The sequence below is a fragment of the Thiocapsa sp. C2-2m genome (assembly GCF_041903745.1).
In the GTDB taxonomy this organism is placed as follows: domain Bacteria; phylum Pseudomonadota; class Gammaproteobacteria; order Chromatiales; family Chromatiaceae; genus Thiocapsa; species Thiocapsa roseilacustris.
The window spans coordinates 1-45,912 of the sequence record NZ_JBBWVD010000042.1 but is presented as its reverse complement, the minus strand read 5'-3'; the positions used below and the strand labels follow the sequence as shown (position 1 = coordinate 45,912).

Below are 45,912 nucleotides of genomic sequence, written 5' to 3'. Positions count from 1 at the left end.
AGGCGACGGGGCTGTCGATGGCGGCCGGCGGGAGGACAGCCGGCGCATCACCACCCGCACCCCGCGACACGAGACCGGCATGAGCTATTTCGTGCCTTATCGGGTCAGATTGAACTCCCTACGCCGGACCTCAATCCCATTGAATTCATCTGGAAAAGCATCAAGCGCGTCATCTCGCTCAACAGCATTCCCTCGCTTGGCGACCTCAAGCGATGCATTACAAGGTCTTGGGATGAATTGGCCATTCGTCATTCATTCGCGAAACATTGGATCGAGCAATTTGTTACTTCGATTGTTACCTACAGGTGCTCCTGAAAAGCACTATAATCAGGTAAACTATTGCACCTAAGCCCGAAAAGCCCAATTCTTCAACGCATTAAGGTAAGCAATTCGAGACTGCCATCATCAGTATCAAAAAACTCAACCGCAATGCGCTCTTCCTCAAAGAACACGACCGAAACCTGATACCTCCCTTCGCCGTACATCTCATCATATAGTGCCTGAACCGCACTCTCGAATTCCACCATTGTTGGCCGAACCGGCATGCTGCCCAGTCCTTCCTCGTAATAGGTCGAGATTAAGCAATCATGATGCCAGTCATCTGGACCGTACGCGTAGGCGTAAACGCGCTTCACATCTCCATAGAAGATAAACGTGCCTCGCGCGGCCTCTGTGCAGTAGCTGTATCGACCTGCATAGTTCCATTCCCCAACAATCGAGGCTGAACCTGGTCCGAAGCTAGCCACCACCGTCTTGTTGGCGGTGATATTGCTCAGGCTGCAGCTCGACTGAGTGCCGGTGCAGACGCCGCTCCACCCAATGAAGACATAGCCCGTGTTGGCAGTGGCTGTGCAGGTGCTGCTGCCGCCAAACACAACGCTGGCAGGTATCCAGCTCGCGCTGCCGCCCCCAGCAGGTGAGACGCTACCGCTGACGGTGAAGACCTCTGCGGCCGTCGGTACGATCGACTCAATGGCAAAGCCCTGCAGCTGGTCGCGCCAGCGCAGGGTCAAGTCGTAAATCTCCCCCTCGATCTCGATGCCATCAATGGCGAAGACACTCGGCCCGAGGGCATCGATGACCGTGTTGTTCGGATCGAGCCTTACCTCGGGCGCCTCGGGCGTGTGCACGATGTAGGGGTTGGGAAACGCGATGCTGTTGAAGCTGACGCCGCGATCGCGATAGTCCCCTAGGCGGTCAAAGGCGCGAATGCGCAGGCTGTACTGCCCGGCGGGGCGATCGCCATAGTTCAGCGCCATCGAGAAGCCCGAGGTCGCGGCACCGGGATAGGTACCGTAGACCGGGTGCGCGGCCACGTCCTCGCGCAGACCGCCCTGGGGGATGTCGAAGACGTAGGCGCCGTTGAGATAGGCCGCGATGCGCTCCACGCCCTGCGGCGCCACCGCCCAGCCGCGCAGGTTGGCCACGCCCTGATAGACCACGCCGGCGAGCGGCTCCTCGATGTCGAGGATGATCGCGGTGTTCTCGGCCGCCGGCAGCAGGACCGACCACAGCAGCAGGCTCAACAAGGCGAGCCTGACAACAGCCGCCCCGGCAGATGATAGGCAGGTGATCATTAGGTGCGTTCCTCCGGAGACCTGAGCCCGCTGACGCCGCGGAGGACCCACGCGTTCGGTTCACAATCGCTTCAACCCCACACCGACAAGGCCGAACGGCACCGTCTCATCACGGCGAGGTCGAGATGGCGAGTCGATGCGCAAACGCCACGCCCGGACATTGACGCCGAGCGTACCCGCCGAGTAACAATGACCCACCTGCGTCGCTTCGCTCCGACTGCCCCGGCCGAATGCCCGTGGAACGGGTGGCCGAATGCCGGTGGAATCGCCGGCCGGATGTTGGTGGAACAGGTGGCCAAATGGCGTGGAATGCGCAATCCGGCGTAGCCTTCAGCGTGATTGCGCTTTGGATGGGTCACGAGAGCGCCACAACGACACATCGATACGTCGAAGCGGACCTGACGATGAAAGAGAAGGCCCTCGCGCGGCTGGAGGAGCCCGACGCAGTGATCCCGCGCTATCGACCGCCCGACGCGCTCAGAGCCTTCCTTGAAGCCCTATAAACTATGTGAAGAGAGCATCGACTTCGGCACGCGAAAGTCCCGGAGCCAGCCCGACAACCTCACATAGTTCGCACCCTCACATAGGCGTCGCTATGTGAAGCTTCACATAGCGACCCGAAGCGGACATCCCCACGAACCGCGTGGGGGTGTCAGGAAATTTCACACCCCTCTCGCGGACGTCAGTCTCGAATCCGGGATTAAGACTGCTCTTGCAAACCCAGTAGCTTCCGCAACCGGCCGTCGGCCTCCAGCATCATCAACTCCTCTTCTCCCCCGATATGTACATCGTTAATGAATATCTGGGGGTAGTACTTGAGCCCGCAGCGCCGGAACATTTCGTCTTTCTCAAGCGGCATCAAATCGATCAGATGGTCGACATATTCGATGCTGTATCGGTCCAACAGCGCCCGAACGTCAACGCATTTCCTGCAGTTGCTTGTACCGTAGATCTCTACTTTTGCAGTCATACTGATCTCGAATTAGAGAAGTGATCGTGTCGCGAAAGGAGATGTCGATCGGACTACTTCTCGGTGTCTGCACGGTCACTCTCTGCACCGGTCCCTGACAACAGGAAACTGATGTAAGGCGCATAGAGCAGCACCTGGCCTTGCGCAATACCGAGCTCATTGAATGCTTCCGCGATGCGTTGCAGGCAGTGCGGGCTATCCGGCGTCTGCTTTAGCGCCTCCAAGGCAGCAAGCAAGACATCGATCTCCTGCGGGTCCACGTATCTGCGCAGCATATCAATCGATTCAGCGACTCCGTCGACGTGGACATCGACGCCTTTATCCGGGACGCGAAGCCGGCCGAAATCCTCCTCGATAATCCGTCGCCGCATAGTGCTCACGAACTGATTAAAGGTCTCCCTGTCCGGCTCATCGAGAAACAACTCAACCAGTGGCTCTCTGTTCACCTGGCTGACAAACGAAAGCGTCGAACCCGATATCAGAGGCTCAGGGTCCAAGACGTTCAAAACGACGCTCAAAGACTCCGTTCTGAGCGGCGACTTGATGATGTACCGAACCTCGTCATCGACAAGCTCAAACTCCCGAGAACCTTTGATCGCATGCTTCTGCGCGAGACTTGTAGTCATGGGGTACGGTCATGTCCGGTTTACAAGCTCTGTACGGAGCTAGGTTGAGGGGAAGGGCCAAATGGATCTTGAATTTCGTAAAGGTGGGTTCTTACCTGCCGGAATTCACCAGCAGACCCCTTGGCTTGCTCACCATACCTCAGCTTCGCCTGAACTGCGCCTACCTCGCCTACGTCGCCGGTGCCGGTCCACCTGAGGCGCAGCCTCCCGGAAGCCCCACCTTCAGCGGCAGCAACGAGCGTAGGCAGGTCGCCGGAGCAGCGCCGGTAAACGGCGCTTCGGGCCGACCCCGAGAAATTGGTACACGCGGAGATAAGAGGCACCTGATCGGCCACCCCCGCCTCAGACCGCAAATCCGCCCGAGCCGGCTCGCGGGTGTCAGGAAATGCACACCCCGCCGAACATGCCCAATCCAGTTGGGGGCAGCAACCGACCCATTACAGCCCCTGGCTCTCCGGCGGCATGAGTCAGCATCGGAATCGACACCGGACACTCGCATCGTTCACGAGTTGCATATACTGTCCCTGGGATCCCGGCCCCCAGGATCCCGACGGTTTCCCCGTCACCTCAAGCAAGCACCAGAAAAACCCTGGCCTGTCCCTGAGGTATCCCGCCCGACCAATACCCCCTTGACGCTGAACAGTCTCGTCAGCGCCTGCAATCAGAAGAGCACCCGACACCCCGTCGTGAACATGACACTCGGCGAGGTCGGCCATGTCGTCAACCAGTTGCGCGACCGCGGGCTCATTCAACATAAATTAATCGCTTACGCCTGCATTCGGCGTGGCTGCTGTGCGCCACGGGTCCGCGGGGTAAGTAACAAAGTAGAATTAGGTCGTGGTCCAGATCCGGCAACAGGTGGCTGCGGGGGGCCTGGTGGTAAGCATCGCCTGCTAGGACATGGATACGCAGGGCCCCGTCTTGCCAAAACCAGACCTTCGGGGTAGTCCGCGAGGCCGTCGTCCGTTATCCCGAGTCTCTGATCGAGATGGCCATCGAGAGCTCCGTGGACGGCACCGACCCACGTTTGCGCCTGGTACCCGGTTACCGCAAGCGGCTGCGCGAGCCGGTCATCCACGCGATCGACCATGTGGTGGCACTCGTGGACGGCATCCCCGCGACCGTGGCGGCCGGACTCGGCGACTATCGCAACGACCCCCGGCTCGTCGCGCTGTTTGCCTCCGCCGAGGAGATGCAGCAGGTCTTCGCCCGCGACCGGGCCCTGTCGGAGTATCTCTCCGAGAGCGAGGGTCGGGGCGCCGAGCGGGTGACCGCCCTGCTCATGGCGCGGCGGGAGGAGAAGCACATCCTCGGGATGGATCTGGTGGGCGACCAGGTGCGGCGCGACGTCGCCCAAGTGACGGTCAGCTTCTCGGGCCACCACCTGCTGGAGCCCCGATCCGTCGAGGATGAGTACAGGCGCTTCCTCAAGCGGCGTGCCTTCGATCACCTGCTCGCCTTGGCCCTGGCCCGGATCGCCGAGGCGCGCGTCGAGCGCGCGGATCTCACACGCCAGCGCGACCTACTGCAGCGTCAGCTCCGGATTTTGAAGCGCGGCACGCTGAGCTTCGATCAGCCCGACCCGGACGAGCCTGACGCGGCCGAAATCCAAGCGGAATTCGACGCCGTCTCGGGTCAGTTGCAGGCACTGGGCGCCGACGCGGGTCTGCTGAACGCCCATCTGGAGGTCGTCGCCGAGCGTCTCGCCGAGGCCGAGCGCCAGCTATGGTCGGAGGACATCGAGCTCTGCCTGGGGCCCATGAACATCCTGCGTGATCCCGGTGACCCATCGGCCCGCGTGATAGTTCTCCACGAGCTCCAAACCGCCCGCGGTGTACGTGCCGTCGTGCTGCCCGTCGCGATCGACCCGCGGGGTCTTCCCCACCAGGAGGATCTCGTCTCCGCCGCCCAGCGCTATCTCTGAGGGGGCACTCCCGGCGACACTCATATCAGCCAGCCGCCGGGGAACACGACCGCCGGAACGGCGCGGCATCAGCCATGTCCATTCGGCAGCCCTCATGCTATTCCTAAAGTTTGCTATGACTTTATGTGCGACCCATTGAAATCCATACTAAAGACCATCTGCTCAATGTTACTCCACGCGACCTGCTCACCCCGCTCCAAGCGGCCTTCTCGCAGACCGCCCAAGGCCAACAGCGCCAAGTCTGGTTCGTCTATACGCTGCTGGCAGTGGCCGTTCCCTTCACCTCGTCGATCACCTCCAATGTGTTGCGCGCGCTGCGCACGCTGTTTGGCCTGAAAATCGAGAGCCAGCGCTTTGATGCCTTTATGGCCAGCTCGATGCGTACCCCGCCCGGAGCATATCACCTCCGGATGCGGGAAACCCGACGACCCGTGGTGTGGAAGGGCTGACGGGCGCAACCCCGTCAGCCCGACCCGATCGACGACGGCGTCAGAATCCGCTACGTCTGCACCTGTCCATTCGCAATCCGCACAATGTGGCCGTCAAACGCTCGGAATGTAAACGACACCGGACGCTCGAAATATTCGGCTGAACGCTTCCTCAGGATTTCGATCGCGATCTCCTCGCCCAGCCGCAGGCTCCGTGTGTTGTCGGTGCGCCAGTGCACGCCCCCCATCGTCCTCCCCATTGCAACATTGCTTGCGATCTTGTTGAGCTCGCCGCCGATGGTCATGCACTCCGCGTCGGCGCCACCGTATTCATGAGGCTCACAGAATGCCTCAAGGTCTTCGCCGACCTTTCGATAGCCCGGCTGGAGCACTTTGAGCTCTCCGCCAGGCGGATCCTTGGGGCCGCTCTTGTCCTTCATCGCAGCTTCGTTGGCGGCAGCGAAAACGTCAAGGAGCTTCGCGTCCTCGTCGAACCAAGCCTTGAGCGTGGTCACGCAAGCGCCAGCCACCGTCGCGTGACCTGCACCATACGCGGGATGTGTGGGTGAGCCAGCGGAGAACGCCATCGGAAGGAAGTAGGTTTCTGCGCCGGAAATTGCCATGTTGTGCTTGGCGACTTCGGCCAGCGTGACGTCGAACGCCTCTTGGAAACCTGGACAGTCTTCAACCGTGGTCGGTAACCCGTATTGACGCGTGCATTTCTGATAACCGTTGAGTTGCATCTGGATCAGGCCGCCGTAGACCTCGGGGCGGGCGCGCCGATGCACCAGCCACTTTTGCCGCCAAACCACCTTTAGCGCACGGCTTGCGACCTCGGATACCAGCGTCAATAGGTCGGGGCCACCGAGCGAGGCGAAGGGACCCTCGCGGGTGTAGAGGTTGCCGCGATATGGGTTGCCTGCGTCGAGAATCGATTGTCCTGGCCGAAGTGCTCCGTTCAGTCCGTCCAGAAACAATGCGGTATTGAAATAGGCCTGATGCAACGCGTCGCGATTCACGAATCGCGCAAGATCACGCATTGTCGAAATATAGCGCTTGATCGGCTGCCCGTCGGCACCGAGTGGGTAGTAGGAGACGCCGCGATACAATTGGTCGGAATAGTTGTTGCAGTTGCCGTAGTCGCGCCCATACACATCCTTCCCGGTATTCTGCGCCAGCAGCCAGTCGCCGTGGGTGGTAAGAAAGTCACGCTTGGCGATATACGGAAATTGCTCCTGATCGACGGTCTGCGTTCCGTAACCGATGGGGCGGATGAAGAATTGGCTGATCAGCGGGCCGAATTGCTCGCCGATCAGCCCGCTGCGGAACAATGTCTGCAGCTGGACATCAGCGCCGTCCGCGGATGCACCCAGGTCGAGTGGCGCGCGCAGCTTGCCGGGGTCGGTGTCGTAGCAGAGCGCACAGTCGAACATCGTGTTGATCGCCTTGAGCGCGGCTTGGACTCGCTCGTCCACCGCATACCCGAGCTTGCCCGGTCCATCGCCGTCGTGCGCCGCAATGTCGGCGCAATCCATGTCGGGCTCAGGTGCCTCTCTGTGACTCTGGAATGCGAGCAGCGGGGCATCGCGCAGCAAGGCCGCCCAGTAAACCTCGACCATTTCTGCGGCGGCCGTCAGCGAGCGGCACCCCGGGGCGGGCAGCATTTCCAGAGACTTGGGGTCGGGGCCGAGAGCCTCGGTCGCCGCACCGGCGAGCGGACTGGTGAAGCGCGCGACTTCTACAGTGGGTTTCTCGGATACAGTGGGTTTCTCGGACTCGTCTTTGACAAATTTCGATTGTGCCGGGTGGGCAAGCGGCCCCTTGGGCACTTCCTCGAAATTGATCGGCATACCCGCCTCGATGGCGAGGCAGGTACGCTCGAACTTTCGATACGCTACCTCGTCGACTTCGCCGTATTCGTTGTGGGGCAGCGTCTTGTGAAAATTACCTATGAATGGGGCAGGCTCGTCGACCGCTGTATTGACAAGGCTTTCGTCGGAGTTCGGGGTGGGGTGTGGCATCTCGATGATCCTCTCATTGGCAGTGATTGATGACTACTTGTGTACCGTCCATCAGCTTGAAACCCAACAGTGCGTCAGAGAGATCGTCATTATTCTGCTAGCGGCAATCTGCGTTTGCCGACTTCGGCCGAACGCGCCCATCCTTGGGCGCGCGGGCGCGGTAGAAGCCCTTGGAGGGGTCCTCTGCATGGTTCGTTACCCGCGCTTCGGTGGTAAATCACATCAAATGCCTGGTCGTTGGCAAACACCTCGCGCACGTCGTCCTAGCGCGAAGTCAGCACCATGTTGCCAATCCTCGCCACCGGCTTCACGCGTCTCAGTACGCTGAAGAACCATGGCACTACGGCGAACATCGCGCTCCGGATCCCAGCCTTGAGACCCGACGGACCGGTTCGAAGTACGTCCTTCGAAGCGAGGGCGTTCAGAGCGACGCCAGATAGCGCAGAGCCGGCATGCTCGGCAGGAAGAAGTATTCGCCACCCGCCATCTGGACGAAGGTCTTCACCGGCACGATCCGCCGCAGCGGCTTCTCGGGAATGGTGAACGTGCCGCTCGGTCCGATCAGTGGATCGGTCTCGTCGAACAGACATGCGAAGTTCGGATTGAGGATCCACGTCTGCTGCACGAACTCGAACTGCCGCGCGATATCCGTATTGAGGCAGATGAAAAGGAGTCCTCGATCTGCGCCGTCATCGACGCGCGGGTCGGCGATGTCGGGTCCATAGTTGCGCCCGCGCCGCAAGATGCGATGATTGTTGGCGGCGTCGAGCATCGTCTGCTTGTCCTCCGGTGCCGAGGCAAGCCCGTCGCGCGGATTGCCGCGCCGGACATGACTCCCCAGCGGACATCCAAGCCCGTGCCGGTCGCGATCGAAGTACACGACATCATTGTCCGGTTGTCCGTTCTTGTCGGGTGGCAGGACTCCGTCCGGGCTCAGCAAATGACCGTCGCGGTCACGCCCGACGACTCGGGAAGCGACCCATTCGGCATCGACCGGCTGGCCCGCGGGTGGACCGGCGCCATTGATCTTCGCAGCATCCTCGTCCATCGATCGCCAGAAGGCAGCGACATCCTGCTTGAGCTCGCGCACCACCATGTAGCTGCCGTCCAGCCCGAGATCCCGCAGGTTCTCGCCACGCGGGTGCGGCAACAGCCCCGCATCGCGGGCGGTTGGAGAGTCGGGCACGACCGGACCGGCGGCGATCTCATGATGACCGTTCCGATGGCCCATCAGGATCTCGCCGAGAGCCACCCCGTTCCAAGCGTCTCGGGGAGCGTCGTCGCCGTTGCTCAGCGTGACGACACCTTCGGCATAGGGAGCAGGCTGCGACACGCCGTCGGCGAAACCGAAATGCTCGCGCGCAATGCCTTTTTCGTCGAGACGGAGCTGCAACGGCAGGCGATGGACGACGTGGACGCCGAATGGCGCGACAGCGCTTTCAACTTCGGCGCACCAAGCGTCCGCGCTCGCCTCGTTGTTCTCGTACAGCAAGAGCAGCGCATGGACCGTGATCGGCGTCTCGATCGGTTGCGCCTCGGCACCGGTCGCGCTGTGAGCTAAAGCCCGCTCCCGATCGCCCAGCGTCGTATTGCCGCTCCATTGTGGTCCGTTCTCGATGACCGTCGGCAGCCAGTCGGTGCCGCGCCGGTCACCCAAGCGCCGCAACCGGTCTTCCTGGAACATGCCCTCCCGAAACGGACGGTCGAAGCTATCCAAAGCACGGGCTTCGAGCCCCATCCTGCGCAGCCCGCTCCACGTGAACCCTATCGCAGCACAGCGCGGCTCTTTCCAATCGGCAACGGTGATCGGCGCGACCGCAGTCAATGCCTTCAGCCAAGCCCCGCCCCCCTGTGTCTTCACGCCGTTCCAATCGAATTCGAGGAACAGCGCTCGGCCTGTCGGCAGCGAAGCGAAGCCGCTGACGGCGATGCCCTGAGTCAGGGTGTCGTGCCCTGCGGCAAGGCGCCAATTCCTCCGATTCCGCGACGAGGTGCTCATAGGTCGTGGATCCACAGCGCGGCTTCCTCTTCGGAGAGAGTGGCTTTGCGAAGACCGAGCGCGACGCGGTAGTTGCGCTCGATCTGGTCGGTGGTCAGATCAGGATAGGCGGAGTACCAAAAGCGGCTGATCGCCATCGAATGGCGCGCCCATTCCTTGAACTGCCCCCCGTGACTCGCTCCGTCGTAGATGAGAAAGCGCACCGGCGGGAAACCCACTCCGCAGCTCCAAGCGAGAGACAGTCCCTCATGGGCCTTCTCGATGAAGTCATCGAGATAGCTCTCCCAGGTTTGGTCGAAGTTCGAAAAGAACATCAACCGGCTCTTGTTGTTCACCATTGCCCAATGCGCGAAGTGGATCGTGCGCATCGACCCCAAATAGCCGTCGCGCGCGACGATACGGAGCAACAACCCGAGGCCGCGATGTCCGACGCGGATCAAGATCGCGCGCAGAATGCCGGGCTTGATCAACACGATCGAGCCCATGTGGTTTTGCGGGATCCAATCTTCACGCCGCGCCATGCCGCGAAGCATCTCCGGGTCGACGGGGGGTGCATCCTGCGCGCTGTCGGCGCGTTCCAGAGCACGCAGCCAGACGAGGATGCCGGCGATGGTCGTGGGCACGCTCGCAATCCCGAGCGCAAGCCAGACGAGCATGTCTCCCCAAGCCAAGGCCAGGCTCCGTCCGGTCAGCAACGCCGAGAGAGGCGTGGCGATCGCGCTCACGATCGCGAGATACAGGGCCAAGAAGAACGCGATCGGTAGGAGTTGCCCGAAAAGCAACCCCTTCAGGCTGAACCGCTTCGGCGTGTCGGTGCCGGGCAGGGGCCCTGCGATCCGCTTGAGCCACGCCGCCAACACCACGAAGCCGAGGATCACCAGAAGGAAATAGACTCCCGGGGTAACGGCGAGTGCGAGCACCAGACCCGGTAGCGACAACGCCAAGATTGCCGTGACGATAAAGGCGCCTAGCTTGAGCCAGTCGGCGAGATCCTCCGCGAAGGGGATACGTCGGGGCGCTGGCTGATCCAGCCATTGGAATTGCCCGATCAGTTGCTCCCGCAGCTTCGCATGGATCCCTGCCGGGCTCAGCGTGCGATAGGCGCGATCCTCGGCGTCGAGCGCGACGCGGGTGCCCTTGAACAGCGCGAACTCGGCCAGGATGCGGTCGCGACTCATGCCGCGGTTACCGTGGTGGAAGACCGTGGGCCTTTCCGCGCGTACCTGTAGATAGGGGGCGATCGGCGTGCGCGAGTCAGTCGCGGTGACGGCATCGAACAATGGGCCGTCTTGGTCAAGCGGACGCTTACAGCAGCGCAGGAAGGTACGCAGCTCCGGCCCATAACAGGCTTCGAGCTGAGCCCAGAACGGACCGGGCTCCCCGTCGAAATTCGCTTCGATCACGAACAGCGGGTCGTAGTCGAAGCCCGGAAAAACGCTGAGCGACATAAAGTGGAGCACGGGCACCGCCTTCGCGAGATCGTCGAAGGAGACATCTCCGCCCGCCGGATAGGATCTGCTTCTGGGGCGCAGCTTATCAAGCAGGTCGCACAGGTGATCATGGCTCTCGGGTTTAACCTCGAGCCCAACCGACAAAGTCGTCTGGCGCACGTTTGATCCCCCAAACAAACGGCACCTGTTGCTTGTTCGCCAGGCACCGCGTCGTGATCGTTTACCCGACTCTACCGACACGGGCAGCCCAACATTTAGCCCGTGTATCGATAATACCGCAGCTTTTTACTCAAGGTAAAGCGGATTCACGTGGCGAAGATGTTGATCAGTCTTGGAATTGGGAAGTCCATGCGCCCGTGACCGTATCTTAGGATGAGGTCGACGGCGTGAGGCGGTCGGGCGAGCTCGTTGGGCGGGCGGAGGCGACGTCGGACGCGATCCCGAGCCGCGGCTGCAACACATCGAAACAATGCCGAGCGATTCACGGCGTCAACGACACCGCATCTTGACCCGCGCAGGGCTCGCGTTCCTCGTCCGAGGGTCCCGGAACACGGAGTCCGACGATCGGTAGAGGGCTACCGTCGCCCGGACGCTACGCACGGATGTGTCGGGTGCCCGTGCCACCCTCTATGAGACTGTGCAAATGTTCCTGCGATGGGCCCAAAGACAGCATGGCGTAGGCCGGGGTGAGCTTGCGAACCCCGGCATTTCAACCGGTTGCAAATCCGCGGATGCCGGGGTTTGTTACTCACCCCGGCCTACGGCGAATTCTTTCACAATCTCTATGCTCGGGAGCGTGTCGTCCATCAGCACGGCATCGATGCCCCCTCGGCGCATCGGGCAAGTGAGCCTAGGGAGCAGGTTTCAGTGTTAGTTGGTGGCGGGTTGGCCTCGGCAGGAACGGGCTTGGGGTACCGGAAACCCAGTCGTCATGGCCGCGTCGGTAGAACGGCGACAGCGGATGGCCGCTTTGGCCGGTGGGCATGTGCATCAGACCCTTTGCCTCGTCACCGGGTGAAACGGAAAACCGTTGCGAGGCACCGAAGTCCGGGCTCTGCGCGAGCGGCAGGTTCGCATCGCCCGGCAGCACCTCGCGAGGCATATCCAGCCATCCGGACAGCCACGGAACCGCCTGACTGAGCGGGTGGGCGATGTGCGCGGTATTCAACTCGCCCCAGGTCCGTTCAGACAAAGAACCATCGAAGCACGTTTGGAAACTGCCGATGTTTTCGCGTACCGCGGCGAGCACCTCGAGCAGCAATGTTCTCCAGCGGCCGAGGAACAGCGCCTCGCGATCGCGCAGAATCTTCAACATGTCCTCCGGCGCAAAGCGGTCTTTCTCGGAGAGCCGGTCCCGGATCTGCTTCGCCCGTGCGCCAATGTCGTAGCCGCCATCCCCGATCTTCTGCAGCGCGTCACCATCGACGACGCGCGCGTTCGCCGTCCAAATCAGGTGTGACTCCGGATTGACGACGCGCGGATAGTCAGCCGCATCCAGCCAGCCCGTCCATCCACTCCCATTGCTCCAGTCGGCGGGAACCATCGGATCGTATCCACCCTTCACCGGGATCTGACCGGCGATGCTCCAGCCAATATTGCCGTGCGCATCGCCCGCCACGAAATTCTGTGGCGGCATGCCCATCGTATTCGCGACGTCGAGTGCAGCATCGAGCTTCGCAACCGTTTCGAGCTCCAAGATCCTTAGGTTGGCGGCTTCATGACTGTGGGCGAGCCAGCGGACCGCCGCGTCGCTGCCGGCAAATTGAATGCGGTCGTCGACGGGCCCCAGCGGGTTTCCCTGATCCTGTGCTCGACCGGATCAGCCCGGTTGACGTTGATCCACTCCCGATGCTCGACAAACGCCTCGTCACCGTCCGGCGTTTGATATGTCCTTCCGGTTGCCCCAGGCCTGAGCACGACAGCGTCGGACCAGTCGCCGTAGCTATTCGTGTATCCCCACGCCACTCTGCCGTTGCTGCCGGCAACCACGAAAGGCGTTCCGGGCAGAGAGACACCGGTCACGTCTCTCTCGCCATCACCCGTTGTCATCAGGCGAGCTCGGTAGAAGATATTCGGGACCGAGAGGCCCAGGTGCATGTCGTTCGACACCAGCGCCCGACCGTGATCGGTCAGCGCGCCGCCGACCGCCCAGTTGTTGCTGCCGTTCAGCGCAGGGCTGCCCTGCTCTCTCGCCGGATCAGGGACAAGCTCGACGTTTCGGATCGCATAGTCACCAACGTCCGGCATCGCAACGGTCTCAACCATTGAGGCGACGCCGAACAGAAGGCGATGGATCCAGATCTTCATGCTCATCGGAGTCGGTGACCTTAAGGAAAGTGATCGCATGGGTGCCGCCGCAAACGCCGAAGCGCCGCTGAGTTGTCGGAGGGGCAGTCGGTGCGCGCCTCGTCGGTGGTTTCATCTCTTCAGAGAGACTGCTCCGCGGCGAGGCCTTCGACGACGCCGTTGAAGGATCCGCCAACCTGATAGATCCAGAATACGAGCAAGGGTCCGCATCCGCAGCAAGCATCCCATCGTAAACTGCGGTCACAACGCCGACCTCGCTGAATCGAACCGGCACCGGTATCCGGGGGAACAGACGCAAATGGTCAGGAACAACAACGATAAAGCCCTGGCTCGCCAGCAGTCGGCCGAAGCGGCGGTATTGGCCCTTCTTGACCAATGCCACCTGGAGGAGGGCTATCACGGGACAAGCGTCCTCGAACCGAAATCGCATCCTTGACATCACCACCGGCGTATACACGTCGGCTTCGTCGCCTTTGGGTAGGGTGACCGTCAAGTCCTTGACGGGCGACAGCGGAAGCCAGCTTGCGGCTGCCCGATGTCCGAAATCCGCCTCCGCCGCATGAGCTTGTTCAGGCTTGAGCCCAGACTCCATGCAAAGATCCACAACTGCCTTTGAGTGGCACGCGCCGGTTATCGTCGGCACCGATCGATACAACCTATACTGCCAGTTGGCGCCTAGTCATTCGGTGGCCTAGGGTTAAGCTACGCAACGCCTCTCCCAAAGCAGAGCCGGTCCGGGTTAGCGCTACGACGCCCGCTCCAGACCGAAGCGCAAAGAAAATGACAAGAAGCGGTGCTGTCCACCCCAGTCAAACTTAACCACGACGAGGAGATGATCCCCATGCCCATGAAAGCGATTTCGGCGGCCGTCCTCACTGCCTTTCTGACCACCCCCTTGGCTGCGGACCCGACGATGTCGGTCGGCCAGGCGAGGCCCAACAGTTTCTGGTGGCCCGACCAGCTCGATCTGCAGCCCCTGCGCGACCACAACCCGGCGTCCAATCCCTACGGAACGGATTTCGATTACGCGAAGGCCTTTGCGAGCCTCGACCTCGCAGCCCTCAAGGCGGATCTCAAGGCGTTGATGATCACGTCCCAAGACTGGTGGCCCGCCGATTACGGTCACTACGGGCCGCTGTTCATCCGCATGGCCTGGCACAGTGCCGGCACCTATCGGGTGACGGACGGGCGCGGCGGCGCCGGCGGCGGCCAGCAGCGCTTCGATCCGCTCAACAGTTGGCCCGACAACGTCAACCTCGACAAGGCGCGGCGCCTGCTCTGGCCGATCAAACAAGAGTATGGCCGCAGCATCTCCTGGGCCGACCTCATGGTGCTCGCCGGCACCGTCTCGATGGAGGACATGGGCTTTGAGACTTTCGGGTTCGCCGGCGGTCGGGCGGACGACTGGGAGCCCGACATCGTCTACTGGGGTCCGGAGGCGGACATGCTCGGCCGCGAGCGCACCGACGCCGAAGGCAATCTGCAGAATCCACTCGCAGCCACGCAGATGGGCCTGATCTACGTGAATCCGGAAGGCCCAGGCGGCAATCCCGATCCGCTCGCCGCCGCCGAGCAGATCCGCACGGCGTTCGGCCGGATGGCGATGAACGACGAGGAAACCGTCGCCCTGATCGCCGGTGGTCACACCTTCGGCAAGACCCACGGCGCGGGCAAGCCGGATGAATGCGTGGGCGCCGAGCCCGCCGCGGCGCCGCTCGAGCAGCAAGGACTGGGCTGGGCCAATCGGTGCGGCAAGGGCAACGCCGAGGACACCATCGGCAGCGGTCTGGAAGGGGCCTGGACCGCAGCGCCGACCCGCTGGACCATGCTGTATCTGAGCAACCTATTCGACTACGAATGGGAGCAGACCCGCAGCCCGGCCGGCGCAATTCAGTGGATCCCGAAGGATGGAGCGGCCGCCGGCACCGTTCCCGATGCGCACCTAGCAGGCATCGGCCATGCGCCGATCATGTTCACCACCGACCTGGCGCTGAAGCTCGATCCCACCTATCGCGCAATCTCCGAGCGCTTCCTGGAAAACCCGGAGGAGTTCGAGCGGGCGTTCGCGATGGCCTGGTTCAAGCTGACGCATCGCGACATGGGTTCGCGCGCCAGGTATCTCGGCGCCGAGGTGCCCGAGGCGGTGCTGCTCTGGCAGGACCCGGTGCCCACGCTCAAGCATGCTCTGATCGACGAGAACGACATTGCGACGCTCAAGACGCGCATCCTGGCGTCCGGCCTGCCGACCGGTCTGCTGGTGCGCACCGCGTGGGCCTCGGCATCCACCTTCCGCGCCAGCGACGGACGCGGCGGAGCCGATGGCGCGCGCATTCGCCTGGCACCGCAGAAGGACTGGTCGGTCAATGATCCGGACAGTCTGGCCCGGGTACTGCAAACCCTGGAAGAGATCCAGACGAGCTTCAACCGCGGTGCCGCCGACGGCAAGCAGGTCTCGCTCGCCGACCTGATCGTGCTGGGCGGCGCCGCGGCCATCGAGCTGGCCGCCAAGGATGCCGGCCATGTGGTCAAGGTTCCCTTCACGCCCGGACGCACGGACACCACCCAAGAGCAGACCGATGTCGAGTCCTTTGCCGTCCTGGAGCCGACGGCCGACGGCTTCCGCAACTACTTTGCGGACGGCAACCACCTGTCGCCGACCGCGTTGCTGGTGGACCGTGCCGATCTGCTGGGGCTGACGGTTCCGGAGATGACGGCACTGGTCGGCGGGATGCGCGCCATGGGCGCCAACAGCCGTGGCGCGCGCCATGGCGTGCTCACCGAACGCCCCGGCCCGCTGAGCAACGACTTCTTCGTCAACCTGCTCGACATGAACACCGTCTGGTCGCCAGCGGCGGACACCGAAGGACTCTACGAGGGACGCGACCGCGCGACAGGCGCGCTGAAATGGACGGCCACACCGGTGGACCTGATCTTCGGATCCAACGCCGAGCTGCGCGCCATCGCCGAGGTCTACGCCTCCGCGGATGGAGACGAGGCATTTATCCGCAACTTCGTCGCCGCCTGGACCAAGGTAATGACGGCCGACCGCTTCGATCCGAAGCGGGGCTAGGCAACAGTCGCTCGGGTCGAGGTTGACGTCGGCCCGGCCCGAGCACGCGAAGCGAGACGGCGCCCTCCGGAATCCCAGGCGGTTCGGATTCACGGTGGCGTGAAAAGCGGCTAGGCGCATTTTCCGCGCTGCCCCTTGGAAGGCGAATTCGAAACGGTTATGCCAAGCTGCTCACCGAAGCGCTCCACGCCCAGCGGGCCGTAGGTTGCGCCGAGCCGTGCGAGGCACAACCAACCACCGGCTGAGCTTGTGCTTCCTATCGTTGCGCACAGCGCGCGCCTTGCAGCAGCCTGAGCGAGAGCGAAGGCAGCTTCAAGGCGTCGCAGCTTGTGCGCTTGTTCGGCATTTCGTTTGACCCTTTATGCCGCCTTGTCGGGCAACGGAAGTTGAAAACGGCCTGCAACAACGCCGTTGACGGTGATGTCTTCGTCGAGATCCTCCCAGCGAAGGGCGTGTCCGTTGAGCTCGAGACTGACTTGCTTGAGCTCATCGTCTGAGGCGGCGCGCAGAATCTTGAATCGGTCTGCAGGAAATCCGACGACTCTTCCGTCCGTGAGCTCAAGGAATATCAAGCGACCTTCAGTCCAGGCTCGGAGCGCGCACGTTTCAGTTTCAACGGCCATGGAACTCATGAAAAGCCTCCAACAGGGTTTGCTGATGCTCGTAGACGAGCTGCTCGATATGCCTGAGATCGCTCGCTCGAATGCCCCGGTTGCGCGCAAGCGATATTGGCACCAACCAGAACTTGCATTCTCCGTCTGCGCTGCGAACGTGGATGTGCGCAGGTTCTACTCCCTCATCAGAATAGAAGTGGAAGCGTAAACCGCAAATGCGAAGAACGGTTGGCATCAGGGCTTACACCATGTCAGCCGAACGACCATCGACTTCATTGTCGTCGTGAACTTTCACTTTTGCAGTACCGTTCCATAGCGGTTTTAGTGCGTATGTTAGCCATGACCGAGGTCCCGTGATCGACCTGTGGCCCTTCCTGGTGCAGGCGGTCACATGATCGGGATGATTGCGTAGCCCTTGGCCTGATAACCGATCTGCGAGACGAAGGTGTTGCCGACATGCTCGATGCCCGGCAGCAGAGTCTTCGGATCCACACTGGTCAGGCGCGTAGCGACGGAGCAAGCCTCGGCACGGACGTTCGGCTTCTTTAGCATCGCCTCGAGCTGTTCGGCGATGCCGTCGAGATGCGCCTCGTCGTCGAGCGGCACGTCGGTGCGATCGGTGGTGATGAGAAGTACCGACGGGCCACGAAACGTGAGCACCATGTCCGGTTCTACTCCCTGGCGCTTCAGGTCCTCGTAGGTCTCGTCCATGACCTTCAGGTACAGCAGCGTTTTCTCGGCGTTGGCCATGTTGATATCCCAGGCGATCTTGCCGGAGTCGACGCCGGCCAGGGCCGCAGTGTCGGCCGGTTTGCCGGCGGTGAGAATGCCGGGAATGAGCAACAGCAACAGCAGGAACGGCAGACGGGCTTGATGGTTTCGCATGGTTGATCTCCTCGAGTGGTTGATGACGCCGACAGCTTCGGTGTCTCAGGGCAACAGGGTCAAGTCCTGCATTCGCTGATCAGCTTCGCCGGTTTGAATCGATTGAGCGCCCGGCAAAGGGCTCCGACGCCTTTGACGCCGAAAGGCGGGGGTCAAGGACAGCGGCGTGCGATGGTCGGTGCGGGATGCGGAGCGCTACCTGGCGATGGCAGCCCGGAAAGGCCTGCCGGCGGACGAAGAGCCGGTCTCGCGGCCAGATTCAAGGCGGCATTCAATACGGCGTCCACATGCCCGTCGCTCCGGACCAGATGGCCTAAGGGCCGTGCGCTGTGCCAATCGATCGAGGATCCGTCCGGCTCAGAATCCGGGTTCCCAGATCGGCCGCAGATCGAGCAGAAAACCCGGCAGCTCGGGATCGCCCGAGATCGATTCCAGGTTGTCGAAAACGTCCACGGGCTGGCCCGGACGGTAGACAAAGACCTGGCGCGCCTCCGGATTCAGCAGCCAACCCAGGCGCACGCCGTTCTCGCGATATTCCTCCATCTTGGCCTGGATGGTCTCGAGGCTGTCCGATTTGGAGCGGAGCTCAACGACAAAATCCGGTGCAAGGGGTGCAAAACCATCCTTTTCGGATAATGCGAGACCATCCAGCCGATCGCGTCGCACCCACGACGCGTCCGGGGAACGTGTCGCGCCGTCCGCAAAGCGGAAGCCGGTCGAGGAGTCGAAGGTTTCACCGCTGCCGTCCTTTTCCGCCCATGAGGTCAAGGCGCTGATCAATCTTGCATTCTTGCGGCCCGTTCGGATTCCTGTCGGCGGCAGGATCTCGATCTCCCCTTGGCCGTTCAGCTCGATGCGATAGTCCGGGTTGGCGCGACAGAGGTCGAGAAACACGGACGCGTCCTCCGCCGCGGGTGGCCACCGCAGCCGAAAGGTCCGATCCGGAACAGTCAGGAATTGGATGGTCTGCATCGCGTCACCGGTTTGAATGGATTGAGCGGCCGGGGAGCCGCCGACTGCGATCATGCGCAGTCTCCGAGTATAGGCGGTGGCTCAGGCAACGCAGCCGTTTGATGATTTCGGAACTAGCCTAAGGCGATTTCCGAGCATTGGCATCCCGTCTGCGCATGCCAGGAAGATCTGTGGGGCGAATTCATTCGCCCCTACGCCGGTAGATCCTTTCCCGGAAATCACCTAAAGATATATATTTCTTAATATCTTAAACCGCGCCGGCTCCAACGGTCGTCGAATCTGCCGGGTCCGATTCCGTCCAGCAACATCGCATACCGCTCCGGGCGCGGTTTAAGCGGCCGCATCTGCATAAAGCCACTTCTGGAAGTCGACAAAGAGTCCCTTGATCTCGACGGCGCCCCCGAGATCGGCGACCGCGTCGCTCAGCGAGTTTCGGTATCTGAGTCGAAGCAGTGGTGTGAGTTTCTCCGTCTCCAGCTCCTCGACACCGACCTGCACGTAATGCAGCAGCACGAAGTCGAGGAACGCCTGTTGGGTGCCGGAGAAGCGTGCATCGATGATGACCTTTGCCCGTGCCGCGCGTTCCTCGCGCGAGAGCGGCGCGACCGCGTACCCGACATAGGCGAGCACATCGAAGAGGTCGCTCTTCTCCGCCTCGATGCTCCTCTGCATCTCGGCAAGCTGGGCCTTTCCGAAGCCCTGCTCCGCGAGCCCCGCGAGCAGCCGCGCGCGGGTGTCGGGCAGGCTCCACAGCCGGCGCAGCTCGTCCTCGTCCTTGAAGAACTCGGGCAATCGGCCGAACAGCGCCTCCATGAACTGCTGGGCGGACATCGGCGTGCCGTCCGGGTGCCAGAAGGAGGTCACCGTCATGTGCTGGATCGCCCGCTCCTTACCGTCGGCGAGCTTCACGCGCGCCTTTCCCTTCTTCGCGCAGACGCAGGGGCTCTCGCCACAGACATGACAGGGCGGTTTCGGCTCCTTGACGCAGACGCAGGGCACCTTTCCGCACAGCGCGCAGGGGTCGGTCTCCTCCGGCTCGCACACGCAGGGATACGCGCCGCACCGCTCGCAGGTCTCGGGTGCGATCGGCTCCCCATCCCACTCCGGATCGCTGAAGTGGTGGTGTGCCTTCACGAAGTCGTAGATTGTGAAGTAGTCCTTGCCGTCGTAGAGTCGCGTGCCGCGGCCGATGATCTGCTTGAACTCCACCATGGAATTCACCGGCCGCATCAGGACGATGTTGCGCACGTTGCGCGCGTCGACGCCGGTCGAGAGCTTCTGCGAGGTGGTCAGGATGGTCGGAATGCTCTTCTCGTTGTCCTGGAAGTCGCGCAGATGCTGCTCGCCCAAGACGCCGTCGTCCGCGGTGACGCGGTGGCAGTAGTTCGGGTCGGTGCTGGTCTTGGCCTGGTTGACCAGGTCGCGCACCGCCAGCGCGTGCGTCTGGTTGGCGCAGAACACCAGGGTCTTCTCGCGTTGGTCGATCGCGGCCATGACGATCTCGACGCGTTTCCTCTCGCGCTCCGTGATCTCGATGATGCGGTTGAAGTCCTTCTCCTCGTAGCGCTTCCCCGCTTCGATCTCGCCCTCGACCAGGGTGTCGTCGGGGGTGTAGATGTACTCGTCGAGCGTCGTTGCGATCTGCTTGACGCGAAACGGCGTGAGGAATCCGTCGTTGATGCCCTCCTTGAGCGAGTAGATGAAGACCGGCTCGCCGAAGTAGCGGTAGGTGTCCGCGTTGTCCTTGCGCTTGGGTGTTGCGGTGAGCCCGAGCTGAACCGCGGGCGTGAAGTACTCCAGAATGGCGCGCCAGGTGCTCTCGTCGTTCGCACCCCCGCGATGACACTCGTCGATCACGATGACGTCGAAGAAGTCCGGCGGGTATTCGCCGAAGTAGGGCGCCGGCTTCCCGTCCTCGGTCTGCCCGCTCATGAAGGTCTGGAAGATGGTGAAGAAGATGTTGCCGTTCTTCGGCACCTTGCCTTTCTTGCGGATGTCCGCGGGGGCGATCCGCACCAGGGCATCTTCCGGAAAGGCCGAAAAGGCGTTGTAGCCCTGATCGGCGAGGTTGTTGCGATCGGCGAGGAAGAGGATCCGCGGTCGTCGCGTCGGCGCTCCGTCCGTTTTCCAGTCCGACAGGTTCCAGCGACTTTGGAACAGCTTCCAGGTGATCTGGAAGGCGATAAAGGTCTTGCCGGTCCCGGTCGCCAGCGTCAGCAGGATCCGGCTCCCTTCCACGACACCCCATCCCGCCGCTTTGAGCGCGGGATCGATGTGCTCGGCCCTGGTTTCGGCTTCGTTCATGGGTGAGTATGGAGTGGTCAGGGTTCAGGGTTCAGGGTTCAGGGTTCAGGGTTCAGGGTTCAGGTCGAGTTGGGGCCGCTCATCCCATCACGACTCGCTCGTCTTCAGTAGTGAAAGCGGGCCTGCGCGATCAGCAGCGCGTCATCGATCACCTTGTAGACCAAGCGGTGTTCATCAGTAATCCGTCGCGACCAGTAACCTGCCAGTGCGTGCTTCAGCGCCTCGGGCTTGCCGATACCCGAGAACGGATCGCGTTGGCAGTCGCGGATCAGTTGATTGATCCGATTCAGCGTCTTGCGGTCCTGTGTCTGCCAGTACAGATAGTCCTCCCATGCACGCTCGGAGAACACCAGCTTCATTCGACCAGGTTCCGCTCGACCCCGCCGCCCTGCTCCAACTCGACGATGGAATCCAGCAAACGCCTGGCGTTGTTGGGACTGCGCAACAGATAGGCGGTTTCCTCCAAGGCACTGTAGTCCTCCAAGGATACCATCACGACCGAATGGTCGGACTCGCCGGTAATGATGACGGGTTCGTGATCGACGCAGACCTGGGCGATGGTCTGCGCAAGGTCGTCACGGGCCTTGGTCAAGGTAATCGCTTGCATGGATTCGTGACCTCAGTATTTGATTAAGCCCTGATGTCTTCAGTGCGTCGAGGGCGATAAGCTTGCACTGAGACCTGAAATAGACCAGGCTTCCTGCTGCCATCAGCCCAGTTTCCGCAGCAGAAAAGGCGGCAGAACAGGGGCCAGAACCTTTTTCCGGCTGACACAGGCGAACCGGTGAAGGCGTGCCATGCCAGTGCTCAAATATACCTATTGGCAAGATGACAACATTTGGCTCGGTTACCTTGAAGAATTCCCGGATTGCGCGACACAGGGTGAAACGTTGGAAGAGCTACAGGATAACCTGAGAGACATTTACCAGGAACTGACGAGTGGCGCCATTCCGTCTGTACGCCGTGTCGGAGAACTTGCGGTCGCATGAAACGGTGCGAGCTGATCGCCAGGCTGGACACATGGGCTGCGTCCTGATCCGTCATGGCAGTAGGCCATACCTTTACCCATATCTCAAAAAATGAATTTCTCTCACGGAGACACGGAGACACGGAGACACAAAAAATATTACGGTAATTTCCGGAAAGCTCTATACCCACTCTATACCCACAGACCCGCATTCCTGTAGGTTGTGCTGACGATAGGAAGCACAACATCCGCCGACGGTTGGTTGTGCCTCGCACGGCTCGGCACAACCTACGGCGCTCGTAGCGTGGAGCGCTCCGATGCGCCGATTGGCATAACGGTTTCCGGAATTCCCCCAAAGAAACGAAAATGACTCCCATGACGACGTGCCGTGCCTTGATCCTGCCAATGCCTCCCGCCTGCCTGACCGGCTTCCGACCTTGGCCCCGGTGATGCCAGGCTTTTGTTCTTGGATGTCTCTTCTCCGTGTCTCCGTGTCTCCGTGAGAGTGTTTTAAAATCATGGCTAACGACACGGGCAGTAGGCGCGATTGGTATCAGAATCCGAAGACCCGAGAATCTCAATCGGGTACTCCCACAGGATCCGGCTCCCTTCCACGACACCCCATCCCGCCGCTTTGAACGCGGGATCGATGTGTTCGGCTCTGGTTTCGGCTTCGTTCATCTTAAACCGCGTCCATCACGGTATGCGTCGTTCTGAGTCATCATCCAGGCTGGCTCTCATCTGTGTCGTCGGAGTCGACGCGGTTTAATGGTTTATTTTTTCTCTTTTAAGCCGCGCCAGCGCCGACAACCGTTGAGTCTACCGAAATCGATTCAATCCGGGAACAGTGCATACCCTTCCGGGCGCGGTTTAAAAGTTACCGTTGAAGGCTTCGTGGAGGAGCGATTTCTTCAGGTCGTCGAGTGCGGAGATTTTGAGCTTGTAGATGGATTCGAGGCGTTGAGTTTCGTCTTGGAGCGCGTCTATACGCTCGACAATTTCTGTTTGAGCATCGACAGTTATTGGAATTGGTATCGGAATAGCGTTAAGTGCCTTTTGGTTAAGTTTTGGCTGAGCCGCCCCAGTAATGTATTCGTCGAGCTTAATGCTGTCCAGGTAGAACTCAACCAACCGCTGGGTCGCCATGTGCTCAAACTTTAGAATGTGCGCGTGATTGTTAACCCAGTATTTGCCCGAAACCGAAAATGCGATCGGAGTTGACCTTGCAAGCAAATTGGCTCCATCTTCAGAAACGAGCAGCGTATCACCATCGAAAATATAGTCACTGACATAATCAACGATACCGGAAGCACCGTAGTAAGGATACTCTCCGCTCTTTCTCACGTTCTTCGTGATAGGCACACGTTTGCTATCGAGGTTCGTCGATATTTTATCGACTGTTGTTTCCTTCCACCCGTCCCCTCTCTGCGTGAAAATTGCGTTCAACTCGCTCACAAAAACTGCCCGCGCATTCTTCAGATTATTCCCGGTATTCGCCTTAGCCGTCGCGATTCCCTCGAAGGCCAAGTCGAGAATGCGGACGATGCGCTGCTGTTCAGGGAGTGGAGGAACCTTGGTCGTCTGCGCATAAACCTCGTTGCGGTTTATGCCGGGCTTAACGCCTTTAGCCAGTTTCGGCAATTCAAGCGTTGTCAGTAGGTAGAAAATGAAGCGTAGGTCGTATTGGTGTTCATCGAATGTGACAAAGTAAGTCACATCGAGCGGCCAGAATTCTTCCTCCGTAAGGTTGATTTCACCCGCAGAACCCTTGCGCCCAATGATGATGCTTGGCTTGTCGTAGTAGAACTTGTCAGTGCGGCCTATCTCTCCGTTAGCACCATATACTGGGTGGCAGCCATCGGGCATTCGATCAGCAGCATCCAGCGGCTTGCCATACTCCAGTTGCAAAATTTCGCCGACAGCTTTTTCCTTCCACCCCGCCCTCACCCCTCCACCTCCGCTATCCACTCCTCCAGCTTCTGCCGCAATTCTTCCTTGCCCGGCAGGTAGAGCTGGTATTCGCGGGCGTGGATGTTGGCGTCCTTGGGCAGGGTGATTTCGACCAGCGCCTGGTGCTTTTTCTTGCACAGCACGATGCCGATGGCGGGGTTCTCGCCTTCCAGTTTGACGTAGCGGTCGAAGTAATTGACGTACATCTGCATCTGGCCGAGATCCTGATGCGTGAGCTTACCGAGCTTGAGGTCGATCAGAACATGGGAGCGCAGCAGGCGGTTGTAGAAGAAGAGGTCGACGAAGAAATGGTCGTCATCGAAACTGAAGCGCTTTTGCCGGGACTCGAACAGGAAGCCTTTGCCGAGTTCGAGCAGGAACTGGCCCAGGCGGTCGATGATGGCACTTTCGAGATCAGATTCGGAATAGCGGCTTTTCTCGGCGAGACCGAGGAATTCCAGCACCAGCGGTTCCTTGAGTAGGTCTTGCGGCTGGCTGACGATCTGGCCTGCGCGCGCCAGTTGGCGGATGCCTTCCTTGTCGCGGCTTAAGGCCAGCCGTTCGTAGAGACCGCTGTCGAACTGGCGCTTGAGCTCGCGCAGCGTCCAGTTTTGCCCGGTGGCTTCGATTTCATAAAAGCTGCGCTCGTCGGCGTTCTTGATGCCGAGCAGGAAGACGTAGTGCGACCAGCTCAACGAGAAGGGGCGCGACGATTGCCCAGGCGCTGTATGGACAATCTGGAATGCCCCGAGGCTTTCTTGATCGCCCTCGCTTGGCAATTGGCCAGACACTGTCTGGCTTTTTGTTTTCGATTGGCCAGACAGCGTCTGACCAATCCGGTTTTGGTACAGCAGGTAGAACTGCCTCATCGATTTGAGATTGGAAAGCGAGTAGCCCTTCCCGAACTCCCCGGTCAGTCTGTCCGCCAGCGCTCGAAGGATCTCCTGCCCATAAGCAGCGCGCTCTTCGCCCTTTTGTTCTTGTTCCACAATGCGCCGCCCGATCTCATAGTTGGTGCGTACCTGAACAAGATCGACGCCACGCGCCACGATGACGCGAGCGGAAGTGATGAGTCCACGAATGTCATCAAAGAATGACTGGGTAAGGTTCATAGCAGCCCCCTGATCTTCGCCAGCACTGCCGCACTCTCGGCATCCAGCGCGGCGATTTCGTCCAGGATGTCCCGAGGGCTGCGGTGGGCGACCGTCTCCCCGCCGTTCGGATTCTTCACCGACAGGTCATAGGTCGTCGTGTCGACGGTCGCGACATCCAGGGTCCAACTCTTCGGCGAGTCGGCAAAGTCCTTCTGCAAGGCCACGAACTCGGCAAGGTCGGCGTCGTTGAGGGGCGTGGTCTTGCCCATCGTCCGGCCTGGATCGAGCTGGTAGTACCAGACCTTGCGCGTCGGCGCGCCCTTCTCGAAGAAGAGCACCACCGTCTTCACCCCCGCCCCTTGGAAGGTCCCGCCCGGACAGTCGAGGACGGTATGCAGGTTGCTGGACTCCAGCAGCAGCTTGCGCAGTGAGACCGAGGCGTTGTCCGAGTTCGAGAGGAAGGTGTTCTTGATGACGACACCGGCTCGCCCGCCGGCGCGCAGGATCTTGATGAAGTGCTGGAGAAAGAGGAAGGCGGTCTCGCCGGTGCGGATCGGGAAGTTCTGCTGAACCTCCTTGCGTTCCTTGCCGCCGAAGGGCGGATTCGCGAGCACGACGTCGTAGCGGTCTTTCTCCTGAATGTCGGCGAGGTTCTCGGTGAGCGTGTTGGTGTGGATGCGGAGAGCTCGTGCTTCTCCGCCTGCGAGCGAAACCGCAGCTCGTCGATGTGGTCGATGATCTCGCGCAGGTTGTAGCCGCTGCGGATCTTGTTCTTGATCTCGCCGAAGATCTCGCCGATCTTGTATTCGATGGTATCCGGCCCGCTCGCCCGCTGCCTGAAGCCGTGCAGATAGGGGAAGAGCTTGCGGTCGACAAACTCCACGAGGTCATCGCCCGTCAGTGCCTTATTGTGATCGAGTCTGCCGTCCCGGTCCTTCGGCGCCGCCCAACGCTCCCACCGATAGGGCGGATCGAGGATGTCGCTGTAGGTCCGGCCTTCGAGCTCGGCCTCTGTCGCCCGCTCCTGCTCCAGGTCGTCGAGATATTTCAGGAACAAGAGCCAGGAGGTCTGCTCCGTGTAATCCAGCTCCGAGCTGCAACCCGCCTCCTTCCAGAGCACATCGTCGATCTTCTTGAATGCCTGTTGAAACAGACGTCCGATGTCGTTCGTAACTGCCACGTCCTCGCTCCTGCTCTGCTGATTAAACCGCGCCCAACGGGGTATGCGATGTTATTGATTGGGATCGGCCCCGGCAGACTTGACGACCGCTGGAGCCGGCGCGGTCTTCGAAATCTTCGCGTTTGGCGCGACCTCGCCGGCCATCGGGGCGGGCGAAGAGGACGACTGCAAGTCGTCTATCCCGGGGACGCCGCTTCGCGGCGATCGGCGGGGTTGCGAATATCCCGACACGCCACGCGGGAGCATTGTAACGAAGTTCGCTTATCGTTCCTCGAACACTGGCCGAATCGCCGAATGGTCCGCTGTCGCATGGTCGCGTGGTCGCGTTCCGGGACGCGGAGCCAGAGCCCAAGGCGCACATACGCCTCGTGTGCTCTATGATCCCGGCGGGCGTTCAGCCGGGTTCAGCCCCTGGGTCGGAATGATGCTCCATGTAGTATCATGAGCGCATGAGCCGAGCGGACAAAACACTCGACAAGATGCGCGCCAACCCGCGGGATTGGCGGATCGACCAACTCAAGGCGGTCGCCGATGCGCATGGCGTGGAGTACCGTCAGCCTGGAACCAGTCATGTGACATTTCGTCACCCGAACGGCACCAAATTGACGGTTCCGGCCCACAAACCCATAGCACCTGAGTATGTGAAGCGCTTTGTCTGGTTCATCCAGCAAGGTACCGGAGACTGACCATGCATACCCCCATTCCCGATTACCCCTGCGAGATTTGCCCCCTTCCCGAGGGCGGATACCTCGTCACCTTTCCCGATCTGCCAGGCTGCATGGCCGACGGCGCCACCATACCGGAGGCGCTTGAGAGTGCCCGCGATGCCGTCACGAGCTGGATTCTGACCGCGCGCGAATTTGGCGACCCGGTGCCCGAGCCGGGCAAAGGCGGCGAATCAGGGCGGTTCGTGCAGCGCGTGCCCAAGTCGCTCCACCGCAAGTTGACTGCGCGCGCCAAGCAAGAGGGAGTCAGCCTAAATACCCTCGTGCTGGATTTCATCGCCGAGGGGATCGGACGACGCGAATCGCATCCCTGATCGAATGGCGCGTTCCTCGATACATCCAGCGCAAGATGCTCGGCGATCCCGTCTAAACCGCGTCCAGAGCGACATGCGTCGTTTTCATTGTTCGTTTAGATTCGGAGATATCCTTGATCCCAGTGAGACGCGGTTTAGAGTTTAAGATTTTTAATACTTTAAACCGCGCCGGCTCCGACAGTCGTCGGAGCCGGCGGGGCCAAGCCATCCACCAAATTACGCATACCGCACCGTGCGCGGTTTAGATTCAACCAGGCATTCCGGGTCGTTTTGGTCCCGCAAACTGTCGTTCCGTCGCGCTCACCAAGGATCGTCGATCCCGGCGTTGTTGTAGTCCCTCATGCTTTCCAACCAATCCGGCATCCCTTCCTTGACGATCTGCTTCAACTCGACCAGATCGTCCTTGCTGACCAAGCCTTTTTCATGCATGAAGGCGTAGAATTTTTTGAGGCTTGCTGCATTCTCCTTAATGCTGGCTTGGCTTGACCACATGGCCTTCCTGATAAACCAGTCGCCGAGAAACCAGCTGACATGGTCCACGCCGTCTCTGGCCTCGAGCGCGTCCTCGTAAAGCAGATAGTCGTTGCTATAGAAATCGATATTTGTACGATGCTTCTTGACGACCTTTTCGGACAGGCCGGACGCCTTGAGCCAAGCCACGAATTCCGTCAGCAGAATTGCGTTCTCGGCCCGGATCTTTTCGCACGCGTCTTCGTATGCTTGGTAATCGCTCATGTTAAGAGACTCCAGGGCTTGCGGGTCTAAATCAGCCATGGCGGACGTTTCCGCGCTGGTTTTCCCGGCAACGCTCAGCGCACCGGCAGCGCAACCTCCACCCGCCCCGTCTCCGTCCACGCCCGCCGTTGCGGGCGATACATGTCCTCGACCGTCGCGGCCGGGTGGCTGAAAACGCCCGGCGAGACGGCGCGCAGCCGGTAGGCGAGTTGGAAACGGGTCGGCTCGCTTGGGCCTCGGTCGACGGCGGCGACGAAGCGGTCGGCGCGGAATTCGAGATGCTCGGCGGTCTCCTCCAGGCCCAGCCAGGCGATGTCGGCGATGTCGCCGGCCTTGATCAGACTGGGGTTGTCGATCTCGAAGCCGGCGGGGAGCGGATCGTCGACGATGAGTCGGGCTTGGCGCTGCGCGTCTGCGCTGACGGTGATGACGGCGACCATGCGATCGCCTTGGGTGACGGCGGAGGGGTCGATGCGGCGGCCGTCCAGGTCGTAGTAGGCACGCTCGATCCGGTAGCCGTCGCCGCCAGCGGGCTCAGGTGACAGCGGAACGCCGCCGACGCTGACGAGCGCCTCCAGCGGGCGTTGGCCCGCGTTTCCGACGATCAGCGGCAGGGCGGCGGCGGTGTCGGCGCCGAGCCGGCTGAACCAGGGACCGCTCCAGGGCTCGCCCGAGAGCGTCAGTTGCGGCTTGTCGGCGCCCTGCATCAGGGCACGGGCGGCGAGCAGCAGCCAGGCGTCGTCCTGCGTGCTGGTGTCGTTCGCGTTGACCCATCCCTGTTCCAGACGTCGGGCGAGGGCCTGCAGGTCGACCGCGCCGGTCGCGCTTTCGGCGGCGAGGGTCAGGACGGCCGCGCCGTCGCGCAGGTCGGAGCCGAAGTCGGACCGCCAGGCGCCATCGTCGTCGCCCTCATCCAGCATCGCGACCGCGGCACGGAAGACCGTATCGGCACGCGGGCGGTCGCCCATGAGTGCCAGCGCCGCACCGAGCTGGGCCTTGGCCATGGGTGTGGAGAAGGCGTCGAGCTTGGTCTCGGCGTAGTAGCGCAGGTCGCCGATGGCGGCGCGACCGTTGCGGGCCAGGACATAGAGCGCGTAGGCGATGTCCTCGCCGCCGCTGCTGAAGTCCGGCACATAGGCGAGCCGGTTGCGTAGGTTGTCCAGCGTCATGTCGAACGCGCGATCCGGCACTTCGTAGCCTTGCTCGCGTGCACGGGTGAGGAAGTCCCCGACATAGGCGTCGAGCCAGCCGTCGTCGCCGCCCGCACCCCAGAGTCCGAAGCTCCCGTTCGACGCCTGATTGGCCAGCACCTCGCCGATCGCCTCGCGGACGCGCTCGCGGATCTCGGTGTCGGTCCCGAGACCGATGGCGGTTGCCACCTCGTTGAGATAGAGCATGGGCAGTGCGCGGCTGGTGAGCTGCTCGGTGCAGCCGTAGGGGTAGCGATCGAGCCCAGTGACCAGACCGGCGACGTCCAGCGGACCGGCGCCGGTGATTGAGACCGCGAGCGCCCCCGTGCCGGGGAGCATCTCGGACCAGGCCGAGGCGTCGAGGCGCAGCTCCCCGCCCGGGGCAAGATCCACGACCGCGTTGCGCGAGACCAAGGGGGCATTGGAGCGGACCGGGATCCGCAACGCCTTGGTCAAAGCCTGTGTGGAGCCCGGGCCGTCGGGCGTGCGCAGGACCAGGCTCAGAGTCTCGTCGCCCACGGAGACGGCATCGATGGGGATCTGCACGGCGGCGCGTCCGCCCTGGGCCAAGGTCAGCGTCCGCTCGGTCTGGTCGGCGGGAATGCGCACATGCCCGCCGTCGGTCGCCACCGTCAGGGTGACCTCGCCCGCCGGTCCGTCCACATGGGTCAGCTCGAGCAGCAGGCGCGAGCTGTCCTCGGGCGCGAGGAAGCGCGGCAGGCTCGCCATCATGACGACTGGATCGCGCACCAGCAGGTCTTCGACCGCGTGGCCGACGCCTTGTTTGGACCAGGCCATCGCCATGACCCGCAAGGTACCGTTGAAGTCCGGGATGTCGAAGGCGACGGTCGCCCGGCCTTGGGCGTCGAGACGCATGATCTCGGACTGGAAGGCGACCAGATCCTCGGTGGGCGGCGGTCCTTCGAGTCGGATCATGGCGCCGTCGCCGCCGGAGCGCACCGTGCCGGGCACGCCCTGCATGCGGTCGATGAGCTGGCCGTAGAGGTCGCGGACCTCCATCCCGAGACGGCGCTGACCGAAGTACCAACGGTCCGGCGCGGGCGATTGATAGCGCGTGAGGTTCAGGATCCCCAGGTCGACCGCCGCGAGGGTCACGTAGACCGGCTCGCCGGCCGGGGCATTGGCGACCTGGATCGGGATTTCGAGCCGTTGGCGCGGGCGGATCACCCCTGCGGCCGGATCGAGGCCGAACGTCATGTCGAGCCGTCGATCGCCCGGATCCACCCCGGCCCAGGTGAGCCCGATCGCGCGTCCGGGCATGCGCCGGGCATCCAGATCCATCGGCCGGTAGAGCGTGGCGGTGACATAGGCGCCCGGCCCCCAGGCACGGGTGACGGGCAGCTCGACCGTCGCACCGCCCTCGGGGACCTCGACCGTGCGCATCTCGATCAGCCGGTCGTCGATGACCATCACCAGGGCCACACCCGGGAAGCGCGGCTCGATGCGCGCCTTGAGCGTCTCGCCGATCCGATACTCGGCCTTGTCGAGCGAGACCTTGAGCAGATCCGGGGTGTCGACGGCGCGCGGTGCGGCATACCAGCCGGCCTCGAAGTCGAGATCCACCGGAAGGGCCGTCCCGTCCGGGCCTTCGACACGCAGACGATAGCCGCCCCACTCGACCCGCGCCTCGATCCGCGCGGCGCCGGTCACGGCGTCGATCTGGCCCGGCTCCAGGGTGCCGGAGGCGACGCGTTGGGTCGAGACGACCGGCTCGTAATTCCAGCTCCCGTCCGACTCGTACCATTGGAAATCGGTGGTCAGACGCGAGAGTGTCCAGCGCAACCCTTCGGGCAAGCGGCGCTGGTCGCCGGGGGTGTCGTCGGCATCGACCAGGATGATCTCGAAACCGGCGTTGCCCCCCTCCTCCACCGCGTCCTCGAACAGGGGCTTCACACCGATGCGGGGCGCGCGGGTTGCGATCGGTAGGGTCAGGCTGCGCTCGACCGGGCGTCCGCTGCCCTCGAGGAGACGCACGCGCAGATCGGCTTCGAGCGGTCGACTGGTGGGCGGCAGGTCGGGCAGTTGCAGTGCAATCTCGGCCTTGCCTTGGTCGTCGGTCCGGGTGGTGGCGATCGGCTGGCCGACCGGCTCGACCGGCTCGCTCGCCAGACCGAATCGGAACCCGGGAAACGCGGCGAGGCCCTGCGCGGGCTTGACCTGCACCTCGCCCTCGACGGCAACACCCGCGGCAGGTGCTCCGAAGAGGAAGCGGGCGTCCAGGGCGATCTCGGGCAGGTCGTCTGGATCCAGGGTCTTGACCGGGCTCTCCAGATCGAAGGCGAGGCGCTCGGGCTCGAAGTCCTCGACCAGAAAGGTGACCTCGGCCAAGGGCGGGGCCTTGGGGTCGCTGTAGGTCGCTGCACGCCAGGTGCCGCGCATGGCGGCGCGGCTCAGGTCCAGCGTCGCCCGATAGCCGCCGAGGCCCTGATCCTGCGTCAGGAGACGGCCGTGCTCTACGCCGTCCGGACGCTTGAAGGTAAAGGTGATCGGCAGATCCGAGACGGCATCGGCCTTGGCATCGCGCACCAAGGCGGTGAGCTGGACGGTCTCGCCGGGGCGATAGGCGCCGCGCTCGGTGACCAGATAGACATCGAGCGGCTGGGGGGCGGGCCGACCCGTCACGCCCCGGTCGCTCAGATCGAAGGGTGTCTGGGTGAGGTCGAGAAAACCATAGTCGCCGTCCGGACCCTCGGCGACCAGGATGACGGGGGCATTGCCGCCGGTGCCGCGCAGCAGGCCCGGCTCGAAGCGGGCATGACCCTCGGCATCGGTGGTCGCCTCGCCCAGGATGTCGTCGTTGAGCGCAACCAGACGCAGCTTCACGCCGGCGACCGCATCGGCACTCGAGAGCGAGCGCACCAAGGCATGCAGGCCATCGTTGCCCGAGAAGCTCGCAAGTCCGAGATCCGAGACCAGGAACCACTGGGTCGCGAGCGCTTCGGGCTCCTGCATGGCGTTGTGTGCGCTGGCGGTCATGGCGTAAACGCCGGGCCGCAGGTCATCGACCAGCTCGCCGACCGGTACCGAGGTGGTGACCTCGCGATTGAGCCGGGTGTCGGCCGGGGGTTTGACCTCGATGTGGCCGCTCCAGATCGCCTCGCCGGAGCGATCGGCGATCTGATTCGCGTCCCAGGTGGAGAGCTGCTGACGGAACCGCCCACTCGCGACCGCGGAACCCAGGGCCCGGTCGCCGATGCGATAGACCGCCGCGTCGATCCGATCCGTGTTCACCGAGACGACCGGGATCGCCGGATCGCCACCTGCAGGCAGGACATAGGCACGCCCCAGGAAGCGGACCATGGGCGCGCGGTCGCGCACGAAGATGTCCAGATCCGACGCCTTGGCCAGCGTCTCCCCGTCCGCCGCCGGGAGTCCGGCGCGGACCTGGATGCGGTAGCGCGCGCCGTGCTCGACCCCGTCGATGCAGATCTGGCGGGCCTCGACCTCGATCGGAAGATCGGTGCGGTCGGTCACCCGCACGAAATCGGCGAGCTGGCCCCGGTCGCGGGCCAGCGGGTCGCTGAATTGGAGACAGATGCGCGGGTTTGCGGCGTCCGAGTCGACCTCGTGTCCGGTGACCCGGAAACCGTGCTCGCCGACCAGACGGTCGTACTCGGCGCGGACGGAGGCGACTTCGACCAGCGCGAGCGAGGCGCGCAAGGCGCGGATCGCAGGGCGCCAGTCGTCGCGCTCGGCGAGTGTCCGCGAAAGAACTGCCAGGGCATCGGCGCGCTCGGCGACCGCTGCGGAGCGCCAATAGGCGTTGACGGCCGCTGCGGTCGCGTCCCGCTTGAAGGTTTGCCGCGCCTGCCAGTCGGATGGCGAGGCGGCCATCGCCGTGCGGGCGAGATCGAGCCAGAGGCTGCGGTCGTCGGGGGACAATCGAAGGGCTGCGGCGTAGAGGTCCGCCGCCCGGACCGGATCGCTTGCCGCGAGGCGCCTAGCCTCGGCCGCCAAAGACGCGGCCGGCTGATCGCGGGGGGGAGCCTCGGCGATGCGCGCCGACAGCTTGCGGGCGGCATCCAGCTCGCCGCGCGGGAGAAACCGCAGATCCGCGCTGCGAGTCGCGGCGAGATCGGGCGGCGAAACGGTCGCCTGACCGATCCGAACGCGACCGGAGACGGCATCCGGGAAAGGACGCGCGTCGGAGGCGGAGGCCTTGAGGAAACACCAGCCCGCCTTGCTGTTGAAGGTGAAGGCGTGGCACCGGGCGTCATCGAGACAGGCGTCGCGACAGGCTTCGAGATCGACCCCTTTTAGCGTCTCGTAGTCCCCGCCGAAATAGTCCATGCCGGGCGTCAAGAGGATGCTGCGCCCGCCCCCCGCGGCCGCTTCGCTGGGCGTCGGCCACCCGATCGACAAGGACGCAGCGAACAGACCCGCCAATAGACCCGCCAATAGACCCGCAGGCAAGCGAAGCGAGGAACCGAGCATGACGACACTCCTGTGGTCACCGACACCGGTGGGTCCGGACAACTCTAGTGCGCGTTCCGCCCGAGGTAAAGAGAGCGGATCAGCGACGGCAGGCGCGCAGCTGTGCTCCGTAGGTCTTCGCTTGCTGATCGACCCGGCGAGCGACACGCACCAGCCAATCCTTCTTTCGATAGGTCCCGCGTTGGAAGCCGCGATGACCCTCGTGATAAGCGAGATACTGACGGTAGCCATCCCCTTTCGAGATGCCGAGCGTGCGGTGGGTGACGTCCGTGTACCAACCGACGAAGTCGACGGCATGGTCGAAGTTGGTCCGCGCGGCGCGCCGATTGCCCGTCTGCTCGCGATACCAGTCCCAGGTCCCGTCGATCGCTTGGGAATAACCATAGGCGCTGGAGACGCGCCCGGGCGGCCGGGCGTCGTGCCGGAAGCTCGACTCGGCCTGAATGATGGCCAACTGGACCGCAACCGGGGTCCCCCATTTGCGCTCGGCCTTCTTCGTCGCCTTGTACCAGCTCGGGCGCTCGTTGAAAATGGCGCAGGCGTCGAGCGGTTTGGACGGCGGAGACGGCGCCGAGGCACAACCTCCGAGGAGCGGAAGCACGAGGCCAAAGAGGCCGAGAAGGCTCAATCGCGCATGCTGCGACGCGGGCCATTCACCGACGCGAGCCGAGGTCGTCGGCAGGGCCGGCAGGACCTTGAGGGCCATCGGACGGCCCGACATGGCTGGGTTCGGTCGTGGTCTCTCGGTGCGAGCGCCCCGATTGTCTCGCCGACTCATCCTCCTGCACCGACCCCGCCAACCGCGCTCGATCCAACCGACCCCGGCACTTGGAGAAAGCCGAAATCGTCCGGCGCAGTCGAAAATTCTTGCTGAAAATCCCTTAACACTCATCGAAAGTAAGGGTTAATATCCGGTTGCTTGAACCATTCGACGGACCTCCTCACCGGGGGATGCGTCGACCACTCGCCCACTGACCGACCCGAAAGGAGGGTTCTCCATGTTCAAATCAAAAGACGCTGCCTCGACGGAGACAGCGAAGAAAGCCAAAAGTACCGACCAGGGCTCGCTGATGATGGCCCTCTTGCCGTCGGTGATCCTCTATGTCGCCGCCGTCGTTCTCATCGCACTCACCCGCAACGATGCGACCGGAACCATACCCTACTGGGAGACCTTCGTCCCGGTCGTCGCCTTCATCTCTTTGCTCTCGGGCTTTGGACAGGCCTATATCCGCGATCAGTCTTACCTCGTCTACACCTTGAAGCAGGTCCTGCACTGGGGGATCGTGATCGGTCTGCTGTGGCTGCTGCACACGCACGGCGTGCGCGCCGCACTCGACGATCAGAAATACCTGCTGGTGCTGCTCTACCTGCTCGGCCTCGCGACCCTGCTCGCCGGCCTGCACATGGATTGGAAATTCGTCTTCTTCGGTGCCTTCCTGGCCTTCTGCACCTACATCCTGGCCGCGCCGGAGAATGTCGCCATCCTCGCCCCGATCGGGGAGGCCTTCGGGATCGCCAACGCGCAAGACAAACCGATGGCCATGATGGTCGGCACAGCCGTGGCCGCCTTCCTAGCCAGCAGCCTGGTCCTCATCGGGATGCGCGGCGCCATCCTGTCCAAGCGCGTCAGTACGGCGAGGGCCTAAGGAGATCGTATAAGGGTACGCTCGCGTCGGGCGTCCGACGCGGCGTCCCAGTCCGGAGATCCTGCCCGACGCCCCATCGGACCATGGTCCAACCGGGACAAGCGCTACGGAGGATCTGCGCGCCGGGTCGGGAAACGCGTCGCTGCACGACAATACGACAATACTCGGGGCGCCACGGGTCCGCAAGCCGCGGGCATCGCCCGCTCGGAACCCCCGGCACACCCCGCATCTCGGCGTGAGAAGCGCCGTTTAGTTGATTTCCGGGAAAGGAACGACCGGTGTGTAGGTTCCAATTCATTCGCAACTACAGCCCCTTCGGGTCTTGCGGGCATATGCAGTCGGGATGCCTATTCCCGGGAAGCACCTTAGGATCTCAGCACCTCGGAGGGCGGCACGAAGCCATAACCAAGCGCCTCGGCCACCGCCGCATGCGTGACCTTCCCGTCGCACACATTGAGCCCATCGCGAAGATGCGGATCGTCCCTCAGGGCAGTACGCCATCCCTTGTCGGCCAATGCCAGCACGCAGGGGAGCGTCGCGTTGTTCAAGGCGTAGGTGGATGTCAGGGGCACCGCGCCGGGGATGTTCGCAACACAGTAGTGAAGAATCCCGTCCACCACAAAGGTCGGCCGATCATGTGTCGTCGGACGCGAGGTCTCGAAGCAGCCGCCCTGATCGATCGCGACATCCACCAGCACGGCCCCGCGACGCATCTCGCCGAGCATCGCGCGCGAGACCAGATGCGGCGCAGTCGCGCCCGGAACCAGGACCGCACCGATGACCACATCCGCGTCGCGCAGCCCTTGATCTAAGGTCGCCCGATTGGAATGGATCACCCGTGCGCGCGACTCGAAATGTGCCGCCAACCGATCCAGAACCGCCGGGTTGCGATCCAGAATGGTCACGTCTGCCTGCAAGCCCACCGCCATCTGCGCCGCATTGAAGCCGACGACACCGCCGCCCAAGATCAGCACCCGACCGGGTGCCACTCCCGGCACACCCCCGAGCAGCACACCCCGACCGCCATGAGCGACTTCGAGGGCCGTCGCTCCGGCCTGAATCGCCAGACGTCCCGCGACCTGGCTCATCGGCCGCAAGAGCGGCAGACCGCCCAGCGCGTCGGTGACCGTCTCGTAGGCGATGCAAACCGCCCCGGAGGCGACCAGATCGCGCGTCTGCTCGGGATCCGGAGCGAGATGCAGATAGGAGAACAGGACCTGCCCCGGCCGCAGCCATGCCCGCTCCTGCGGCTGGGGCTCTTTGACTTTGACCAACAGCTCCGCCCGCCCGAAGACCTCCTCGCCCGTCGCGCAGACCTGCGCACCCGCGGCCCGGTAAGTCTCATCGCTCGCACCAATGCCGTCACCCGCGGCAGTCTCGACCAGCACCAGATGGCCCCGATGGACCGCCTCGGCCACCGCTTCCGGCGTGAGACCGACGCGGTGCTCATGGGATTTGATCTCGCGCGTGACCCCGATCAGCATGCTCATGCTCCTGCGCTTTCCTCGTGGCGATCCGGCTTGTGCAATCCCCGAACAGCGTCGTTATTTCGACGGATGCGCGGCCCCTGTACCGCAATCTGAGTATGGCCTCGAAATCCCGTTCCGACTAAAGGGCTCGGCCTCGACGCATGGCCTCGTTCAATGAGTCGGCCACCCGGAGCCTCAGGGACTCGTGACAATCGCGTCGCGCTGTTACGCATATCCTCGGCGCTCTGGGGCACGGGCCACGACGGCCGAAGTTACAATCAGAGTCCGGCGCGCGCGACGGCACGGGGCCGACACGCCACCATGACGCCGATACGCGGCGGGTCGGGACATCGCGGCCGACCGCTCGCCTCCGCGAGGGTGATGGCGTAACCTTCGACCCTTTGTCGATCGTGAGAACACAAACGTGACCGCCATTCGCAGCCGGCATACCGGACGACGGGATCAACGCGGATTCATCGCCGCAATCGGCCAGTGGCTCGACCGCAATATACTGGAGATGGGGCGCGAGATGCGGCTCTCCTATCTGCCCCCCTTGATGATCTATGTGGCCTACGGCATTCAGGGCCTGACCGCCATCGTCGGCACCTTCTTCGTCAAGGACTATCTCGGGCTGCCCGCATCCTTCCTGGCGGCACTCGCCTTTTGGGCAGGGATCCCCTGGGTGCTCAAGATGCCCCTGGGGCACTTGGTCGATCTCATCTGGCGCCATAAGGCCGGCCTGGTCTATCTCGGCGCGTCCATGCTGACCGGGAGCCTGTTGATCATGCTCGGCCTGCTGGCGGAGCGCGAGGCGATGGCCGCGGTGATGCCGGTGGAAGCCTGGTATGTCTTCGGCGCGCTGCTCGCACCGACGGGCTATGTGATTCAGGACGTGGTCGCGGATGCCATGACGGTCGAGGCGGTCCCGCGGGTCGACGCCGACGGCCAGCCGATCGACGGTGCTCGGCTCAAGCTGATGCACACCACGATGCAGACCCTCGGGCGGATCGCCATCATCGGCGGCGGAGTGATCGTATCGGTCGCCAATATCTCGCTCTTCGCCGCGGTCGAGACGATGACGGAGGCCGACAAGGTCGCGACCTATATCCTCATCTACCAGATGGCGCTGGCCATCCCGGTGATCTCGGTGCTCGGCGTCGCCCTAGCGAGCCTCATCAAACGCCGTGACCTGCGTCGCCTCGTCGCCAAGGGCCTGGATGAAACCGACGCCAGACAGCGCCTGGAACGACCCGCCCAGATCACCACGCCGAATTGGTGGATCCTCGGGGGCAGCCTGGCCTTCGTCGTCTTTACGCTGGGGATGGGCCTCACGGACGTGCCCTACAACCAAGAGATCATCTTCATCGGCTCCATGGCGATCGTGCTCTTTCTCATGTCGCGCTTGATGCGGGTCCTGGACGCCGAGGCACGGCTCTATCTCCTGGGCACGGCCATCATCATCTTCGTTTTCCGCGCCATGCCCGGACCGGGCGCCGGCGAGACCTGGTGGATGATCGACGAGCTGGCCTTCGACCAGCAGTTTCTGTCCGTGCTCTCGCTGATCGGCAGTACCCTGGCCCTGGCGGGGCTCTTCATCTTCCGACGCTTCATGGCCGAGCACTCCATCGCCCATGTGGTCGTCTTCCTGACCCTGCTTTCGAGCCTCTTCTACCTGCCGATCGTCGGCATGTATTTCGGGCTGCACCACTGGACGGCCGCGGTGACCGGCGGCATCGTCGATGCCCGCTTCATCACCATCGTCGACACCGCCATGGAATCCCCCCTGGGACAGGTCGCGATGGTGCCCATGCTGGCCTGGATCGCCAACTCGGCGCCGGATGACCTGAAGGCCACCTTCTTCGCCGTCATGGCCTCCTTCAGCAATCTGGCCCTCTCGGCCGGTCAATTGGGAACCAAATATCTCAACGAGATCTTCCTCGTGACCCGCGAGGTCAAGGACCCCGTCAGCGGCGTGGTGAGCGTGCCGGCGGATTACAGCCAGTTGGGGGACTTGATGATCGCCGCCCTGGTGATCGGCTTCGTTCTCCCGCTGGTCGCGGTAGCGCTCGTGAAGGTGACCCGGCTGCGCAGCGCCTGAGGCGTTGATAGACCGAAAGACACCGGGCTCGCCTTGCGCGGGTCCCGCGAGGCGACTAGGTTCCGGATCGAGAACACCGTTGGCTACGCAAGAATGTGAGGTTCCGACATGATCACGAGCGCAACCGCACCCCGCCGGGCATCGTCGCTTGCTCGTGTCTTTCGGGTCTCGGTGACGGACTACCATCGCATGGGCGACACCGGCATCCTCGGACCGGACCTGCGCACCGAATTGATCGACGGGGAGATTGTCGAGATGCCGCCGATCGGACATCCACACGCCGGGACCGTGAATTTTCTGGCGAACTTGCTCAAAGATGCCGTGGGTCCACACGCCGTCCTTGCGGTTCTGAATCCGGTGTGGCTAAACGATCACAGCGAGCCGCTGCCCGACATCGCCTTGCTGCGCCCGCGCCCGGACTATTATCGCAACGGACACCCGGGGCCGAAGGGACAGGACGGCCGCACATCGTGGGCACGCCCGGCATGACCGGCCTGGCGAAACATCTTGGCCCGGGCCTGGATATTCGCCAAGGTATCCAAGTGACGGCAGTGCGCAAAGCGAGTCGCGGCTGGACGCTGACCCTGCCCGGCGAGGTGCAGGTCTTCGACAGCGTTGTCGTCACCGTGCCCGCGCCGCAACTGGCCGACCTCCTCGGAACCGAGCATCCGATGTCCCGAGAGGTCGCCGCGGTGCGCCTCGACCCCTGCGTGACCTTGATGGCCGCCTTCGACCCGGATGCCCCGCGACCCTTCATCACCCGCGCCGATCCCGACGACCCGCTGGCCTGGATCGCGCAGGACAGCAGCAAACCGGGGCGATCCGCGTCGGTCTGCTGGGTCGCACAAGCGGGCACGACTTGGAGCGCCGCGCATCTGGAGCTGGCCCCCGACGCACTCGTCGCGCTCATGCTGAGCGACCGCCTCGGCAGGGACACGAGTGCCGTTCGATACGCCGCCGCCCATCGCTGGCTCTACGCCCGCGTCTGCGTGCCGCTTGGCCGCCCCTTCACCCGCGACGCCTCCGGAACGCTCTACGCCGGCGGCGACTGGTGCCTCGGCCCGCGGGTCGAGGCCGCGTGGTCCAGCGGCGATGCCATCGCTTGGGACATCCTCGACTCCTCCACCCCCGAATAACCGTTTGGGCATCCGACGGCGAGAGTCGCACAACTCCGCCGGTACGGACCCCGAGGGTCCCAAGGCGACGCCTCGCTCGGCGAAACGGCATCTCCCGAGACGGTGCGCACGGGAATGGCTTGAGGCCCCCCGCATACGCTCGTGAAACGCGGGCGGCACAGCATGTGCCGCGGATCCGTCAATGGAGAGGAGGGCCGCGCGGTTAAACCTAAGAAGAGCAGGTCCAATCCAGGACTGCGGGACGTGGTCATTCGGCCAGAAGCGGCCCCTCGTCCTTGGAGTCTCGGTGACGGCATCACGCAGCTTGCCGTTGGTCGAGTCGCCGGGGTCGGTGACGGCTGGCCCCCCTCTCCGGTCACTAAACTTCGGTGGCGATCGGGAAGAACTCGGCCAGGAGCCGTCTCCCATCAACCGGAAGCGGGTGACTCTTCGATCCTGTTATGTGAAGCTTCACATAACAGGATCTATGTGAAAGTTTAAATTAATTGAAGAACGAGAACCGGCTCTGGCGTGGGTTTGGCCTAGAGCCGACAAGAGCTTCACATAATTTAGAGCGCCTCGAGGAACTAACGCAGCTCGTCCGGCGGCCGGTATCGTGCGGGCAGGTTGGCCGGTTCCTGGAGTCGCGCGAGGGCCTGCTCTTTCATTGGCCAGGTTGGCTTCGACGTACTGGTGCGTGGTCGCTGTGGATTCATATCCCAGCCACAGGGCGATGACATTGAACGCGACACCGGATTGGAGCATCACCATCGCGGTGGTATGTCGAAGCGCATGGGCACTGTGCCCGGTGAGCCCGCGCGGGCATAGGCTTGCCGGATCGCCTTGGCGACGCCATGGGGGCCGAGCGGCCGACCCTGCGGCGCGATGCACCGCACGAAGACCGCTCGAGAGGACGTCTGCGTGCGTTCGAGGCGCAAATAGTCGGCGATGGCTTGGCCGGTGGTCGGCGGCAACGGCAGGCTATCGGCCCGCCCACCTTTGGTCCGGCGTAGCGTGAGCGTGCCGTCACGCCAAGCGATGTCGTCGAACGACAGGGCCGCAATCTCTCCGCGCCGTAAGCCCAGATGCAGTGCGCAACGCACGATGGCCGCGTCGCGACGCGCGGATAGGCCATCTTCTCCGAGCGAGGCGACCAAGCGTGCGACTTCCTCATCGCTCAACGCCTTCGGCAGCGCTGCCTGCCGCCAGTTGGGCGGCGAGACCAACACCCCCATCAGCCCCTGCACCGGCTCTCCGCGGGTGACGCAAAAGCGCAAATAGCTGCGCAAGGTCGAGATCAGGGTCGCGGAACTGTGTGGCTTTGTGTACGAGGTTTGCTGCCGTGCCAAGAACCGTCGTAGCTGCTCGGGCAGGATCGCCGAGAGATCGATGCGCCACGTTCCGAATCGCTCCACCAGCAAACAGCGAACGATGCGGAGCTGATGTCTGCGTGTGGAGGCAGCAAGACCGCGAACCTGCTCCAGATGCGTCTCGAAGCGCCTCAACTCCTCCTCGACCGGCGTCGTTGCCGGCGCGCTCTCGCGGATCACACCGTCGGCGCGCAGAACAGCAACTGGTGCTTCGCCGGCCGGGGTCCGCAGTCGAGTGAGCAGCGGACACTCGCCTGGGCCATGAACTTCGTAAACCGTCCCCGGAATTCGCGTCCCCGGAAATCTGGCTGGTCGTCAGCCCTTCGGGCTACACCGGCAAGACCGGGCTGATGCTTTGCTGCCCGATGACGACGCAGATCAAGGGTTATCTGTTCGATGTCTTGAACGCTGGTGATCGTCCCGGGACTGCCTTGGCCGACCAAGTCAAGAATCTCGATTGGGTGGCCCGTACCGAGGAGGGCCGATATCTGCTGCACGAAGGCGCAACACAAACGGCGGGTGTCCACCGCAGCAAGGAATGAACCGGGGATCGGGATTTGCTTCGATGAACGAAACATCATCCAGAAAGAGGTTCGGGGGTGCCTTTGGATCTCTGTCGGGTGGTGGTGTCACAACCGGCTCAACCTTACGGGGCGGTCCCGCTGCGCCCGCCGGCCGATCGGGAAGGGGACCGGCCTCGCCTTCGGTGTGGTCCGATGGCTCCCCGGTCGACACCGCGCTACGGAATGGGAGTACGGTTATGCCGGGCCGGTAGACATTGTACTTGGCGTGCGCATCACCGATGTCGAAATGCTTACGGTCGCCGTCCCACTCCAGTGCCCCGACCAGGTTGTGCCAACGCACCAGGAGCATGGCCTCGCGGCCAGACGCATCGGACTGTCCTTTGGCGTGAACCCCGATCTGCGCGGCATTGACCATGGCGTCCTCGATCACGGCCCTGTCCCCGTCGATGGCTAACCGGATGTGTCCCCCAAGGTTCTCGGCCGTCAAGATGTTGTCGATCCACCCGTGCTTCCCTCGCGCGTTGTCCAGCAGCGCGACGAAAGGTCGGGTGTCTTTGATCGTGATCCCGGCGGTCATGTCCAGGTCCATCGGCTTCTGCCACGACACCTCGGTGTCCTCCAGTTGCAATTGCGCGTGCCACGCCGACGCACCCGCAGACGCGGTTCGACCCGTGACGCGAAAGGCGTCCAGCGCAATCGCAGAGCCGGTGATATCGAAGCGCATGTCCAACGCCGAGCCGTCGCGGATCAACAGGTCGATTCGCAGATCGCCCGACAATTCGGTTTCGTCCAGTGCGATATGGACGTCATCGGCGACCAAGAGGAGCGCGCCAATCGCGGTGTCGGGACCGAGCTTCAGATCTCCAACCAGACTCGCCTCGCCCGAGACCAATGAGAAGGGCACATGCGCCGGTAGGTAGGCGTTGTAGCTGCTCATGTCTCGGACCCGCGCCGAATGGAGCTTCAGCGCCACGTCCGCCGCGCCGGAATCCTCGGCGAGGGGATCGGTGACCAGGACCTCGGCATCCAATCGCACCTCCCCGATGCTCGGCTCGGCCTCGCCGCGGCGATGCAGGACCGCGTCCGTCAGGGCGACATTCAGCCGAAGCCGCGGCCTCTTGCCGCCTTCCTCGATCTTCAAAGAGGCTTGCCCCCGGCCGTCGATCCGATGCTCGAGGAGCCCGAATGCCAGTTCCTCCGACGGCATGGTCAGGGTCGTCCCTTGCGCCGGCCAGCCATCGACGAGCCGGATCTCCGCATCGATCTTGCCGGCGCCGCTCAAACCGAGGTTCAGCGGACGGTTCAGGAGTTGCGCGATCCAGTCGAGCTGCGAGACGGTCAGGGTTGCCGACAGGTGTCCGCTGGCCGTGGCAAGCAGCGCGCCGAAGCTCCGCTCGGCCAGGGCCTTTGCCACGACGGGGACCTTGTGCGCACCGGGTTGTGCGGCCTGCACCGGCAGGGTCAGGGCGGCCTCGTTCAGTGTGACCTCCGCCTTCCAGGGCTGCGCGTGCCTGGACCCGGACGCGGAAGGCTCGACGGCGGCGACCTCGGTATCGTCGATGTGCAGCGATGTCCCCGAGAGATCGAGGATCGTCCCGTCGGGGCCGCCCAGGGTCGCGCGCAGTTGCAGCCGAAGGTCCGTCGTCGCGTGCCGATTCCGGGAGCGTACCTCGGCCCGGTCGGAGTCCACATCCAGCTCCAGCGTCAGCAGGTCGGGGTCAACCTGCATTCGGCCTTTCACCGTGCCTTTCCCGCCAACGATGCGCAGATCCCACTTCTCGGGGAGCAACCGGCTGTAGACGGCGAGGTCGGGCGCCTCCATCGCCGGGATCGTCAAGGTCAGGCCGAGGTCGGTTCCCTGCTCCCCATCGCGCGTCTCGGCATGCAGAAGGGCCTCGAGCCCGTGACCGGAAAATAAGGGCAGAGCCCGCGCGTTTCCGCTATCGGTCGCTCCGCTCGGCTGCCCGGCCATCAGGGCCGCCTGCACCGCGTCGAAGCGCACCGAAAGATCCGCCTGGTCCGTATCCTTTGGATCGACCAGCAGCTCGACGATGCCGTCGCCGGTGAAGACATATCGCGAGAACGTCATTCTCAGCTCGTGGGCTTCGACGGTGAGCTCGCTGCCTCCGAGCAGCCGGCCACGGGAGTAGTTGACACGGCCGCGCAGGCGGCCCTTTCCGCTCAGGTCGATTCCGCCCAAATCGCCGATCAACACGGCGAGGAAGCGCAAGTCCTGCACAGGCAGGTCGATTTGCGCATCAAACTCGGGGACGGTCAGGGCCGCGATTCCGGTGGCCTCGGAGATCACGAAGGGCGGTATCTCGATCCTGCCTCTGATGGATGCCTGGTCGGTCACGTGTGGTACGTCGGCGATCTGCAGCGACTCGAGCATCAGGTCCAACGCCCCGCCCGCGAGACTCACCCGTCCGGCTCGGGTATCCAAACTGAAGCTCCCGCGGACCTCGCCGGGTAGCGTGCCGCGAAGATGGGAGACCCAGAACGTATGTCGGCCGCGGACATGGATGTCGTCGATCCGCAGTGCAACCGTTCCGGAGTCCTGCTCCGGCTCCGGCTCCGCGAGGGCCGCGGGGTCGCGATGGCGGATGACGGGAAAGTAGGAGCTGATCGCGGCTTGGTCCTGCTCGGAGGTCGGCCGCGGGCGCAAACGCAGGTCGATGTCGACGAGATCCAGATCATGCACGCGGATCTCGCCGTTCAGGAGCGGCAGCAGGGAGATCGAGGCCGCTGCCTGCACTGCCTCCACCTACCACTGCTCGGTCGCCGTCTGCCCGTCGGCAGCGACGCCACGCAGCTCCACGCGCAACGGATACCAGCTCCAGGCCTGCGCCCAGCCGACGGCGAAGCGGTCGGGCTGTATGGCGTTCAGGTAGTTCTGGGTTGCGGGCAGACCGAGCGCGAGATTCACGAGAATCAGGTACAAGCCTGCCGGGACGAGGAGGATGGCTGAAAGTCCGGAGATGAGTCGTTTCATGGTCGCATCGCGATTGATTGCAGGACTGCGGACTCGGAATACCGGCGGAGCCGAGGCGGCCACGCCGTCAGCGATGGCCGCACCGACCGCCAACTTTTGCGGTGTGCTCATGCCCTACCGATAGGCCAAGGCTCATGGTGTTGCCGCAGCGGACGACGCTGCAATTTCCGACGTCGATCCGTCGACGATTAGGTAGACATGGCATGCCGACATGATGAGCGCCGCTGTCAGGGAATTCCCGACGGATTAGTCCCCATGTTTCCGGACGCGGGCCGTCTCTACAATCTCCGAGTCAAGTGCGCCGGCAACCGATTTCGCCGATGGGCTCGCCGGCGGTCCGGATGACCGGCAAATCACCGGACTCGCGCGCGGCGACACCCTGGCTTCAGGATTCACCCTAAACCGAGGCAACCGACATGCAACCAAGTCGTCCTATCCAGACAGCCGCAACGGTGCTGCTGACCCTGGCACTCGCCACGCCCGGCGCCGCTTTCGCGTACGGTACGGATGATGCCATCCGAGACTGCGAGAGCCGGATCCGCAGCGAATACGGCATCAGCGACCTGCGCGACGCCACGGCCGTCCAGTTGAGCGACAGCGAGAAGCACTTCACGGTCGAAGGTAAGGCCAAGGTCGACGGCAAGAAACACCACTGGACCTGCGAGGTCAAGAATCGTCACGTGACCCGGGCCGAGTACGACGGCCCCAAGCCCGAGGGGATGAGCACCGCCGCGAAGCTGGCGGTCGGGGCCGCCGCCGCGGTGGCCGCCGGGGTCGCGATCGGCGAGGCGAACAAGCACGGCGGCGAGAGCCACTCCGGCTCGGGGGGCTCCGGGGCCGCCGGGCTCCAGGACCTGGTGGGCGCGCGGGCGAGCAGCGGCGAGGCAGAGCTCGAAAGCCGCGGCTACAGCTACGCCAAAGGCGAGAAAGGCGGTGGCAG

At 63.1% G+C, this 45,912-nt stretch carries 36 protein-coding genes and 4 pseudogenes; 13 read left to right on the top strand and 27 right to left on the bottom strand.

Going from position 1 to position 45,912, the window contains the following annotated elements; all coding sequences use genetic code 11:
• Positions 1–315: pseudogene (locus AADX97_RS24545) on the top strand (hypothetical protein); the annotation flags it as partial.
• A gap of 53 nt (positions 316–368) precedes the next feature.
• On the opposite strand, the gene AADX97_RS24540 reads toward AADX97_RS24545, so the two are convergent.
• From AADX97_RS24540 to AADX97_RS24530, 3 genes are all read right to left on the bottom strand, one after another.
• A complete protein-coding gene (locus AADX97_RS24540) occupies positions 369–1,577 on the bottom strand; it encodes a hypothetical protein (RefSeq protein WP_374232045.1) in 1,209 nt (402 codons plus the stop codon).
• 700 nt (positions 1,578–2,277) lie between these two features.
• Entirely contained in the window at positions 2,278–2,547 is a 270-nt protein-coding gene (locus AADX97_RS24535) for a glutaredoxin domain-containing protein (protein ID WP_374232046.1), read from the bottom strand.
• 53 nt (positions 2,548–2,600) lie between these two features.
• Positions 2,601–3,173: a hypothetical protein gene (locus tag AADX97_RS24530; protein ID WP_374232047.1), complete on the bottom strand. Its 573-nt coding sequence runs from the start codon at positions 3,171–3,173 to the stop codon at positions 2,601–2,603.
• 11 nt (positions 3,174–3,184) lie between these two features.
• On the opposite strand from AADX97_RS24530, the gene AADX97_RS24525 reads away from it, so the two are divergent.
• The 3 genes from AADX97_RS24525 (at position 3,185) to AADX97_RS24515 (ending at position 5,546) form a co-directional block, all read left to right on the top strand.
• A complete protein-coding gene (locus AADX97_RS24525) occupies positions 3,185–4,120 on the top strand; it encodes a DUF480 domain-containing protein (RefSeq protein ID WP_374232048.1) in 936 nt (311 codons plus the stop codon).
• Positions 4,121–4,161: 41 nt separating this feature from the next.
• Positions 4,162–5,097: a hypothetical protein gene (locus AADX97_RS24520; RefSeq protein ID WP_374232049.1), complete on the top strand. Its 936-nt coding sequence runs from the start codon at positions 4,162–4,164 to the stop codon at positions 5,095–5,097.
• 125 nt (positions 5,098–5,222) lie between these two features.
• Complete coding sequence (locus AADX97_RS24515) at positions 5,223–5,546, top strand: hypothetical protein (RefSeq protein WP_374232050.1); 324 nt, start codon at positions 5,223–5,225, stop codon at positions 5,544–5,546.
• A 50-nt stretch (positions 5,547–5,596) separates the two neighbouring features.
• On the opposite strand, the gene AADX97_RS24510 is transcribed toward AADX97_RS24515, so the two are convergent.
• The 6 genes and pseudogenes from AADX97_RS24510 to AADX97_RS24485 form a co-directional block, all read right to left on the bottom strand.
• Positions 5,597–7,546: a vanadium-dependent haloperoxidase gene (locus AADX97_RS24510; protein WP_374232051.1), complete on the bottom strand. Its 1,950-nt coding sequence runs from the start codon at positions 7,544–7,546 to the stop codon at positions 5,597–5,599.
• A gap of 421 nt (positions 7,547–7,967) precedes the next feature.
• Positions 7,968–9,545, bottom strand: coding sequence for a Dyp-type peroxidase (locus AADX97_RS24505; protein ID WP_374232052.1), 1,578 nt, complete (start codon positions 9,543–9,545; stop codon positions 7,968–7,970).
• Positions 9,542–11,155, bottom strand: coding sequence for a hypothetical protein (locus AADX97_RS24500; RefSeq protein WP_374232053.1), 1,614 nt, complete (start codon positions 11,153–11,155; stop codon positions 9,542–9,544). Before AADX97_RS24500 ends, AADX97_RS24505 begins: the two co-directional genes overlap by 4 nt.
• 691 nt (positions 11,156–11,846) lie before the next feature.
• Positions 11,847–12,311 (bottom strand): penicillin acylase family protein, encoded by a 465-nt coding sequence (locus tag AADX97_RS24495; RefSeq protein ID WP_374232260.1) that lies wholly within the window; start codon positions 12,309–12,311, stop codon positions 11,847–11,849.
• Positions 12,312–13,243 (bottom strand): annotated as a pseudogene (locus tag AADX97_RS24490) (penicillin acylase family protein); the annotation flags it as partial.
• Positions 13,244–13,253: 10 nt separating this feature from the next.
• Positions 13,254–13,895, bottom strand: a complete 642-nt coding sequence (locus AADX97_RS24485; RefSeq protein ID WP_374232054.1) for a hypothetical protein — start codon at positions 13,893–13,895, stop codon at positions 13,254–13,256.
• A gap of 249 nt (positions 13,896–14,144) precedes the next feature.
• Here AADX97_RS24485 and katG point away from each other — a divergent pair, with 249 nt between their 5' ends.
• Positions 14,145–16,373: a catalase/peroxidase HPI gene (katG, locus tag AADX97_RS24480; protein WP_374232055.1), complete on the top strand. Its 2,229-nt coding sequence runs from the start codon at positions 14,145–14,147 to the stop codon at positions 16,371–16,373.
• Positions 16,374–16,732: 359 nt separating this feature from the next.
• On the opposite strand, the gene AADX97_RS24475 is transcribed toward katG, so the two are convergent.
• The 7 genes and pseudogenes from AADX97_RS24475 to AADX97_RS24445 form a co-directional block, all read right to left on the bottom strand.
• A complete protein-coding gene (locus AADX97_RS24475; protein WP_374232056.1) occupies positions 16,733–17,005 on the bottom strand; it encodes a DUF2442 domain-containing protein in 273 nt (90 codons plus the stop codon).
• Positions 16,986–17,222: a DUF4160 domain-containing protein gene (locus tag AADX97_RS24470; protein WP_374232057.1), complete on the bottom strand. Its 237-nt coding sequence runs from the start codon at positions 17,220–17,222 to the stop codon at positions 16,986–16,988. Before AADX97_RS24470 ends, AADX97_RS24475 begins: the two co-directional genes overlap by 20 nt.
• A 152-nt stretch (positions 17,223–17,374) precedes the next feature.
• Positions 17,375–17,872 (bottom strand): hypothetical protein, encoded by a 498-nt coding sequence (locus AADX97_RS24465; RefSeq protein WP_374232058.1) that lies wholly within the window; start codon positions 17,870–17,872, stop codon positions 17,375–17,377.
• Positions 17,873–18,229: 357 nt separating this feature from the next.
• Entirely contained in the window at positions 18,230–18,898 is a 669-nt protein-coding gene (locus AADX97_RS24460; protein WP_374232059.1) for a Uma2 family endonuclease, read from the bottom strand.
• A gap of 276 nt (positions 18,899–19,174) precedes the next feature.
• Positions 19,175–21,085, bottom strand: a pseudogene (hsdR, locus tag AADX97_RS24455) (EcoAI/FtnUII family type I restriction enzme subunit R); the annotation flags it as partial.
• A gap of 167 nt (positions 21,086–21,252) precedes the next feature.
• Positions 21,253–21,507, bottom strand: a complete 255-nt coding sequence (locus AADX97_RS24450; RefSeq protein WP_374232060.1) for a Txe/YoeB family addiction module toxin — start codon at positions 21,505–21,507, stop codon at positions 21,253–21,255.
• Positions 21,504–21,755, bottom strand: a complete 252-nt coding sequence (locus tag AADX97_RS24445) for a type II toxin-antitoxin system prevent-host-death family antitoxin (RefSeq protein WP_374232061.1) — start codon at positions 21,753–21,755, stop codon at positions 21,504–21,506. The genes AADX97_RS24450 and AADX97_RS24445 overlap by 4 nt, the downstream gene beginning before the upstream one ends.
• A 190-nt stretch (positions 21,756–21,945) precedes the next feature.
• On the opposite strand from AADX97_RS24445, the gene AADX97_RS24440 reads away from it, so the two are divergent.
• The gene (locus tag AADX97_RS24440; protein ID WP_374232062.1) at positions 21,946–22,137 is read left to right on the top strand and encodes a type II toxin-antitoxin system HicB family antitoxin; all 192 of its coding nucleotides are present in this window, start codon (positions 21,946–21,948) and stop codon (positions 22,135–22,137) included.
• Positions 22,138–22,985: 848 nt separating this feature from the next.
• Here AADX97_RS24440 and AADX97_RS24435 read toward each other — a convergent pair.
• The 3 genes and pseudogenes from AADX97_RS24435 to AADX97_RS24425 all read right to left on the bottom strand — a co-directional run bounded on the left by AADX97_RS24435 (position 22,986) and on the right by AADX97_RS24425 (position 26,312).
• On the bottom strand, positions 22,986–24,083 hold the full coding sequence (locus AADX97_RS24435; protein ID WP_374232063.1) for a restriction endonuclease subunit S: 1,098 nt from the start codon (positions 24,081–24,083) through the stop codon (positions 22,986–22,988).
• Complete coding sequence (locus AADX97_RS24430) at positions 24,059–25,177, bottom strand: YhcG family protein (protein WP_374232064.1); 1,119 nt, start codon at positions 25,175–25,177, stop codon at positions 24,059–24,061. Before AADX97_RS24430 ends, AADX97_RS24435 begins: the two co-directional genes overlap by 25 nt.
• Positions 25,174–26,312, bottom strand: a pseudogene (locus tag AADX97_RS24425) (N-6 DNA methylase). The gene AADX97_RS24430 and the pseudogene AADX97_RS24425 overlap by 4 nt, the downstream one beginning before the upstream one ends.
• 476 nt (positions 26,313–26,788) lie before the next feature.
• Here AADX97_RS24425 and AADX97_RS24420 point away from each other — a divergent pair.
• Positions 26,789–27,025, top strand: a complete 237-nt coding sequence (locus AADX97_RS24420; RefSeq protein ID WP_374232065.1) for a type II toxin-antitoxin system HicA family toxin — start codon at positions 26,789–26,791, stop codon at positions 27,023–27,025.
• A 2-nt stretch (positions 27,026–27,027) separates the two neighbouring features.
• On the top strand, positions 27,028–27,378 hold the full coding sequence (locus tag AADX97_RS24415; protein ID WP_296699239.1) for a type II toxin-antitoxin system HicB family antitoxin: 351 nt from the start codon (positions 27,028–27,030) through the stop codon (positions 27,376–27,378).
• A 300-nt stretch (positions 27,379–27,678) separates the two neighbouring features.
• Here AADX97_RS24415 and AADX97_RS24410 read toward each other — a convergent pair whose 3' ends face one another.
• The 3 genes from AADX97_RS24410 to AADX97_RS24400 form a co-directional block, all read right to left on the bottom strand.
• On the bottom strand, positions 27,679–28,113 hold the full coding sequence (locus AADX97_RS24410) for a recombinase (RefSeq protein WP_374232066.1): 435 nt from the start codon (positions 28,111–28,113) through the stop codon (positions 27,679–27,681).
• Positions 28,114–28,187: 74 nt separating this feature from the next.
• Positions 28,188–33,758 (bottom strand): MG2 domain-containing protein, encoded by a 5,571-nt coding sequence (locus AADX97_RS24405; protein WP_374232067.1) that lies wholly within the window; start codon positions 33,756–33,758, stop codon positions 28,188–28,190.
• Positions 33,759–33,837: 79 nt separating this feature from the next.
• Complete coding sequence (locus tag AADX97_RS24400; RefSeq protein ID WP_374232261.1) at positions 33,838–34,464, bottom strand: transglycosylase SLT domain-containing protein; 627 nt, start codon at positions 34,462–34,464, stop codon at positions 33,838–33,840.
• 292 nt (positions 34,465–34,756) lie between these two features.
• On the opposite strand from AADX97_RS24400, the gene AADX97_RS24395 reads away from it, so the two are divergent.
• A complete protein-coding gene (locus tag AADX97_RS24395) occupies positions 34,757–35,404 on the top strand; it encodes a hypothetical protein (protein WP_374232068.1) in 648 nt (215 codons plus the stop codon).
• 365 nt (positions 35,405–35,769) lie between these two features.
• Here the strand turns inward: AADX97_RS24395 and ald are convergent, their stop codons facing one another.
• The gene (ald, locus tag AADX97_RS24390; protein ID WP_374232262.1) at positions 35,770–36,888 is read right to left on the bottom strand and encodes an alanine dehydrogenase; all 1,119 of its coding nucleotides are present in this window, start codon (positions 36,886–36,888) and stop codon (positions 35,770–35,772) included.
• 409 nt (positions 36,889–37,297) lie between these two features.
• On the opposite strand from ald, the gene AADX97_RS24385 reads away from it, so the two are divergent.
• From AADX97_RS24385 to AADX97_RS24375, 3 genes are all read left to right on the top strand, one after another.
• Positions 37,298–38,971 carry a hypothetical protein gene (locus AADX97_RS24385; RefSeq protein WP_374232069.1) on the top strand — a complete coding sequence of 558 codons (1,674 nt, stop codon included), beginning with the start codon at positions 37,298–37,300 and terminating at the stop codon, positions 38,969–38,971.
• A 108-nt stretch (positions 38,972–39,079) separates the two neighbouring features.
• Positions 39,080–39,460: a Uma2 family endonuclease gene (locus AADX97_RS24380; protein WP_374232070.1), complete on the top strand. Its 381-nt coding sequence runs from the start codon at positions 39,080–39,082 to the stop codon at positions 39,458–39,460.
• Complete coding sequence (locus tag AADX97_RS24375; protein WP_374232071.1) at positions 39,442–40,107, top strand: NAD(P)/FAD-dependent oxidoreductase; 666 nt, start codon at positions 39,442–39,444, stop codon at positions 40,105–40,107. Before AADX97_RS24380 ends, AADX97_RS24375 begins: the two co-directional genes overlap by 19 nt.
• Positions 40,108–40,557: 450 nt before the next feature.
• Here the strand turns inward: AADX97_RS24375 and AADX97_RS24370 are convergent, their stop codons facing one another.
• From AADX97_RS24370 to AADX97_RS24355, 4 genes are all read right to left on the bottom strand, one after another.
• Positions 40,558–40,851, bottom strand: a complete 294-nt coding sequence (locus tag AADX97_RS24370; RefSeq protein ID WP_374238654.1) for a hypothetical protein — start codon at positions 40,849–40,851, stop codon at positions 40,558–40,560.
• A complete protein-coding gene (locus AADX97_RS24365; protein ID WP_374232073.1) occupies positions 40,851–41,636 on the bottom strand; it encodes a tyrosine-type recombinase/integrase in 786 nt (261 codons plus the stop codon). The genes AADX97_RS24370 and AADX97_RS24365 overlap by 1 nt, the downstream gene beginning before the upstream one ends.
• 264 nt (positions 41,637–41,900) lie before the next feature.
• The gene (locus tag AADX97_RS24360; RefSeq protein ID WP_374232074.1) at positions 41,901–44,744 is read right to left on the bottom strand and encodes a hypothetical protein; all 2,844 of its coding nucleotides are present in this window, start codon (positions 44,742–44,744) and stop codon (positions 41,901–41,903) included.
• Complete coding sequence (locus tag AADX97_RS24355) at positions 44,745–44,972, bottom strand: hypothetical protein (RefSeq protein WP_374232075.1); 228 nt, start codon at positions 44,970–44,972, stop codon at positions 44,745–44,747. It lies immediately after the preceding gene.
• A gap of 416 nt (positions 44,973–45,388) precedes the next feature.
• On the opposite strand from AADX97_RS24355, the gene AADX97_RS24350 reads away from it, so the two are divergent.
• The coding region (locus AADX97_RS24350; protein ID WP_374239331.1) for a hypothetical protein at positions 45,389–45,912 on the top strand (524 nt) is incomplete at its 3' end.

Bases quoted from the DNA above. Each gene is read 5' to 3' on its own strand.
- AADX97_RS24540 (WP_374232045.1), bottom strand. From the start codon at position 1,577: ATGATCACCTGCCTATCATCTGCCGGGGCGGCTGTTGTCAGGCTCGCC.
- AADX97_RS24535 (WP_374232046.1), bottom strand. From the start codon at position 2,547: ATGACTGCAAAAGTAGAGATCTACGGTACAAGCAACTGCAGGAAATGC.
- AADX97_RS24530 (WP_374232047.1), bottom strand. From the start codon at position 3,173: ATGACTACAAGTCTCGCGCAGAAGCATGCGATCAAAGGTTCTCGGGAG.
- AADX97_RS24525 (WP_374232048.1), top strand. From the start codon at position 3,185: ATGTCCGGTTTACAAGCTCTGTACGGAGCTAGGTTGAGGGGAAGGGCC.
- AADX97_RS24520 (WP_374232049.1), top strand. From the start codon at position 4,162: ATGGCCATCGAGAGCTCCGTGGACGGCACCGACCCACGTTTGCGCCTG.
- AADX97_RS24510 (WP_374232051.1), bottom strand. From the start codon at position 7,546: ATGCCACACCCCACCCCGAACTCCGACGAAAGCCTTGTCAATACAGCG.
- AADX97_RS24505 (WP_374232052.1), bottom strand. From the start codon at position 9,545: ATGAGCACCTCGTCGCGGAATCGGAGGAATTGGCGCCTTGCCGCAGGG.
- AADX97_RS24495 (WP_374232260.1), bottom strand. From the start codon at position 12,311: ATGTTGAAGATTCTGCGCGATCGCGAGGCGCTGTTCCTCGGCCGCTGG.
- AADX97_RS24485 (WP_374232054.1), bottom strand. From the start codon at position 13,895: ATGGAGTCTGGGCTCAAGCCTGAACAAGCTCATGCGGCGGAGGCGGAT.
- katG (WP_374232055.1), top strand. From the start codon at position 14,145: ATGCCCATGAAAGCGATTTCGGCGGCCGTCCTCACTGCCTTTCTGACC.
- AADX97_RS24475 (WP_374232056.1), bottom strand. From the start codon at position 17,005: ATGAGTTCCATGGCCGTTGAAACTGAAACGTGCGCGCTCCGAGCCTGG.
- AADX97_RS24470 (WP_374232057.1), bottom strand. From the start codon at position 17,222: ATGCCAACCGTTCTTCGCATTTGCGGTTTACGCTTCCACTTCTATTCT.
- AADX97_RS24465 (WP_374232058.1), bottom strand. From the start codon at position 17,872: ATGCGAAACCATCAAGCCCGTCTGCCGTTCCTGCTGTTGCTGTTGCTC.
- AADX97_RS24460 (WP_374232059.1), bottom strand. From the start codon at position 18,898: ATGATCGCAGTCGGCGGCTCCCCGGCCGCTCAATCCATTCAAACCGGT.
- AADX97_RS24450 (WP_374232060.1), bottom strand. From the start codon at position 21,507: ATGAAGCTGGTGTTCTCCGAGCGTGCATGGGAGGACTATCTGTACTGG.
- AADX97_RS24445 (WP_374232061.1), bottom strand. From the start codon at position 21,755: ATGCAAGCGATTACCTTGACCAAGGCCCGTGACGACCTTGCGCAGACC.
- AADX97_RS24440 (WP_374232062.1), top strand. From the start codon at position 21,946: ATGCCAGTGCTCAAATATACCTATTGGCAAGATGACAACATTTGGCTC.
- AADX97_RS24430 (WP_374232064.1), bottom strand. From the start codon at position 25,177: ATGAACCTTACCCAGTCATTCTTTGATGACATTCGTGGACTCATCACT.
- AADX97_RS24420 (WP_374232065.1), top strand. From the start codon at position 26,789: ATGAGCCGAGCGGACAAAACACTCGACAAGATGCGCGCCAACCCGCGG.
- AADX97_RS24415 (WP_296699239.1), top strand. From the start codon at position 27,028: ATGCATACCCCCATTCCCGATTACCCCTGCGAGATTTGCCCCCTTCCC.
- AADX97_RS24410 (WP_374232066.1), bottom strand. From the start codon at position 28,113: ATGAGCGATTACCAAGCATACGAAGACGCGTGCGAAAAGATCCGGGCC.
- AADX97_RS24405 (WP_374232067.1), bottom strand. From the start codon at position 33,758: ATGCTCGGTTCCTCGCTTCGCTTGCCTGCGGGTCTATTGGCGGGTCTA.
- AADX97_RS24400 (WP_374232261.1), bottom strand. From the start codon at position 34,464: ATGGCCCTCAAGGTCCTGCCGGCCCTGCCGACGACCTCGGCTCGCGTC.
- AADX97_RS24395 (WP_374232068.1), top strand. From the start codon at position 34,757: ATGTTCAAATCAAAAGACGCTGCCTCGACGGAGACAGCGAAGAAAGCC.
- ald (WP_374232262.1), bottom strand. From the start codon at position 36,888: ATGCTGATCGGGGTCACGCGCGAGATCAAATCCCATGAGCACCGCGTC.
- AADX97_RS24380 (WP_374232070.1), top strand. From the start codon at position 39,080: ATGATCACGAGCGCAACCGCACCCCGCCGGGCATCGTCGCTTGCTCGT.
- AADX97_RS24370 (WP_374238654.1), bottom strand. From the start codon at position 40,851: ATGCTCCAATCCGGTGTCGCGTTCAATGTCATCGCCCTGTGGCTGGGA.
- AADX97_RS24355 (WP_374232075.1), bottom strand. From the start codon at position 44,972: ATGAAACGACTCATCTCCGGACTTTCAGCCATCCTCCTCGTCCCGGCA.